Source organism: Microbacterium sp. (assembly GCF_052102115.1).
GTDB lineage: Bacteria > Actinomycetota > Actinomycetes > Actinomycetales > Microbacteriaceae > Microbacterium.
Genome location: NZ_JBQDVP010000001.1, coordinates 1 through 56,696 on the forward strand (window position 1 = coordinate 1; position 56,696 = coordinate 56,696).

Genomic DNA, 56,696 nt, shown 5'->3' on the forward strand with positions numbered 1-56,696 from the left:
CTCCGGGGCGAGGGCGACGATCCCGGCGCGCCGCTCGCGCTCGCGCGGAGAGAGCACCGGGATGCCGTGCCGGTCGGCGATCTCGAGAATCGCGTCGACCCGAGTGTTGATGGCGTCCTCGATGTTGGCGACGCCCGCATCGCGCACGTCGCGCAGGCCGATCGCCAGCCGCGCGACGGCGAGCTGGTCGGCACCGTTCACGATGAAGGCACGAGCGGATGCCGCGGGCGGCGGCAGTTCATCAACAGGGAGCCCGCCCTCGACCCCGGCGAGCCCGGACAGCACCGGCACGATCCGCTCGCGTGCGTTGGCGGAGAACGATGCGAAACCGGTCCCGCGGGCGGCTCGCAGCCATTTGTACCCGTGTCCGACCACGACGTCCGCTGCCGCGTAGTCGTCGACGACGACCCCGAACGATTGCACGGCGTCGACGATCAGCAGCCGATCCGGCCCCAGCACTTCGCGCAGCCCGGCGAGGTCGGCACGGTATCCGGTGCGGAAGTCGACATGACTGACCACCAGCGCCGTCACATCATCGTCCAGCGCCTCGGCGACGGCATCCACGGTCACGAACCGGTCCTCGGGCGTGATCCAGCGCGGCGTCAGCTCGCCCCGCGAGACCTGGGAGGCGCGCTCGAGCGTCAATGTGATGCTCGGAAAATCCGCCGTCGACGCGATCACCGTTCCGGAGAGCCCGAACAGCGCGTGCATGAGACCGTGCGACGACGTGGGCTGCAGGGTCACCGTGTCTGCGGCGACGCCGAGCAGTTCGGCGGCGAGAGCCCTCGCCTCGTCGAGCCGCTCGTCGACGAGTGCGCGGGACGATGCCCGGCCGCTGCCGAGCAGGTCGGCGTCGGCGAACACCTCGGCGCGCACCGTCGGCGAGATCGGGCCGAACGCAGCCCAGTCGAGATATCCGGGGTCGCCGACGAACGTGGCGAGGTAGTCGTCGAAAGCACTCACGCTATGAGTCTCCCATGCCGGCGATGGTGCGACGGGGTCGGGCGACCGTCAGCGCCCGAAGCGGCGATCCCGGTCGACGTAGTCGCGGATGGCACGCAGGAAGTCCACCTGCCGCAGGTCCGGGCCGAGCGCCTCGACGAAGTAGAACTCGCTGTGCGCGCTCTGCCAGAGCAGGAAATCGCTCAACCGCTGCTCGCCGCTGGTGCGGATGACGAGGTCGGGGTCGGGCTGGCCGCCGGTGTAGAGATGCTCGCCGATCATCTCCGGGGTGAGGTGCGCGGCGAGGGCCTCCAGGGTTCCGCCGGATGCTTCGTGCTCCGCGATGATCGAGCGCACAGCATCCACGATCTCGTTGCGCCCGCCGTAGCCGACGGCGAGATTCACGTGCAGCCCCTTGTTGTTCTTGGTGCGCTCTTCCGCGTCATGCAGCACGCGGGCGAGCTCATCCGGAAGGATGTCGGAGCGTCCGACGTGCTTCACGCGCCAACCGGCCTGCTGCGACAGCGACTCGGCGAGCTCGGCGATGATCTCGATGAGATCCTCGATCTCCTTCGAGTCGCGCTTGAGCAGGTTGTCGCTGGAGAGCAGGTACAGCGAGACGACGCGAACGCCGATCTCGTCGCACCAGCCGAGGAACTCGCGCATCTTCGCCGCGCCTGCTCGGTGCCCGTCCGCCGCGGAGTCGAAGCCGAGCTGGCGCGCCCAGCGCCGATTCCCGTCGATCATCATCGCGACGTGGTGCGGGACGGATGCCGGATCGAGCTGTCGCCGCAGACGGCTGCTGTAGAGGCGGTACAGCGGACCCCGGCCTTCGCTCGTGCGTGGATTCACGTGCCTACGCTATCGCGCGACCGGTCGGCACCCGTGTGATGCCGCTGTGTATTGCGGATATGTGCGGACGGCGGCATGCCAGGCGATTTAGAGTGAGCACGTGAGCACTCCCGAGACTGACGACATCCCCGTCCCCGAACTCCCGCTGCTGGAAGCGGCGAGCGAGGATGCCACGGCCGAGATCAAACCGACCTGGCGCGGCTGGCTCCATGCCGGCACTTTCCCCGTCGCGATTGTGGCCGGCATCGTGCTGATCGTCCTCGCCGAGGGTGCACCGGCGAAGTGGGCGGCGGCCGTGTTCATGGTGAGCTCGCTGCTGCTGTTCGGCAACTCTGCGCTGTATCACCGCATCGACTGGAAACCGAAGACCAAGCTGATCCTCAAGCGGATCGATCACGCGAACATCCTGCTGCTGATCGCTGGCACGTACACGCCTCTTGCGGTCAATGCGCTCATCCCCGACAAGGGCATCCTGCTGCTGTGCGTGGTGTGGGGCGGTGCGGTCCTCGGCATCCTGTTCCGGGTGTTCTGGATCAATGCGCCGCGCTGGCTGTACGTCGCGCTCTATCTCGCTCTGGGCTGGGCAGCCGTGATGTACATGGTCGACCTCGCGCAGGCGAACGTCGCGATGATGGTGCTGGTGTGCGTGGGTGGCGTGCTCTACACGATGGGTGCAGTCGCCTATGCGCTGAAGAAGCCGAACCCGTGGCCGGGCCACTTCGGCTTCCATGAGATCTTCCACCTGTGCACCGTGCTGGCGTTCCTGTGCCACTGGACGGCGTGCCTGCTCATCTCGATCGCCCCGTCCTCCCCCTCGCTCGGTCTGCCCGGCTGAGCGTCCCCGATCCAAGGAGAAGAAATGGCCGAAGTCGAGAGCTTCACGCTCGATCACACCGCCGTCCACGCCCCGTACGTGCGCCTGATCGGCGTCGAACACGGGCCGAAGGGCGACGCGATCTCCAATTTCGACGTGCGCTTCGTGCAACCCAACGAGGGCGAGATCCCCACGGCGGGCCTGCACACGATCGAGCACCTGCTCGCAAGCCTGATGCGCGACCGCATGGACGGACTCATCGACATCTCACCGTTCGGATGCCGTACCGGCTTCCACCTGATCGCCTGGGGTGAGCCCGAGGTCGCCCGGATTGTGGATGCCGTGCGGTCCAGCCTCGCAGCCATCGCCGAGGAGATCACCTGGGACGAGGTACCAGCCGTGGATGCCGTCAGCTGCGGCAACTACCGCGACCACAGCCTGCACAGCGCGCGCGAGTGGTCGAAGCTCATCCTCGAGCAGGGCATCAGCCTCGACCCGTTCGAGCGCGTCGGCGTCTGAGGGTCCGGCGGGTCAGGCCGGCGGGTTCTTCTCGTCCGGTGCAGCGGATGCCTCGCCGTCGGATGCCGCCTCTCCCTCGGCGGGGCCGTCACCCTCCGCGGCGCTCGCAGCCTGTTCGGCATCGAGCTCCTCACGCACCTCGGCACGGTAACGGACGCGGCGCACGCGACGGTTCATATCCCAGATCAGCAGCACGACGGCGATCACGACGATCACGATCACCGCGAAACCCGCGGGCCCAGGCGTGACCGAGTTCGGGTCGACGGTCATCGTCGGCGTCGGCATCGGGGTCTCGGTGCCCGCGAGCGCCATTCCGAAGAGCACCAGCATCTGTCCGCCTCTCGATCGCAGGTCACGTAACCTGGAACAACAAGCCTAACGACCGAAAGGCGACCGCCGTGACGACCGCACTCGAGCTCGACGAGCGGTACGGTCGTACCCGCCGCCGGCGGCTCCCCTGGATCATCGGCATCATCGTCGTCATCGGCCTCGTCGGAGCGTTCGGCTGGATGATCGTCGCGCAGGCGATGAACTCCGTCGACGCCGACGATCTCGGTTTCGAAGTGGTCGATGAGCACAGCGTGACCCTGCGTTTCCAGGTAACCGGTGGGCAGGACAAAGACGTCGCATGCGCGCTCGAGGCCCTCGATGAGGAGTTCGGGATCGTGGGCTGGAAGATCGTCGAGATCCCCGCATCCGAAGGCCACCAGCAGGAGCTCAGCGCCACCATTCCCACCGTCGGAGAGGCCACCACAGGTTTGGTGAACACCTGCTGGGTCGCATAGAATTCTCTGAGACGACGCCCTGGCCAATTCGCCGGGGCGTCTTGGCATACCACCAGCGCCCCGACGGGCGTTCGGAATCCCCGCCCTGAAGGGCATTCGAAAAAGGAGCACGCTGTGTCCACAGACGCTCAGGTCCCGTTCCTCACGCAGGAAGCCTACGATCGGCTCGTCGCCGAGCTCGAGCATCTCTCGACCGTCGGCCGCGATGAGATCGCCAAACGCATCGAAGCTGCCCGCGAGGAAGGCGATCTCAAAGAGAACGGCGGCTATCACGCCGCGAAGGACGAGCAGGGCAAGCAGGAAGCGCGAATCCGCACCCTCGAGCAGCTGCTGAAGACCGCGAAGGTCGGCGAGGCACCCGCGAGCCGCGGCGTCGTCGAGCCCGGCACCGTCGTCACGGCCCTGGTGGCCGGCGGCGAAGAAGTCTTCCTCCTCGGCAGCCGCGAGATCGCCGGCGACACCGACCTCGACGTGTACAGCGAGGCGAGCCCGCTGGGCCAGGCCATCCTCGGTCTGAAGATCGGCGAGAAGACGTCCTACGAGGCCCCCAACGGCAAATCGATCACCGTCGAGGTCACCGGCGTGGAGACGTTCGTCGGCTGACGACGCCCGTCGTCGGGGACGACGCCCCTAGTCGGGGACGACGGCGGGTTCGTACCCCGCGCGGCGGAGGGTGTCGAGCGTCAGCTCGGTGTGCTCGGCCCCGCGGGTCTCGATGCTCAGCTGCAGGCTGACCTCGCTGATCTGCATGCCCTGGCCGTGCCGGGTGTGCATGACCTCCATGACATTCGCTCCGGCCTCGGCGACGAGCTCGGAGACGCGGGCGAGTTGGCCCGGCCGGTCGGGCAGCGGGATGCGGATCGTCAGATAGCGACCGGATGCCGCGAGACCGTGCGAGACGACGCGCTGCAGCAGCAGGGGGTCGATGTTTCCCCCGGTGAGCACGGACAGCGTCTTGCCAGTATTGCTGACCTTGCCGGCGAGGATCGCGGCGACGCCGACGGCGCCCGCCGGCTCCACGACGACCTTCGCCTGCTCGAGCAGGATGAGGATCGCTCGGGCGATGTCGTCGTCCGTGACGGTGACGACATCGTCGACGAGGTCCTGGATGATCTCGAACGGCACGGCGCCCGGCTGCGCCACGAGGATGCCGTCGGCGATGGTCGGGCGCGTCTCGATCGCGACCGGATGCCCCGCGGTGAGCGACGGCGGAACCGCCGCGGCGTTCTCAGCCTGCACGCCGATCACGCGAACACTCCGTCCGGCGGCGACTGCGGCTGCCTTCGCGGCGGCGGCGACACCGGCGATGACGCCACCCCCGCCGATGCCGACGAGGATCGTGTCGACGTCCGGAGCATCCTCGATCAGCTCGAGGCCGAGCGTGCCCTGCCCGATCACGATGTCGCGGTGGTCGAACGGGTGGATCATGATCGCGCCGGTGCGCTCGGCGAACTCGGCGGCCAGTCGCAGCGACGTGGTGACCGTCTCCCCCTCGAGCACGACCTCGGCACCGTAGCCGCGGGTGGCGAGCAGCTTGGGAACCGGCACGCCCAGCGGCATGAAGATCGTCGCCGGGATCCCGAGCGCCTGAGCTGCCAGCGCGACGCCCTGCGCGTGGTTGCCCGCCGATGCCGCGACCACACCGTGCGAACGCTCCTCGGCGGTCAACTGGGCGAGGCGGTGTCCGGCACCGCGGATCTTGAACGACCCGGTGCGCTGCAGGTTCTCCATCTTCAGCAGAACCGGTGCGCCGAGAATGTCCGAAAGCGCGCGGGACGGCAGCGTCGGCGTGTGGGAGATCACGCTCTCCAGCCCCCGCGCGGCTTCTTCGAACTCTGCCAGGGTGGGGACTGCGCTCATGTATTCCTCCGTCGCCGCTCGCGCGGCACTGTACTCCAGATGAGATCACCTGCGGGTTGTCGTCCAGTGCTCCACGAACCGGTGCTGAGCGTCACGGCGACGACGTTGACGAACGCGGCCAGCGGGACGGCGAACAGGGCGCCGGGGATGCCAGCGATCATCGATCCGCCGGCGACCACGAGGACGACGGCGAGCGGATGCACCTTCACCGCGGTCCCCATCAGGATCGGCTGCAGGACATGGCCCTCGAACTGCTGCACGCCGATCACGACGACCAGCATCCAGAATGCGTTCCAGGGGTCGTTGTAGACGAGGGCGAGGAAGACCGCGACCGCGCCGGTGGCCACGGCACCGACGATCGGGATGAACGCACCGAGGAAGACGAGGACGGCGACGGGGATCGCCAGCGGCACACCGAGGAAGAATGCGCCGAGGCCGATGCCGATCGAGTCGATCGTCGCGACCAGCAGCTGCGTCTTGGCGTAGTTGACGACGGTGCGCCAGCCGCTGCGGGCCGAGGCGTCGACGGCGGGGCGCGCAGACCGCGGGAAGAGCTTGGTCGTCCACCGCCAGATGCCGGCGCCGTCGGCGAGCAGGCAGATGAGGATGAAGACCGTCAGCAGCGTACCGACCACGACGTGACCGGCGGTGCTGCCGATGGCGAGAGCGCCGGACCACAGCAGTTCGGCCTGCTGTTGGATGAGGTTCCAGGCCTGACTGAGATACCCCTCGATCTGGGTCTCCGTGAGATGGAGCGGACCATCGATGAGGTAGTCGCGGAGCTCGCCGATCGCCGCGGTCGTCCGCTCCTGCACCTTCGGCCACTCTCGGCCGATCTGCCATCCGACCAGCCACAGCAGCCCGGAGACGATAGCGGCCGTGCCGAGCAGGGCGATCACGATCGCCACCCAGCGCGGGAACCTGTGCCGCAGCATCCATTCGAACGCGGGCCACAGCAGAGCCGTGACCAGAATGCCGACCAGGAGCGGAATGACGAGGAGTTTGAGCTGGATGACGATCCAGATGATGACGCCGGCCGCGGCGGCGATGAGCAGCAGACGCCACGCGTACGCCGCGCTGATCCGCAGCGCGAGCGGGACGGTGTTGTCGGCCTCAGTGGAGACCGTACGATCCGTCGGCATACGACCCCACAGAAGGCCGCGCTTGCGGGGGCTCTGCTCGTCCGTCATGCGCCAAGTCTAGTTGTGTGTCTGAGGCGGACGATACGCTGACCGGGTGTCAGAGACTCTCAGCGCCACCCAGGCCCGACGGGTAGCCCTGGCTGCCCAGGGCTTCAGTCGCCGACGCCCTGCCGCCACGGTCTCGGCCCGACACCTGCACCGGGTGATGGAGAAGCTCGGGGTTCTGCAGATCGACTCGGTGAACGTTTTCGCACGCAGCCACTATCTGCCGCTGTTCTCGCGACTCGGCGCCTACGACCCGGCGCTGCTCGACCGCGTGTTCCTCTCGCGCACCACCCACTACGTCGAGTACCTCGCGCACGAGGCGACGTTCATGCCGATCGAGGACTGGGCGCTGTGGCGGTTCCGGATGGACGACTTCCGTCGGCGGTGGGAGGGCTCAGACTCCTGGGCGAGCCAGAACGCCCGCACGTTGGCGTGGGTGAAGGACGAGCTGCGTGACCGCGGCCCACTGCGGCCGGCGCAGCTGCGCGCCGATGCTCCGCGGCAGCGCGGCACCTGGTGGGACTGGGACGACGTGAAACTCGCACTCGAGCATCTCTGGCGCGTCGGCGACGTGGCCGTCAGCGGCCGCCGGGGGTTCGAACGGCACTACGCACTCGAAGAGCAGGTGATCCCGGTCGAGGTGCGCGCCCGCGAAGTTCCCCGTGCCGATGCGATCCGCGAGCTCGTCCGGCGCGCCGCGCAGTCGTACGGCGTCGCCACCGAGGCCGATCTTGCCGACTACTACCGCCTGCGCGATCGCGAGGCGGTGCGGCGATCGATCAACGATCTCGTCGATGCCGGAGAGCTGCGGCCGGTGCAGGTGCGCGGGTGGGAGCGCGCCGGCCAGCCGCTGGCTGCGTGGATGCACCGGGATGCCGTGCTCCCCCGCCGTGTGGATGCCGCCGCGATCCTCACCCCGTTCGATCCGGTGGTGTGGTTCCGCGACCGTGCGCTGCGTGTGTTCGACCTGGATTACCGGATCGAGATCTATGTGCCGGCGGCGAAGCGGCGCTTCGGCTATTACTCGTTGCCGGTGCTCGCGGGCGACCGGGTCGTCGCGCGGGTCGATCTCAAAGCCAATCGCGCCTCGTCGACCCTGCAGGTGCAGTCGGCGTGGTGGGAGCCGCAGTCGCGCCCCGACGACATCGATGCGATCGCGGCCGAGCTGGCGCTTGCGGCATCATGGCAGGGTCTGGAGAACATTTCGATATCCGGCTGGGGCGATGCCTCGGATGCCGTAGCCGGAGCGCTGCACCTCAACCCCGGCGGGGTGCTGCGACACGTGCACGACCGGGAGCAGACGGGGTGAGAGGAACGACCAATTGAAGCGGAGCACCGTGTGGATCGTGGTCGCGGCGGTCGCCGCCGTCGCGGTCGTCGGGGGTGCCGTCCTCCTGCTGTGGCCTCGCGATGCCGCCCCCGCCGACGGCGGCCAGAGCACCCCTGCACCTGAGTCCGAAGCCCCAGAAGTCGCGGACGCCGATGAGCTGGCGCAGCAGCAGCTCGATGAGCTTCTCGAACAGTGCACGCAGCCCGCGGCGGAGCCGCCGCCCTCCTGCGGTATCCGGATCCCCTGGGCGGCGGACTTCGCCGCCGTCGACAGCATCCAGTACCGCATCGAGCAGGCTCCTGTGCTCACGTTCGCACCGCCGACGTTCCGGGCGGATGACGGTATCCTCGTCGCGACGGTCGCCGGCACCGCGGTCGACGGCGCCGAGAAGACCATGACCTACCGCACCGAGAATTGGATGCTGCGCGGGGATGCCGACGTCACGGACGACAGCGTCGTGCTGGAGCCGTGGTGATCCTCAGGGGTTTCGACTCGCTGCGCTCGCTCAACCTTGACACGACGACGGCTCAACGCGCCTTCGGCGCATTGAGCCGTCACATGTCAAAATTGAACGCGCGGGGGCTCTGAGATCGCGGCGCTGTCGGCGACCTCGAAGAACTCTCGCTCGGTGAACCCGAGTCCGCGGGCGAACAGGTTGTTCGGGAAGACCTTGATCTTCGTGTTCAGCTCGCGCACGCCGCCGTTGTAGAAGCGCCGGGCCGCCTGGACCTTGTCTTCGGTGTCGACCAACGAGTGCTGCACCTGCAAGAAGTTCTGACTGGCCTGCAGCTGCGGATAGGCTTCGGCGACGGCGAACAGGCTCTTCAGCGCCTGCTGCAGGTGGCCCTCGGCGATGCCTGCTTCACCGGGGCTCGTGGCCGCGAGAGTCTCAGCCCGTGCCCGGGTGACGTTCTCGAAGACGGCCTTCTCATGTGAGGCGTATCCCTTGACCGTCTCGATGAGATTCGGAATGAGATCGGCTCGCCGCTTCAGCTGCACCGTGATGCCGCTCCACGCCTCGTCGACGCGGATATTCAGCTGCACGAGAGAGTTGTACGTCGCCCACAGATAGATGCCGACCAGCACCAGTACCGCGACGACGATCAGAACCGGAATGAGCCATTCCATGTCAGGCAACCCCCTTGGACCAAATTTTCTTCATCTTATCCGCGCACCCTGCATGTGCACTGGGGATCGAACCTCAACATCTGCACGGTGCCGATCATTTTCACGGTGCCGATCATTTGCACGGTGCCGATCATTTTCCGAGCACGCGTTCCAGGTGGCGATTGGTGAAGCGGCGCTCGGGGTCGAGCCGGTCGCGGACGGCGGTGAAGTCGTCGAACCGCCGGTAGCGCTCGCGCAGCTTCTCGGCATCCAGCGTGTGCAGCTTGCCCCAGTGCGGACGTCCGCCGTACTCGAGGCAGATCCGCTCGACCGCCTCGAAATACGCGGTCGGGTCGGCGCGCCAGTACCGGTGCACGGCGAGGTACCCCGTGGCCCGGCCCTGCGCGGTGGAGAGCCAGACGTCGTCGGATGCCGCGAAGCGCACTTCGATCGGGAACTCGATCTTCCACCCGCGCCGGCGGATGAGGTCTTGGATCTCGCGGAACGCCGGGACGACGTTCTCCGCGGGCAGCGCATACTCCATCTCGCGGAACCGCACCGTGCGGCTCTGGGTGAGCACGGTGTGCGATCGGTCGGTGTACTCGCGATTACCGGTCAGCTTCACAGCCAGCCTGCTGAACGGCGGCGTCACCGCGGGGACGATCTGCCCCGCGGCGCACACCGCGCGGTACACGCCGTTGGAGAGCAGCGTCTCGTCGACCCAGCGGCCGAACGTCGGCAGTGGATGCCGCGGGGCGGACTCGGGAAGCCTCGTCTGACGCTTCGTGAGTGCGACGGTGGTGTGCGGGAACCAGTAGAACTCGAAATGGTCGGACTCCGCGACCCGCGCCCCGAGCGTCGTGATCACATCGTCGAGTGCGACGGGCTCGTCGATCGCCTGCAGGATGAACGCGGGAACGCACTGCAGGGTGACCTCGACGAGGATGCCGAGCGCGCCGAGTCCGAGAGCGACGGCGGGGAGCAGCTCGGCATTCTCCTCGGTGCTGATGCGGAGGAACTCGCCGTCGCCGGTGACCAGGGTGGCACCGACGACCTGGGTCGAGAGTCCTCCGAACCCGGCACCGGTGCCGTGCGTTCCGGTAGAGATGGCGCCCGAGATGGATTGCCGGTCGATGTCGCCGAGGTTCTCCATCGCGAGCCCGTACGGCGCCAGCAGTCGCGGGATGCGGTGCAGTCTCGTTCCGGCGAGCAGCGTCACCCGTGCACGGTCGACATCGACCGACACGAGTCCCTGCAGATCATCGAGTTCGAGCAGCACTCCCGGTGCCACCGCGATGCCGGTGAAGCTGTGGCCGGCGCCGACCGCCTTGATGGGCAGGTTATGGGCGACCGCCGCCTGCACGGCGCGCTGCACGCCCTCGGGGCTGCGCGGTCGCTCCACCCTGGCGGGCTTGACCTTGGTCGAGCGCGCCCAGTTCTGCCAGGTTCCGCCGGGCCTGGTCACAGGAACGCTTTCCCTTCGCCGCGGTAGGTCGGCAATTCGTCGATCACTGCGGCACCGGAGACGAGGTGATACCGCTCGATGTGCTCCGCGGGTTCGCCGCTCTTCGCGTGCCGGAACCAGACGCGGTCGCCGATCGCGAGGTCTGCCGCCTGGCGCCCCTGCAACGGGGTTTGCACCTCTCCGGCCGCTTCGCGCGACATGGTGCGCAGCCCTTCCGGCCAGACCGGCCGCGGCTGGCGGGAGGCGACGGCGGGGCCGGAGGCGATCCATCCACCTCCGAGCACGGTGGCGATATCGGCGGCCGGGCGGCGCACGACATCGAAGGCGAACGCGCTGGCCGGTGCCGGGCGGAACGATCGGTATCCGTCGAACAGGTGCCCACCGAGCAGGCCGCTGCCGGCCGACGCCTCGGTGACGGATTCGTCGCTTCCGGTGAACTCCAGCGATCCGGTGCCGCCGCCGTTGAGGAACTCGAGCGGTGCGAGGTCGATCAGCGCAGCGGCGATCTCGGCGCGCCGGGTGCGCAGTTCGGCGCGCGAGCGCGCCTGAACCATGCGAATAACCGGTGCATCCGGCCCCTTGTCGCCCTGGCCCGCGATCTGCGCCTCGTACATCTGCAGGCCGACCAGGCGGAACCCGGGCCGGTCCATGATCGTGCGTGCGAAACGGGCGACGTCGGCTGCTGTGAACAGCGGTGAGCGGCGCACCCCGATGTGTCCGAGTGCGGCAGAGCGCCACGACGCATCGGCATCGATCGCGACGCGGATCTCGGCGCGCGTGCTCGGTGCGGCGACGCTGTCGATGACGTCGAGGTGAGCGACATCGTCCACCATGAGGGTGATGCGGGATGCCGCACCGTCATCGTGCACGAGGCGTTCGAGGTTCGCGCGATCGACCGTCGGATAGCCGAGCACGATGTCGTCGTGGCTCTCGGCCAGCCAGAGCGCCTCGGCGAGTGCGTAGGAGAGGATGCCGTGGTAGCCGGGGATCTGAAGCACGGCGTCGAGCACGGCGCGCACGCGCACCGATTTCGAGGCGACCCGGATCGGGATGCCTCCCGCGCGCACGAGCAGATCCATCGCGTTGTGCCGCAGCGCGTCGAGGTCGATGACGCCGACGGGGGCAGGCAGGTGGGAGGTGGCTTCGGTCAGCCGCGGCCACCATCGCGCCGGATCCTGCCAGGTGCGTTCTGCCGGAGAGGTCGGTGGCGCGGTGAGGTCGAGCACTCCCCCACCCTACGACCTCGGCGCCCGCGACCGCACGGCTAGGCTGGGGTGTCGGGCCCCCATAGCCCAATGGCAGAGGCAGGCGACTTAAAATCGCTTCAGTCTGGGTTCGAGTCCCAGTGGGGGCACCTCTTCACGCGAGGCGTGCACGCGATGCTGGATGCTTTTGGTCGGTTGTCGATGTTCAGAACCGACCAAAAACATCTAACCTGAGTGCACGACCTACTGAGACGCCGCGGTCTTCTCGGCCGCCGGCTTCGCGGGGGCCTTCTTCACCGGAGTCTTCTTCGCATCGGCCGGCTTATCGGCCGGCTTCGCCGCAGGGGTAGCATCGGCTGCCGGACGCGGGCGCGCGGCGAACTCCTCGAAAATATAGCGCGGGTTCTGCACCGTCTCGAGATTCACCAGGTCGCGGCCGAGCCACAGGTTGTTCCACCAGCCCCACAGCACACGCCACTTGCGCTCCCACGTGGGCATCGCGAGTCCGTGGTAGCCGCGGTGCGCGACCCAGGCGACGAAACCCTTCAGCGCCAGGTTGCCCGACTGGAAGACGCCGTTGTACAGACCGAGGCCCGCCACGGCACCGAGATTCTTGTGGAAGTAGTCCTTGGTCTCTTCGCCGCGCAGCACGGCGGTGAGATTCTTGGCGAGGCGCTTGGCCTGGCGGACGGCGTGCTGTGCGTTCGGCACGCAGAAGCCGCCGACGCCGCCGCCCGTGAGGTCGGGGACAGCGGAGACGTCACCAGCAGCCCAGGCACCCTCGACGAACTCGTCGGCGGTGCCGACGCGCAGGTCGGCGCGGGTCTGGATGCGGCCGCGCTCTTCTGCGGGCAGGTCGCCACCGCGCACAACGGTCGGGTTGGCCATCACGCCAGCAGTCCAGATGATGACGTCGGTGGGGATGACCTCACCGGTGGACAGTGCGACGTTGCCGCCCTCGGCGCCCTGCACCTGGGTGTCCAGGTGCACATTGGCGCCGCGCTTGGCGAGGTCCTTGAGTACCCATTCGCTGGTCTTCTGCGAAACCTCGGGCATGATGCGGCCCATCGCCTCGATGAGGTGGAAGTGCGTGTCTTCGAAGCGCAACTGCGGGTACTTGCCGACCAGCGACGACGAGAGCGAGCGGAGCTCGGCGAACGCCTCGATGCCGGCGAAGCCGCCGCCGACGACGACGACGGTGAGGAGGCGATCGCGCTCGGGACCGGCGGGCAGCGATGCCGCCTTGTCGAAGTTCGACATCACCCGGTCGCGGACGGCGACGGCCTCTTCGATGGTCTTCAGGCCGATGGCGTTGTCGGCGATGCCCGGAATCGGGAACGTGCGAGAGACCGAACCGGCGGTCACGACGATCTGGTCGTACGCGAGCTCGTAGGGGTCACCGACAGGCGGGGTGATCGTGGCGACCTTCTGCGCGTGGTCGATCCCGGTGACCTTCGCCGTGACGACGTGGGTGCGCTTCAGGTGACGACGGTGCGAGACGACCGCGTGACGTGCCTCGATCGAACCGGCGGCGACCTCAGGCAGGAACGGCTGATAGGTCATGTACGGAAGCGGGTCGACCATCGTGACCTCGGCCTCGCCCTTGCGAAGGTGCTTCTCGAGCTTCCACGCCGTGTAGAAACCCGCGTAGCCGCCACCGACGATCAGAATTTTGGGCACAGTGCTGTTCTCAGGCACAGAAGGAACATCTCCTAGTCAGGCTGCTGGCGTGCTTGGCTTGCGCGCCGATCGGATGCGCCGGGCCGCTGCGGTGACGCCTAGCCCGATAAGAATACCAGGGACTGTGAGCACAATGAGCGGCAGGGTGCCATATCGCAGCGAGTCGGCGCTCGGAACGAGCGGGGATCCGGGCTTGCTGGGCGTGTCGGCGGCCGGCAGCGGCGCGACCTCGACCGGTGTCGCCTCGGGCTCGGGGTCGGGATCGGCGTCGGCCCGACGGTACAGCCGGACCCACTCCGCAAGGTCTCCCATCGGGTTCTCGTCGACCAGCGGGACGGATGCTGAGACCGCCGCTGCGGCATCGAGCAGCCCGTACCCGTACAGCGGGTCGGGCAGGTTCGTCACGCCGTCGACCGGCATCGCCGTCTGGATGATGCGGTTGATGACGTTGACGGCATCCATCTCCGGGTGCGCGGATCTGATGAGAGCCGCGGCACCCGCGACGATCGGCGCCGCCCCGCTCGTCCCCCGCCACGAGGTCACCTCACCGTCGGCCGAGATGCCGAGCAGCCCCTCGCTCGGAGCCGAGATGCCGATCGTGATGCCCTGGGTGGATGCCTCGACGCTCGCGGTTCCGGTCTGATCGACGCCGCCGACGGTGAGGACCCCGGGAATGGTCGCCGGCGCGCCGATCACCGACGTACCGCTCCCGCGGTTGCCCGCGGCGACGATCACCACGACATCGTGCTCGTACGCGTACAGGAACGCGTCGTCCCAGCTCTCGTCCCAGTCGAGCGTGTTCGTCGTGAACGACATATTGATGATGTCGGCACCGTTGTCGACCGCCCAGCGCACGCCCTCGGCGACCTGGTCGACGAACGGTACGGTGGCGGAAGAGCCGGGAAACCCCACCGAGATCGACAGGAGGTTCGCCTCGGGGGCGACGCCGATCATGCCTGTGCCGTCGGCCTTGCCCCGGCCGGCGGCGATCGAGGCGACCAGACTGCCGTGATCGCGGTCGACGACGCCCAGCGGCGTGCGACCGTTCGGAGATCCGCTGCCCGAGACATCGGTGCCGCCGACGACGGCGTCGCCCAAACCCGTCGGAACCTCCGCGATACCGGTGTCGATGACCGCGATCGTGGCGCCCTCTCCGCGCGTCGTCTGCCATGCCTCCCGAACACCGGCGCCGTCGAGCCAGTACTCCAGCGCACGCACCGGATCTGCCGGATCGTCCGGGATCGGCGGCGTCGGTGTCGGGCTCGGAGTGGCCGTGGCACCGGTGAGCAGAACGGATGCCACGACGACTGCGGCGGCGACGGTGCCGCGAAGCATCGCCTTGACCGTCATCTCGTCGCGGCCCCGGGGTCCGCGCACTGGCAGCGCTCGGGCGACCAGCTGGAGCGCTCGAGCGCGGCATCTCCGATCGGGTTCACGCCCGGACCTGCCGCGAGTGCATGACCGGCGAGAGCGTGCAGGCACTTCACCCGGATGGGCATGCCGCCGGCGGAGATGCCATCGACTTCGGGCACCTCGCCGAACTGTGCGCGATCGGCGAGGTAGGCCTCATGCGCGCTGCGGTACGCCGCGGCGACATCCTCGTCATCGAGCTGCGCTGCCAGTTCGGGCATCACCTGACCGGCTTCGAGAGTGGACATCGCCGCCGTGGCAGCCGGGTGGGTCAGATAGTAGAACGTCGGGAACGGCGACCCGTCGTCCAGGCGCGGACTCGTCGCGACCACGGTCGGGTTTCCGCACACGCAGCGAGCGGCGATCCCGACGACGCCGCGCGCCTGACGGCCGAGCTGAACGGACACCACGTCGATCTCGGCGGGCGTCGGCTGGGCGAAGGGCGGCGTCGTCACCCTCCCAGCCTACGGTGACCTCCTGGGGAATCTCCTGGAGCTACCGGCCCGGAGTGGCGTTCTGGGCGAGGCCGGCTCCCGCGACCGTGCGCAGCAGCTGCGGCATCCAATCGGCCGGTCTCTCCTCGAGCTCCTCGCTGACGAGAGCCTGTTCCTGCGGCAGGGCGGCCGGATCGAGGTCGTTGTCGACGAGGTAGACGACCTCACCGGGCTTGACGTAGTAGAGCCGCTCCCGCGCCTGCGTCGTGATGTACGCCGGATCCTCCCAGCGCTCGCGCTCCTGCTCGAGCGTCTCGATCTGATCCTGGCTCACCTGAACGGATTCCTGGAGCGCCGCGATCTTCTGCCGCTGATCGATGTACGTCCCGAGCGTCGGGACGAGAACCCATGCTCCGAGGATGACCAGCGACAGCATGATGACCATGAACCCGGACAGGCGGATGCCGGAGGCCCACTCCCGCACGTCGACCTGGGCGGACTGCACACGGGAACGAGAAGGGGGAACCGGACGGTTGGTCATGGTTCCCCCTTCTGTCGTGCCTGAACTGCGCGCGGTCAGCCCTGGAAGCGGGGGAACGCCGAACGACCGGCGAACACGGCGGCGTCCGCAAGGTCTTCTTCGATGCGCAGAAGCTGATTGTACTTCGCGACACGCTCGCTGCGAGCAGGCGCACCAGCCTTGATCTGACCGGAATTGGTCGCAACCACCAGATCGGCGATCGTGGTGTCTTCGGTCTCACCGGAGCGGTGCGAGATCATCGCGGTGTAGCCGGAACGCTGGGCGAGGCTGACCGCGTCGAACGTCTCGGTGAGCGTGCCGATCTGGTTGACCTTCACCAGGAGCGAGTTCCCGACGCCGCGCTTGATGCCATCGGCCAGGCGCGCCGGGTTGGTGACGAACAGGTCGTCGCCGACGAGCTGCACCTTCGAGCCGAGCGCATCGGTGAGCGCCTTCCAGCCATCCCAGTCGTCCTCGGCGAGCCCGTCCTCGATCGTGATGATCGGGAAGTCGTTGACCAGCCCCACGTAGTACTCGGTGAGGCCTGCGGAGTCCCAGTCCTTGTTGTCGAGGCGGTAGACGCCATCGTTGAAGAACTCGGTGGCGGCAGCATCCAGGCCGAGTGCGATGTCGGTGCCCGGCGTGAAGCCGGCCTTCTCGATGGCCTTGACGAGGAAGTCGAGGCCCTCGCGGTTGCTGGGCAGGTCGGGGGCGAAGCCGCCCTCGTCACCGAGGCCCGTCGCGTAGCCGGCGGCCTTCAGCTCGCCCTTGAGCACGTGGTAGGTCTCCACGCCCCAGCGCAGAGCCTCGCTGTAGGTCTCGGCGCCGATCGGTGCGAGGAAGAACTCCTGCATGTCGATGCCGTTGTCGGCGTGCGAGCCGCCGTTGATGACGTTGAACAGCGGAACCGGCAGGACGTGTGCGTTCGCGCCGCCGAGGTAGCGGAACAACGGCAGGTCGGCGCTGTCGGCGGCCGCCTTGGCCACGGCGAGGCTGACACCGAGAATGGCGTTCGCGCCGGTGCGCTTCTTGTTCTCGGTGCCGTCGGTCTCGTTGAGGATCTCGTCGACGATGCGCTGCTCGCTCGCCTCGACGCCCTCGATGGCGGGGCCGAGCTCGTCGATGATCGCCTCGACAGCCTTCAGCACGCCCTTGCCGCCGTAGCGGCTCTTGTCGCCGTCGCGGAGTTCGTACGCCTCGAATGCGCCGGTGGATGCGCCGGAGGGGACGGCGGCGCGCTGGACGATCCCATCGTCGAGGAGCACCTCCACCTCGACGGTCGGGTTGCCGCGTGAATCCAGAATCTCGCGTGCGCCTACAGCCTCGATGAGTGCCACGTATGTGCTCCTTGATCAGAGAGAAGGGTGGTGTGCGGAGCGTCGTCGATCCGAGGCCAGTCTAGTGCGCGGCATCCCTCATTCACAGGACGAGAGCGAGCGCGACGCCGTCCCATCCCTTGATGCCGATCGTCTGCAGCGCGGTCGCGTCGAAGCGCGGGTCCTCACCGAGCATCTGCAGACCCTCCCTCGTTCCGACGACGCGCGGATCGTCGGTGTCGGCGTTGACGATCTCACCCTCGCGACCGATGTTGTCGAGCACGATCACGGTGCCAGAACGCCCGAGGCGGGCCGCCCAGTCGAGGTAGACGGTGTTCGACTCCTTGTCGGCGTCGATGAAGACCAGGTCGAACGGCGGCGAACCGTCGAGCGTCGGCAGCACGTCGGCTGCGCGTCCGATGCGGATCGCAACCCGATCCCCGACACCGGCGGCGTCGATGCTCGCCCGCGCGACGGCGGCGTTGTCCGGCTCTGCTTCGATTGAGACGACCTGGCCGTCCTCGCCGACAGCGCGGGCGAGCCAGATCGTGGAGTATCCGCCCAGGGTTCCGATCTCGAGCACTCGGCGCGCCCCGCTCATCCGGGCGATGAGGTTGAGAAGCTTTCCGCCGACCGGGGCCACCTCGATGTCGGGGAGGCCCGCTGCGCGCTGAGCCGTCAGCGCGGCGGCCAGTGCGGGGTCTTCTCCGACGAGGGTGTCGGCGAGGTACTGATCAGCCGCGGCCCAGTTGCGCGGAGTGGATTCGGCCATGCCCTCAGCCAACCTGTGCGGACATCGGGTGTCAAGAGCCGCCATCGGCAGAAAGTGCACGTCTTGCAAATTTGCAGTCTGTGCAATAATTTTATCGTGACCGATGGCCTGAGAGCGCGCAAACAGCAGCAGACGCGCGACGCGATCCACCGTGCCGCCGTGACGCTGGCACGCGAGGTCGGCATCGAGGGTGCGACCGTGGCCGAGATCAGCGCACGCGCGAACATCTCGTCGCGCACCTTCTTCAACTACTACCCGCGCAAGGAAGACGCGATCGTCGGCTTCCACGAAGGGCTGCCCAGCGACGACGAGCTCGCCGATCTCCGCGAAGGGGGCGCCGACACGCTGATCGACGACATCGTGCGGGTCATGCTGACTCTGCTCACGACCACAGATGACGAGCTGCGCAGCGAACGACGAGCGGTGATCGCCGAGCATCCGAATCTGATCCAACGGCAGTGGGTGCGGCTGCACGGTGTCGAGCAGCGCACGGCGCAGGCGGTGTCAGATCGCATGCGGGCATCCGGCGCGTTCGCGCACCTCGATGACATCGACCTCGCCGCCCTCGTGCTCGTCGTGACCTGCAGCAGCATGCTGCGACTGAGCGTCCGCACATCCCTGGAAACCGACGACCACGACGGAGTGGAGTCTCTTATCGACAAGTCGCTGGATGCGCTCCGCGACGTGCTGAGGAGTCTTCGATGACACGAACCACCTCCCGTTCCCGGTCGGACGAGTCCCGTCGCGGCATCCTGCTGCTGTTCATCGGTCTCATCCTGGCGATGTTCCTCGCCTCGCTCAGTCAGACCGTGCTCAGCGCGGCGATGCCGACGATGGTCGGCGAGCTCGGCGGTGTCGACCACATGCTGTGGGTGATGACGGCCTACATCCTCGCGTCGACGATCATGATGCCGATCTACGGCAAGATGAGCGACCTGCTCGGTCGGAAGGGTCCGCTCATCGTGGCGATCACCCTGTTCATGTCGGGCTCGGTGATCGGCGGTCTCGCCTCCGGCATGGAGATGCTCATCGTCGCGCGGGTCATCCAGGGCCTGGGCGGCGGCGGATTGATCATCCTGTCGCAGGCGATCATCGCCGACGTCGTACCGGCGCGCGAGCGCGGCAAGTACATGGGCGTCATGGGTGCGGTCTTCGCCGTCTCGTCCGTGGTGGGCCCGCTGCTCGGCGGATGGCTGACCGAAGCCGTCCATTGGCGCTGGACGTTCTGGATGAACATTCCGCTCGGCCTGATCGCCCTGCTCGCCGCCGTCATCCTCGTGCGCCTGCCTCGGGGCACGAACTCGCGCCCGCGCATCGACTTCGCCGGGATGGCGACACTCGCCGGGGCGACGGCGAGCCTGATCCTGCTGGCCTCATGGGGCGGCAACGACTACGCGTGGAACTCTCCGGTCATCATCGGACTCGGAATCGCGACCATCGTGCTGGGCGCGCTGTTCGTGTTCGCCGAGAGCCGCGCCGCCGAGCCGATCATCCCGCTCGCACTGTTCCGGCACCGCAACTTCATCCTCACCACGACCGCCGGGCTGCTCGTCGGCGTGACGATGTTCGGCGCCATCGGATACCTGCCGACCCATCTGCAGATGACGCTCGGGCGCGACGCCACATCCGCGGGACTGCTCATGGTGCCGATGATGGGGATGATGCTGGTGTCATCGCTCGGCACCGGCTGGCTGGTCAGCGCCTACGGTCGCTACAAGTGGATGCCGATCGCCGGATCCGCCCTGATCGCGTGCGCACTGGCGAGTCTGAGCACCCTGACACCCGAGACGCCGCTGTGGATGTTCTGCATCTTCGTGGGAATGATGGGCCTCGGCCTCGGCGCGAACATGCAGATTCTCGTGCTGATCGTGCAGAACACCTTCCCGCACCGCGTCGTCGGCACGGCGACGGCCGCGAACAACTTCTTCCGGCAGATCGGCGCCTCCCTGGGCAGCGCGATCATCGGGAGCCTCTTCGCGGTCCGGCTCGTGCAGATCATCGGCGAGCGTGCACCCGCATCGGAAGCCGCTCAGATCGGAGACGTCAGCTCCCTCACCCCGAACGCGGTCCGTGAGATGCCGGCGGCCCTGCACGACATCGTGGTGCACGGCTACAACGACGCCCTCACTCCGCTCTTCCTCGGGATGGTGCCGCTGGCTCTCACCGCCGTCGTCCTGCTGTGCTTCATCCGAGAGGATCCGCTGCGGACGACGGTCGAAGAGGATGCTGTGCCGCCGGTCGCGAGCTGAGCTCGGGTTGGCGGCGGAACTGCCCGGTTACCCCCAGCACGACTACGACGACCGCGCACACGATCCAACCGGCGACCCCGAGCGGACCGGCGAGCGCCATGTCGTACGTCGTCCCCGCGGCGTAGAGCAGGCCCACGAGGGCGGCGGTCGCATTCATCATGCCGTGTGCGAACACCGCCGGCCACACCGACGCCGAGCGCAGCCGCAGCCAGCCGAGCAGGATGCCCCAGGCGATGCATCCGCCGGTCATCAGCAGCACCCCGGTGATGTCGGTGCGTCCGAAGTTGTAGCCGAGCAGGATGATCGGCGCGTGCCACACTCCCCAGATCGCGCCGCTGATGAGCAGCGCGGGCCACGTGCCCAGGGGGCGCAGCGCCGGCACGAGGAACCCGCGCCAGCCGAGCTCCTCTCCGAACGCCACGAACGCGTTGACCGTCGCAGCCGCGACCGGAATCAGGAGCAGCTGGGCTGCGATCGCGATGCCGGCGGGCGGCAACGGGGTGCCCGCCGGAACGGATGCCGCCAGCACCTCGGCGTAGCCCGAGAAGTGCACGAGATCGAGCTGCACCCACCCGCACAGGGCGGCGACGAAGACGGATGCCACGACGAGCACGAACGGCGCGAACAGACCGATGACGGTCATCCAGACGACGCGTCTGGCCGGGCGCAATGGCCACATCCCGAGGAATCGCAGGCGCTGTCCGCGCGGCACCGGGCGGAGGATGAGCATGACGGCGACCGCAGCGATGGTCGGGGTGAACATCATGACGGGGACGAGGACGCCGAACAGCGGACTCGCCAGGCCCCCGCTCCCCCACAGCGGCAGCGCGACCAGCCAGGCGAGCCCCAGCGTCAGGACGATGAATGAGATGGTGGCGATCGGCCGGATACGGGTCATGAGTCTTCCCTGTCGTCGGATGCGGTTGCTGAGGTCGATGCGGATGCCGATGTCCCCGCGGCGGTCAGGACGGCAGCAGCGGTTCGGGCGTCGTCGATCGTGACGACGAGGGTGCGACCGGAGCGACGTGTCACCTGCAGCGCTTCTCCGGTTCGCAGAACCACGCCCATCCGTCCGTCGACCGCGAAGCGCAGCCCCCAGCCGCCGAACTCGCCCATCGGGTTGACCTGGACGGCGCGCGCACCGGTGATGTCCGCGGCGGGGATGTTCCAGCGCGGCCAGCCCGTGACCGAGCGCACCCGCAGACCGTCGGCACTGGCCCGGACGCGGAAGACGAGCGTCGTCGCGATCAGCACGATGAGCAAGATCGTGACTGCGGCCATGATCCACCAAGCGTCGCTGCCGGCGAGCGCCACGCCCACCGTGACGACGATCAGCGCCAGCACCGCCACGGTGAGGAGGATGACGCCGGGACGTCCCATCGCCGTGGTGCCGAACCAGGCCGCCCGCTCGCCCGACGCCAGCGTCATTCGCGCGGCGCGGCCGTGCCGGGGCACCGAGGTCACGCGGGGCTGAGCGAACCAGCCGACCGCTCCGAAGGCGAGCATCGCGGCGAAGCCGATCGCTAAGACCGCACCGAGCCCGGATCCGTCTGCGCTGCCGCGCTGGATCAGCACCGAGCCGGCCATACCCACAGCGATCAGTGCCGCCGTGCCGAGCGATATCGCCCCGACCAGGCGCGCAGTCGGCCCCCACGAGTTCTGCGTCATCGCGAGGACGGGAAGCGTCAGCAGCGGTATACCGAAACCAACGACCACCTGCATCCAGACATAGGTGTCGCGGCTCCCGAATCCGTCCGGCCCGTCCGATCCCCAGTGCGTGACGACCTGTTCGGGCAGCTCGGGCAGCCAGACGAGGATGAGGATCAGCGCAATCGCGGCGATCACGATCGGCGCGACGAACCCGACGAGAAGGAAAGCGCGGCGTGCGCGGCGGACGTCAGCCGAGCGGGGTGCTGGAGTGTTCATGATTCGATCTCCGTGACGATGGCGGCGAGCGTGGTGGGTGAGATGCCGAGCGCCGCGGCGCGGCGTACGAGGTCGGCGACGTCGCCGGCAAGGTCGGCGAGGGGCGCGGCGGATGCCGAGACCACAGCGCCCCGCCCGCGGCGCAGGTCGATCAGGCCCTCGTCGCGCAACTGCTGATAGGCACGCAGCACGGTGTGCAGATTGATGTCGAGCGCCTCGGCCACCTCGCGCGCGGTCGGCAGCCGATCGCCGGGCGTGAGGCGACCGGCGACAAGGTCACCACGTACGGAGGAGGCGACCTGCTCGAACAGCGGCCGCGTACTGTCCGCGTCGATCCTGATCAGCATCCTGCTCCTTGGCTCATTTCTAATTATTCTAGGTGAACTAGAACAACTGTGGCAACCCTCACTCCTGTTTCGCCCCGTGGACCCGCCCGGACACACTGGAGACATGAAGATCACTCCTCGTCGTCTGGCCCTCGGCATGAGCCTGTGGATTCCGAACCTCTTCAGCGGCATCCGCATCCGTCGTTTCAGCGACGACTGGACGCACGCGACCGTCGAGCTGCACATCAACGTCTTCACCCGCAACTACGTGAAGACCGCGTTCGGCGGGTCGATGTCGGCGATGACCGACCCGTACTTCTTCATGCTCGTGATGCACCAGCTCGGACGCGATTACGTCGTGTGGGACACCCGTGGCGAGATCGAGTTCCTCAAGCCCGGTCGCGGTGTGCTCACCGCGCACTTCCACGTCGCGAAGGAGCAGGCAGCGGCCCTGCGCGAGCGCGCACAGGGCGGTGCGAAGGTGCTCGAGTGGTTCGAGACCGAGATCACCGACCGCGCCGGCGACGTGGTGGCGAAGGTGCGCCGCGAGGTGTACATCCGCGAGAAGAAGCGGGTCACCGAAGCGCGCCGCGCCTGAGTACCGTTCGTTCACCCGCAGGTGACACGATGATCGGGTGAATCTCGCGCGTCGACTCTCTCTGACGGATGCCGTCGCCATCGGCCTCGGGTCGATGATCGGTGCCGGTGTGTTCTCGGTCTGGGGTCCGGCGACCGCCGCCGCGGGTTCCGGACTGTTCATCGCGCTGGCCATCGCCGCCGTAGTCGCCTTCTGCAATGCCACCTCCTCCGCGCAGCTCGCGGCCGTTCACCCCGTCGCCGGTGGCACCTATGCCTATGCCCGCGCCGAGATCGGTCCGTGGTGGGGCTTCGTCGCGGGATGGTGCTTCGTGATCGGAAAGCTCGCCAGCTGTGCGGCGATGGCGATGACCTTCGCCGCCTACGCCGCCCCCGCCGGGTGGGAGCCAGTGGTCGCCGTGATCGCCGTCGCCGCGCTCGCGACCGTGAACTGCTTCGGCGTCACGCGCACCGCGCTGCTCACCCGCATCCTCGTCATCGTCTCGCTCCTGGGACTCGCCGTCGTCGTGGCCGTCGGGTTCTCGTCGGCATCGTCCGCTGAGCCCGCACCGCTTCCCGACCTCACCGCCTACGGCGTGCTGCAGGGCGCCGGGCTGCTGTTCTTCGCGTTCGCCGGTTATGCGCGGGTCGCCACCATGGGCGAGGAGGTGCGCGATCCCGCCCGCAGCATCCCGCGCGCGATCGTGCTCGCGCTCACCGGCGCGCTCGTCGTCTACGCACTCGTGGCCGTCGTCGTGATGCTGACGCTCGGCGCGGATGCCGCGACGCACCCCGCTCCGCTGGCGGCCGTCGTCGAGGCCGCGGGCCTGCCGGCGCTCGAGCCCGTCGTGCGGATCGCTGCGGCCACGGCATCCCTGGGCGCCCTGCTGGCACTGCTCACCGGCATCGGACGCACAACGCTGGCAATGGCTCGCGAATCTGACCTTCCGCGGTTCCTCAGCGCCGTGCACCCGCGGTGGCAGGTGCCCTATCGCGCCGAGATCATCATCGCGCTGATCGTGATCGCGATCGTGCTGGTCGCCGACCTGCGCGGTGCCATCGGCTTCTCGTCGTTCGGGGTGCTGCTGTACTACCTGATCGCGAATGCGGCGGCGTTCCGGCAGACCGGCTCTGCCCGCCGCTATCCGCGTGCGCTGCAGGTGCTCGGGGTGCTCGGCTGCCTCGTGCTCGTGAACACGCTGCCCGTGATCGCATCGCTGATCGGGACCGGCGTCGTGATCATCGGCGTCGTGTACCGGATGCTGCGACTGCGCCTCACTCGCGCGCGGACCGGTACGAACGCGGCGTGATGCCCAGGACGACGCGGAAGTCGTTCGTGAGGTGGGCGTGGTCGGCGTAGCCGAGTTCGGCGGCGATCGCGGCGAGATCAGCACCCGGGTGTTCGCGAATGCGCTGCGCCGCCTCCTGGAGCCGCCGCCGTCGGATCATCGCGGACGGCGCCAGTCCGACGTGTCGATGCGCGAGACGCTGCAGGGTCCGCAACGACATCGACAGGCGTGCGGCGACATCTTCGGCGCGCGTGACACTGTCATCGCCCATGAGGATCGTCGACATCTCGTTCGCCTGACGAGCGACCGGGCCGATCTCGCCGACCCGCCCGACCAACCACGCCGTGAGCGCCCGCACTGCGTCCGCATGACGGTGGTCGCCGCCTGCCCTCATCGCCCGTGTCACCGCACCGTGCAGCTCGGGAGCGTCGAACTTCGTCGAGGTGTCGAGGAGCGCTGCCGGGTCATCGGTGAGTGCCGCGACGGCTGCCGGGCGCAGCATCGCCCCGACCGCCCAGCCGCGGCCGGTCAGATCGCGATACGTGGCCGCGGTGGCCGCGCCGACGAGCTCGACTCCGCGCCGCTCGACCACCAGGTTGAGCGCGGGAAAGGCGACGATATGCTGCCGCGATGTTCGCCCCGGCTCGATGTCCCACTCGGGGATCCAGAACCATCCGACGAGCTCCGCCGCGGCATCCGGCGGAGGCAACCGGTGGAACTGCGGCATCCGCGCCGGATACAGCACGCCGCGGGTTCCGTCGATCACGCTGTCGACCATAGCCGCAGCATCCGACAGTGTGTCGCGAATCTTCAAGCCCCGCGCCGGATCGCTGTCATAGCTTGGCGACATGGAAACCACGACAGGCCTCACCGGCACGCACACCACGGACGGTCGCCCGAACAATGCGACTTCCCTCACCCCGTTCCTCGCCATCCCGGGCGCCGCAGACGCGATCGCGTTCTACCGCGACGTGTTCGGCGCGACTGTGATCGATGTCACCGAGATGGGCGGCATCGTCGTGCACGCCGATCTCGACTTCGGTGTCGGACTGCTGCAGCTCGGCGAGCCGAACGCGGAGTACAGCCTCGTCCCTCCGCCTGGCGGCGGGGACGACTGCTATTCGCTGGGCCTCTACGTCTCCGATGTCGACGCGGTGCTGGCCCGCGCGGAGGCTGCCGGAGCGACGGTGCGGGAACCGGCATCCTCGTTCGTCTCGGGCGACCGCTTCGCCAGCATCCGCGACCCGTTCGGGGTGCGCTGGTCGCTGATGACGCGGGTTGAGGACCTCTCGCCCGCCGAGAGCGCGAAGCGCGTCAAGGAGTGGGCGGCGTCGTTCAGCCGACCGGCACCAGAGCAGGGTTCGTGAGCGCCATCTCCACGGCGGGCACGAGCGCCTCGGCAGTGCGGCGGTACCCGGCGGCGCTCGGGTGGAAGCGGTCGAGACTGAACATCTCGTCCGGCTGCTCCCGGAAGGTCGGACCGACCGCCTGACGCAGATCGACGGGCACCGCGCCGGTGCGCCAGGCCACTTTCGTCTGCTCGAGCGCGAGGCGATGCGACATGCGCGACAGCAGCGTGCGCAGCGGCTGAGGTACGGGCTGCAGCGTTCCCAGATCGGGACAGGTGCCCACCACCACCGGCGTTCCGCGCTCCTGCATGCGGGTGATCGCCTTCTCGAGTTCGCCTGCGGCCGACCACGGCGGAACCATGTGCGTGACGTCGTTGCCGCCGACCACGATCACGGCGACGTCGGCATGGTAATCGTCCGGCAGGCCGTCGAGCTGGCTGGCGAGCGCCGTGGATTCCGACCCCACGACGGCTGCTGTGCGCAGGCGCACCGGGCGCAGCATCCGTTTGGCAACCGCCTTCGCGATGCGCCCGCCGAGTGTCTCTTTGCGGCGTTCGGCACCGAGGCCGGCCGCGAGCGAGTCTCCGAGCAGCAGGAGCTCGATCGGGGTGCCCTCGAGCGATTTCTTCCACACCCGATCGGCGTTGAGTGAGACCTCGCCGAGCGGTTTGCCGATGCGGCGTCGCGCGATCGCGGCCTGGCGGGACAGCAACGAGCGCCCGCCCAGCACGACCGCGGATGCCACAGCCGCCGCCACGGCAATCGAAACGCGCACTCGACCCATGGCCTCCATTGCACCGCGCCGGCGTGAACGGTGCGTGAACGCCGACACACTTGTCGGTGCAGATCACGGACGCCAGTGAGGATCCGGGGTTTCGGCTGACAGGTGTGATCCGGGCTGACGGGTGTGAACCGGATGCGCGCGGCCGGGCTCAGCTGAGGGGCTTGAGCTCCAGCGTCCCGGGCTCGGCGCCGGCCGACACCGTTGCGAAGGCGTTGTAGCCGTCCGTGGCGGACCGCTCGAGAAGGGCCTTGAAGTTCTTCGCCCGACGCTCCAGCCGGACGCGTCCGTGCGCCATGAGCGCAGACTTGTGGGCGATGAGCTCGGCCAGGGGCACATCGGCGTCGTGGACAAGGACGATGGCCCGGCTGCCGGCATCTGCCACGGGCTCGAGCAGATCGGCGAGACGTTCGAATCCGAGCGAGAACCCCACGGCCGGAATCTGCTGGCCGAGGAAGCGGCCGATCATGCCGTCGTAGCGTCCGCCGCCGCCGAGCGAATACGACACCGAAGGATGCGCGAGCTCGAAGATCGTGCCGGTGTAATAGCCCATGCCGCGCACGAGGAACGGGTCGAAGACGAGCGGGATATCCGCGGCTTCTGTGCCCGCCGCGACCGCCTCGCCGATGCCGACGAGGTGCGCGACGATCTCGTCGGGGGCGTTCTCGGGCAGCGCCTTGCGGATCTGCCCTTCGCCGTACGGGCGGTGCTCCATGGTCTGCGGGCGGCGGAGGTACGCATCGAACGCGTCCACTGCGGATGCCGTGGCACCGCGCTCACGCAGCTCGGCGACGATCCCGTCGGGGCCGATCTTGTCGAGCTTGTCGATCGTGATCAGCACGCCGGGGCGCTCGTCGGCGGTGAAGCCGAAGGTGTCCAGCATCCAGTCCAGCACGCGACGGTCGTTCACGCGCACGGTCGCGCCGTCGAGCCCGAGCGCGGCGAGCGCGTCGAGAGAGGCGACCATGAGCTCGGCCTCGGCCCGAGCCGAGTCATCACCCATGATGTCGATATCGCACTGCATGAACTGGCGGTAGCGACCTTTCTGCGGGCGTTCGGCGCGCCACACCGGGCCGATCTGGATCGCACGGAACACGGTGGGGAGCTGACCACGGTTGCTGGCGTAGAACCGGGCCAGGGGAACGGTCAGGTCGTAGCGCAGTCCCAGGTCGGACAGCTGGGCCATGTTGTCCGCCGCCTGCCCGATCGCCCGGCCGATGCTTTCGATGGCCTCGGCATCCAGACCGCGGCGAAGGATGTTGTACGACAGCTTCTCGTTGTCGCCGCCGATGCCAGCATGCAGACGGGCGTAATCCTCGACGGCGGGCGTCTCGATCTCATCGAAGCCGTGCGCCCGGTAGCGCTCGCGGATGATGGCGAGGAGGCTCTCGCGGCGGGCCTTGTCGGCGGGGAGGATGTCGCGCATGCCGCGCGGCGGGTTCACAGTTGCCACGTTCCCATCTTTCCAGGTGTCGCGAGCGCCCGTGCGCGAATTGGAAGGAGTCAGGCGGATTCGGCTTGGCGAACGTCGTCCGTCAGGGCGCGGAGACGCTCGCGGAGGGCGCGCTCAGCATCCCAGCCGTTCGCGCGTGCAGTGGCCGTGAGCATGAGCAGCAGGTCGCCGAGCTCTTCCTCCGACTCCGGGGCAGCACCGACCTCGGCGGCATCGTGCGCAGCGAGGGCGACCTCGTCTCCTGCCCCGACACGGGCAGCCCGGCCGAGCACCTTCTGCGCGAGCGCGAGCGCCGGCATGCCCTGCGGGACGCCGTCGAGCACGCTGCGCCGCTCGTGCTTCTCCGCCGCCTTCGCGGCGTTCCAGTGCACGAGCACCTCCTCCGGCGTGTTCGCGACCTCATCGCCGAAGACGTGCGGATGCCGGCGCACCATCTTCTCGGTCAGCGTCTCGGCCACATCGTCGATGTCGAACGGGTCGTCCGGGTCTTCGGCAGCGATCGCCGCATGGAACAGCACCTGCCAGAGCAGGTCGCCGAGCTCCTCGCGCAGCTCCGCCCGCTCCCCCGTCTCGACAGCGTCGATCACCTCGTGCGACTCCTCGATGAGGTAGGGCACGAGGTCGCGGTGCGTGATCTGCTGCGACCACACGCAGCGCTCGCGCACCGCGCGCATCGTCTCGGCGGCGGCTCGCAGCGCGTCGGCATGCGGGTCGGCGTCGGTCACAGCATCCCCAGACTCTCGCAGGCCATCAGGAACTCGCCGCCGCTACCCGTCGGTGCCACGCTGCCCGCGACGAGACGATGATCCCCGAGAACACGAGTGCGATCAGCGAGCCCACCAGCACACCGAGGATCGCCTGAGCGCGGATCTCGGCATCGTCTGCGAAGGCGAGGTTCGAGAGCAGCAGCGACACGGTGAAGCCGATGCCTCCCAGCGCACCGGCCGCCACAAGATCCATGATCGTGAGAGCCGGAGCCTTCTCCTTCGCCCCGATCCGCATCGCCACCCAGCCGAACGCGGTGATACCGATGATCTTGCCGACCGGCAGCGCTATCGCGATGCCGAAGAACGCCGGCGACAGCTCGCTGGGCGAGACCGCGGGGATCACGACGAACGCAGCGGCGAACGCGAAGATCGGCAGGATCCCGCCGTTCACCCACGGGTCGAGCGCATGGCGGGCGCGCATCGATGGGGACTGCGCGATCGCGAGCCCCAGCATGACACCGGCGATCGTGGCGTGGATGCCCGAGAGCAGCACGAGCGCCCATACGAGCACCCCGATGACGATCATCGCGGCGATGATGATTCCGGAGCGCTTGACCGGCAGCATCCGCGAGAGGAAGCCGAAGACGACGACGCCGATCACGGCGAGCACGAGGTAGATCCAGTTCAGGTCGTGTGCGAACAGCACGGCGATGAAGATGATGCCGATGATGTCGTCGAGGATGGCGAGCGCCAGCAGGAACACGCGCACGGCCGTGGGCAGCCCCTTGCCGAACACCGCCAGCACGCCGAGCGCGAAGGCGATGTCGGTCGCCGTCGGGATCGGCCAACCGGATGCCGTGTCTCCACCGCCGGCGATCAGAAGGTAGATGATGATCGGCACCACCACGCCGCCGGCGGCGGCGATCGCCGGCTGCAGCGCCTTGCGGAACGAACTGAGGTCTCCGCGGGTGAGCTCGTACTGCAGCTCCATCGCGACGACGAAGAAGAAGACCGCGAGCAGACCGTCCGAGATCCAGTGGGCGATCGAGAGGTCGATGCCCGTGCCGGGGATGGCGATGTGGAAGTCCAGCACGGTCGCGATCGGGTCGTGCGTCGGCAGATTCGCGAACAGGATGCCGAGGCCGGCCGCCAAGAGCAGCAGCACGGCAGGGAACTGCTGCGTGCGCAGCAGGTTTCGCGAGTCAGACATCCGCTCCATGCTATGCCCGCCACGGGCGGAATCGTCACGAGTTCGGAGCACCGGCGGCGCGCCGCTAACCTCGAATGATGACCACGGAGCCCACGGACCCAGCACGCATCTACACCGAGCCCACCCGCACCGAGGCCATCCGCGTCATCGGCCGGTTCGAGGCCGGGCGCGGCATTCCTGACGAGATGCGCGCCGATGTGCGCATGCTCGGCGCGCTGCTGGGGCAGGTGCTGCAGGAATGCGGCAGCCCCGGACTCTTCGAGGACGTCGAGCGGCTGCGGCTGGCGACGATCCAGGCGTACGAGGACGAGAGCACCGAAGCGTTCGAGCGCGCCGCCGAGATCGCCGAGTCGTTCAGCATCGCCAGGGCCGACGAGGTCGCGCGCGCCTTCACCTGCTACTTCCACCTCGTCAACCTCGCGGAGGAGCACCAGCGAGTGCGCGTTCTGCGCGAGCGGGACGGCAAGCCGGGACGCGAGGATGCCGCCGACACCGTCGCCGCGGCCTACGCACAGTTGCGCCGCGAGGTGGGCGACGAGGAAGCGCGGCGCCGCCTAGGCGCCCTGCGGTTCCACCCCGTCTTCACCGCGCACCCCACCGAGGCGCGGCGCCGGGCGGTGTCGGGCAGCGTCCGCCGCCTGTCCGAACTGCTGACGCAGCACGATGCGTCCAGCGACGGCGGCGCCGAGCAGCACCGCGCGCATCGTCGGATGCTGGAAGAGGTCGACACGCTCTGGCGCACCGCTCCCCTCCGCGCCCAGAAGCCCTCGCCCACCGACGAGGTGCGCACAGTCATGTCGGTGTTCGATGAGACGCTGTTCACCACGGTGCCGCACGTGTATCGCCGCATCGACGACGCTCTGCGCGGCGAGGAGTCAGGCGCGAGCACCCCCGTCGTCCCCGCCTTCGTGCGGGTGGGCTCGTGGGTCGGCGGAGACCGCGACGGCAACCCGTTCGTGACGGCATCCGTCACTCGCGAGGCGGCGCAGATCGCCGCCGACCACGTGTTGCGTGGCCTTGAACGCGCCCTCGACCGGATCGGCCGCACCCTCACGCTCGACGCCGAGGGCACACCGCCGAGCGAGGCGGTCGTCGCGCTGTGGGCGGCGTTCTCCGCCGCTGAGGCGGATGCCGCGGCCGAGATCGCCGCGCGTTCCCCCGAGGAGCCGCACCGATGCGTGGTGCTCGCGTTCGCGCAGCGCGTCGCCGCGACCCGAACGGGCGCTTCGAACGGCTACACGAAACCGGAGGAGCTGCTCGCTGACCTGCGCGCCGTGCAGGATTCGCTGGCGGCATCCGGCGCGAAGCGGCATGCGTTCGGCGGCATCCAGCACCTCATCTGGCAGGTCGAGACCTACGGTTTCCACCTCACCGAGCTCGAGGTGCGCCAGCACTCGCAGGTGCACCGCGAGGCGCTGGCAGAACTCGAGGCCGGCGGCGAGCGCAGCGAACGCACCGAAGAGGTGCTCGAGGTCTTCCGCGCGATCGCTGAGATCCAGAGCACCTACGGCCTGCGCGCTGCCGGTCGCTACGTCGTCTCGTTCACGCAGTCCGCCGAAGACCTCGCGAACGTGCATCGCCTGGCCCGCCACGCTTTCGGCGACCACGCGCCGGTGCTCGATGTCGTGCCGCTGTTCGAGACATTCGCCGACCTGCAGGCGGCACCGGAGATTCTCGCCGAGGTCGTCGAGTTCCCGGAGTTCCGCGCACGCATGGCCGAGACCGGGAACCGTCTGGAGGTCATGCTCGGGTACTCGGACTCGTCCAAGGATGTCGGCCCGGTCGCCGCGAACCTCGCGCTGTACGAGGCGCAGGAGAAGATCGCCCTCTGGGCGCAGGATGCCGGCATCGCCCTGACCCTGTTCCACGGACGCGGCGGAGCGCTCGGTCGCGGCGGAGGGCCGGCCAACTCGGCGATCCTCGCGCAGCCGCCGCACTCCGTCGACGGCCGGTTCAAGCTCACCGAGCAGGGCGAGGTCATCTTCGCCCGCTACGGCGAACCGGCGATCGCCATGCGCCACATCGATCAGGTCGCCGCGGCGACGTTGCTCGCCTCATCACCCAGCGTCGAGGAGCGCACCAGCGGCGCCGCCGCCCGCTTCGCCGACATAGCGCAGACGATGGATGCCGCGTCGCGCGAGCGGTTCTTCCAGCTCGTGAAGGCCGACGGCTTCGCTCCCTGGTTCGCCACCGTGACGCCGATGGAGGAGATCGGACTGCTCGCCCTCGGGTCGCGTCCCGCGCGCCGTGGCCTGTCCGTCGAGTCGCTGGAGGACCTGCGGGCGATCCCCTGGGTGTTCGCCTGGACCCAGGCGCGCATCAACCTGGCCGGCTGGTTCGGCCTCGGCACCGCTCTCGAGACCGTCGGCGACGAGAAGCTGCTCGCCGAGGCCTATCGCGAGTGGCCGCTGCTGCGCACGATGATCGACAACGTCGCGATGAGTCTCGCGAAGACCGATGAGCGCATCGCCCGCCGCTACCTCGCCCTCGGCGACCGCGAAGACCTCGCCCAGCTCGTGCTCGATGAGCTCGTCCTCACCAAGGAGTGGGTCATGCGCCTCACCGGCGGCACCGGTCTGCTCGAGAACAAGCCGATCCTGCAGCGGGCCGTCGCCCTGCGCAGCCCGTACGTCGACGCGCTCTCGCTGCTGCAGCTGCGTGCTCTGCGCGAACTGCGCTCGTCAGCATCCGGATCCGGTGCCGATGACGAACAGCGCCGCCTCCTACTGCTGTCCGTCAGCGGTGTCGCCGCTGGCCTGCAGAACACCGGGTGATCGAGCTCTGGCGACATCACCGGAACCTCCGGGGTAAAGTGAGATCTCGTGCCCGAACCCGCACAAGACTTCACGCGACACGATCGCCCCTCAGCCACACCACTCAGAAAGCCGTCCCGCGTGACCGCAACTCTCACCGAATTTCACCCGCTCACCGAGTCCGTCCAGCCCGTTTTCGACACGGTACTGGCGCGCAGCCCGCACGAACCCGAGTTCCAGCAGGCCGTGCACGAGGTGCTCGGAACGATCTCGCCGGTGCTCGAGCAGCACCCGGAGTACATCCAAGCGGGCATCCTGGACCGGGTCGTCGAGCCGGAACGCCAGATCATGTTCCGCGTGCCCTGGGTCGATGACGCCGGAAAGATGCAGGTCAATCGCGGCTACCGCATCCAGTTCTCCTCGGTTCTCGGGCCGTACAAGGGCGGGCTGCGATTCCACCCGTCGGTGAACCTGTCGATCATCAAGTTCCTCGGCTTCGAGCAGATCTTCAAGAACGCGCTCACCGGTCAGGGCATCGGCGGCGCCAAGGGCGGGTCGGACTTCGACCCGCACGGCAAGAGCGACGCCGAGGTCATGCGCTTCTGCCAGTCGTTCATGGGCGAGCTGTACCGCCACCTCGGCGAGCACACCGACGTTCCTGCCGGTGACATCGGCGTCGGCGGCCGCGAGATCGGCTACTTGTTCGGCTCGTACCGCAAGATCACCAACCGCCACGAGTCCGGGATGTTCACCGGCAAGGGAACCGGATGGGGCGGCGCCGAGGTGCGCACCGAGGCCACCGGCTACGGTGCCGTGTTCTTCGCCCAGGAGATGCTCGCGATCCACAACGAGTCGTTCGAGGGCAAGCGCGTCGGCATCTCAGGATCCGGAAACGTCGCGATCTATGCCATCCAGAAGGCCACCCAGCTCGGAGCGACCGCGGTGACGGCATCCGACTCCTCCGGTTACATCGTCGACGACGCCGGGATCGACCTCGAACTGCTCCGCCAGATCAAGGAGGTCGAGCGCGGCCGCATCGTCGAGTACGCGAACCGTCGCGCCAGCGCCCGCTTCGTCGAAGGGGGCAGCGTCTGGGACGTGCCGGTCGACATCGCCGTGCCCTCGGCCACGCAGAACGAGGTCAGCCTTCAGGATGCCGAGGCGCTCATCGCCAACGGCGTACGCGCGGTTTCCGAGGGGGCGAACATGCCATGCGTTCCGGATGCCGTCGAGGCGTTCCAGCGCGCTGGAGTGCTGTTCGCGCCGGGCAAGGCCGCGAACGCTGGCGGTGTCGCGACCTCGGCGCTGGAGATGAGCCAGAACGCGTCGCGTCAGCGCTGGACGTTCGAAGACAGCGAGAACAAGCTGCGCGAGATCATGGGCGACATCCACCGGGCAGCGTTCGACGCGGCCGAGAAGTACGGCGTTCCCGGTGACTACGTCGCCGGGGCCAACATCGCCGCCTTCCAGCGGGTGGCCGCGGCCATGCTCGCGCAGGGTGCCATCTGAGCTGCTTCGATTCGGCGGAAGACTTCGACTTCGGCGCTGCGCGCCTGCGCTCAACGCCCCGCGAAGACGGCTGCGGGTCGTTGAGCGAGCGCAGCGAGACGAAACGGGCTGAGCGAGCCGGAGGCGAGTCGAAGCCTCCGGCTCAGACCGCGTGATCGTCCGCGTGCCGAGCGAGCGATGAGCCGTAGCGCTCGGTGAGCTGCACCATGAGGTCGGGTGTGTCGCGGTCGACGCCGAACACGTGCCCGGGGAAGTCGAGCTCGGGCTGGGCGGCGGCGATCTCGTCCGCCCGGTCGGGTGAGAACAGCTGAAGCGGGTCCCCGGCGGCCACCCACCCGATGGGTACGACGGTGCCCTCGGGCAGTACGGCACGGCGGGTCACGATCGCGTTAACCCTGATCTCGCATCGCGACCCGACGATCGATCCGTTGAACACCCGCGCGCCGGAGGCGAAGAACACCTCGTCGCCGATGGTCGCGCCGGCGATGCTCGCCAGCGTGCCGACCAGCGTGTGGGATCCGATGTGCACGGCGTTCGCGGCCGTGGCGCGGATGAGCGCGTTCTCCATCACGATCACGTGCTCGCCGAGGGTGATCGGCCCGCCTTCGGCGGTGATCACGGCGCCGTGCAGCACCTGGCAGCCCGGCCCGATCTCCACGTCGCCCGAAATGACAGCGGTCGGCGCGACGACAGCAGTGTCATCGATGCGGGGCCGAGCCCCGAGGTGCTCGTACAACATGCCGCCAGCGTAGCGCCGCCCCGCCCGCACCGTGCACAACTTCGGAGGGAAGGTGGGGTCAGGATGCTGGGAACAGTGCCGTCAGCAGCTGCGAGACCCAGTCGAGGAGTTCGGCATCCTCAGGGAGCGGCACGAGCAGCGCCTCTCCCCCGGCGACGAGCTTCGCCTTCGGGTACAGCCGCTGCAGGCGAACCTTCATCGACTCCTCGAGTCGGGCGGGGGCCACGCGCAGGTTCGACCCCATCACGACGACATCCGTGAGCCCGGCCACACCCGCCCGCCGGCGCAGTCTGGCGACCGACACCAGCCCCTCGACCTCTTCGGGAGGGGCGCCGTACCGATCGGTGAGCTCTTCGATGACGAGGTCGATCGCGTCGTCCTTCGCGCTCGGCGCGGCGGCGGCCGACAGCTTCTGGTAGGCCTCGAGCCGCAGTCGCTCACTGTCGATGTACGTCTCGGGGATGCGGGCATCCACCGGGATCTCCATCCGCAGCTCGACGTCGCTCGAGGTGTCCTCGCCGCGGAAGTCGGCGACGGCCTCGCCGATCATGCGCAGATAGAGGTCGAAGCCGACGCCGGCGATGTGGCCGGCCTGCTCGGCGCCGAGCATGTTGCCCGCGCCGCGCAGCTCGAGATCCTTCAGGGCGACCTGCGTTCCCGACCCGAGGTCGTTGTTGATCGCGATCGTCTGCAGCCGATCGGCAGCCGTCTCGCTGAGCGGCTTGGCGTCGTCGTACAGGAAGTACGCGTAGGCGCGCTCGCGTCCGCGGCCGACGCGCCCGCGCAACTGGTGCAGCTGGCTGAGTCCGTATTTGTCGGCCTTGTCGATGATGATCGTGTTGGCGTTGGAGATGTCGAGCCCGGTCTCGACGATCGTCGTCGAGACGAGCACGTCGTATTTGCGCTCCCAGAAGTCGTCGACGACCTGTTCGAGCTGGTGCTCGCCCATCCGGCCGTGTGCGACGGCGATGCGCGCCTCGGGCACCAGCTCGGCGAGCTCGGAAGCGACGCGCTGAATCGACTGCACCCGGTTGTGCACGAAGAAGATCTGCCCCTCGCGCAGAATCTCGCGCCGGATCGCCGCGGCGATCTGCTTGTCGCTGCGGGCGCCGACGAAGGAGAGGATCGGATGCCGGTCCTCCGGCGGTGTCGCGAGCGTCGACATTTCGCGGATGCCGGTGACCGCCATCTCGAGCGTCCGCGGGATCGGTGTCGCGCTCATTGCAAGGATGTCGACGTTGGTCTTCAGCTTCTTGAGCTTGTCCTTATGCTCGACGCCGAAGCGCTGCTCCTCATCGATGATGAGCAGTCCCAGATCCTTGAAGATCACCAGATCGGTCAGGATCCGGTGGGTGCCGATGACCATGTCGACAGAGCCGTCCAGGAGCCCGTCCAGGGTGATCCGGGCGTCTTTGTCGGTCTGAAAGCGCGAGAGCGCCCTGACCTTCACCGGGAAGCCGGCGAAGCGTTCGGTGAAGGTCTCGAAGTGCTGTTTCACCAGCAGCGTGGTCGGCACGAGCATGGCGACCTGCTTGCCGTCCTGAATGGCTTTGAACGCCGCGCGCACAGCCACCTCGGTCTTGCCGAAGCCGACATCACCCGACAGCAGGCGATCCATCGGTATCGGTCGCTCCATGTCGGCCTTGATCTCATCGATCGTCTGCAGCTGATCGGGAGTCTCCGCAAACGGGAAGGCCTCTTCGAGCTCGCGCTGCCACGGGGTGTCCGGAGCGAACGCGTATCCCTTGGCAGACATCCGCGCCGAGTACAGCTTGACGAGTTCGACGGCGATGTCGCGCACGGCCCTGCGCGCTTTGCCCTTGGCGGCGGACCAGTCGCTGCCGCCCATCTTCGACAGGGTCGGGGCCTCGCCTCCGACGTATTTCGAGAGCAGATCGAGCTGATCGGTGGGGACGTAGAGCTTGTCGCCCGGGTATCCGCGCTTCGAGGGCGCGTACTCGAGCACGAGGTAGTCGCGCGTGGTCTTGGTGGCGTTGCGACCGCCCGTGGAGACCTCGCGCTGGGTCATCTCGACGAACTTCGCGATGCCGTGGGTGGCATGCACGACGTGGTCGCCGTTCTTGAGCTGCAGCGGGTCGACGACGTTCCGGCGCCGCGATGCGAGCTTCTTGACAACGCGCTGGTCGCCGCCGATAGTGCGGCCGTAGAACTCGTTGTCGGTGAGGACGGCGAGTTTCGCTTCCGGTATCTGGAACCCCGACTCGAGGGACCCGAGCACGAGCGTGGCGATACCGGCATCCGGTTCGTCCGTCAGGGTCTCGACGACACGGGCCGCGAGCCCGCGGTCGGAGAGCACATCGTTCGCGCGGTCCACGAGCCCGGTACCGGTCGCCACGACCACGACGCGCCATTCATCGGCGAGGCGTGCGGCGACGAACTCGATCGCGCCGTCGACGTTGCCGTGGAAAGAGGGGATGATCGACGCGTCGATGTTCGCAGCATCCGCGTCGTCGCTTGCGAACGGGCTCAACCGCCACCACACGCCATCGCGCTCGCGCACGATCTCGCGCAGCCGCGCGACGCTGAGGAAGTCGCCCGCGCCGAGATCGATAGGGGCGGATGCTCCGGACGTCGCCGCGCTCCACGCGGCATCCAGGAACTCACGGTTCGTCTCACCGAGGCTCTGGGCGCGGGCGCTGGCGCGCTCGGGATCGACGAGTGCGACAGCCGTCCCCGGCGCGAAGTACTCGGCGAGCGATTTGAGAGGGCCGGCGACGGCGGGCAGCAGCGACTCCATGCCCTCGACCGGTATGCCCTCGGCCATCTTCTCGAGCATCCCTGAGATCGCCGGGAACCCCGCAACAAGAGAACGAGCTTTGTCGCGCACGTCGGAGGTCAGCAGCAGTTCACGCGTGGCAGGGAGCTCGACCAGGTCGACGTCGCCCGGCAGCGAGCGCTGGTCGGCGACCGAGAACGCGCGGATCTGATCGATCTCGTCCCCGAAGAACTCGACCCGGTACGGATGCTCGGATATCGGCGGGAAGACGTCGAGGATGCCGCCGCGCACGGCGAACTCGCCTCGGCGGGAGACCATGTCGACACGGCTGTACGCGCGCTCGACGAGCTGCTCGATGGCGTCGTCGAGTTCGAGGCCGCGGGCGCCGAGTGCGAGGGCAAGCGGCGCGGTGTCGCCGAGGTTCGACGCGATCGGCTGCAGCGCAGCGCGCACCGAAGCCACGACGATCAGCGGGCGCTCACCCGACCATGTGGTGATGCGGCGCAGGGTGTCCAGGCGTCGCCCGACCGTGTCGGGGCTCGGGCTGAGGCGCTCGTGCGGCAGGGTCTCCCAGGCGGGGAAGCTGAGGATCTCAGCATCCGGAACGAACGAGCCGAGCGCTCCGGCGAGCGACTCCGCACGCCGACCGGTCGGTGCGATGACGAGGAGGGTCGCCGGGTGCCCCGCGCTCGCGCGCTTGTCGAGAAGTCCCGCGATCGTCGGGGCGTCGAGCCCGTCGACGAGCCCGAGATCGGCATCGGTCTGCGCCCAGGTGAGGGCGTCGTGGTACACACTGGCCTCTTCCAAGGCGCGCAGGATCCCGGGAACATTCACCAGGCAAGCTTAGACGCGGCGTCCGACACTCCGGCGTCGCAATGTGCTTCCCCGGACCAGCGCAGCGCCGCAGGTGTCACTTCGCGTCGCCTCCCGCTCTCCGACGCGGCACGAACGACCACCTCCCGGCGCGGGCCAACCCCGCAGGTGTCGCTTCGCGTCGCCTCCCGCTCCCGGAGGCGGCACGAACAACCACCTTCCGGTCAGTAGCCTGTCGGGATGGAACCTGTCACGCTGCGCACGGATCGTCTCGTCCTCCGAGCGCCGACCGCGGACGACGTCGATGCGATCACGTCGGCGTGCCAGGATCCGGAGATCCCGCGATGGACGACGGTGCCGAGCCCGTACACGCGCGAGCACGGCGAGGGGTTCGTCGATCTCACCGCGCAGTGGTGGGCGGACGGCAGCCAGGCGATCTGGGGTGTTTTCCATGACGGCGTGCTGACGGGCGTCGTCGGCCTGCATCACATCACTGCGCACGATGCCGGCGGGTCCACCGAACTCGGCTATTGGGCCACAGCCGAGTCACGCGGCCGGGGCTTCATGGTCGAGGCATCCCGTGCCGTGATCGAGTGGGGATTCACCGAACTCGCGCTCGCGCGCATCAGTTGGCGCGCCGTCGCGGGCAATGTCCCGTCGGCACGCACTGCTCGCGCGCTCGGATTCCGATACGAAGGGCTCATGCGCCAGGCGCTCACCAGCCCGCGCGGACGCGACGACGGCTGGAGCGCCGGCCTTTTGGCATCGGATGACCGGATGCCGGTGGACTGGCCGGTCGCGCTCGGCTGAGGCCAGCACAGGCGCAGGAGGGCACAGGCACCGGAGGGCACAGGCACCGGAGGGCACGGGCGCCGGAGGGCACAGGCACCGGAGGGCACGGGCGCCGGAGGGCACGGGCGCCGAAGGGCACAGGCCCCGGCGGGCACAGGCACCGGAGGGAGGTGTCGGTTCGTGTCGCCTCCCGCCGACGCACGCGGCACCTACCGTCACCTCCTGACTCGGGCCCTGCGAGGAGGTGTCGCGTTGTGCCGCCTCGGGCAAAGCGAAGCGACACGAACGACCACCTCCCGGCGTCGGCACACGCCCCCTGCCGAACGTCCCACCCAGGTGGCAGGATGGGCGCATGCCGGAGATGCCGGAGGTTCAGGGGCTCGTCGACTTCCTCGGCGAGCGCGCGGTCGGCCACGCGATCACGCGCACGAGCGTCGGCGAGATCGCGGCGCTGAAGACATACGACCCACCGAACACCGCACTGCACGGCGCCACGATCACCGCAGCGGACAGGCGAGGCAAATTCGTCGTGGTCTCGTGCGGTGAGGACCTGCACCTCGTGTTCCACCTCGCGAAGGCGGGCTGGCTGCGCTGGTACGAGCTGTTGGCGACGACGCTGATCAAGCCGGGCAAGTCACCGATTGCGTTGCGCGTCGCGCTCGACGACGACGGCGGATTCGATCTCACCGAGGCCGGCACGAAGAAGTCACTCGCGGTGTACGTCGTTCGCGATCCTAACGATGTCCCCGGCATCGCGCGCCTCGGGCCCGAGCCACTGAGCGAGGAGTTCACCCGCGACGCATTCGCCGCGCTCCTGGATGGGCGCCGGATGCAGATCAAGGGCCTGCTGCGCGATCAATCGGTGATCGCGGGGATCGGCAACGCCTACAGCGATGAGATCCTGCATGCGGCGAAGATGTCGCCCTACGCCATCAGTGGCAACCTCGATGACACCGACATCGATCGCCTTTTCACAGCGATGCAGTCGACGCTGAGGGATGCCGTCGCCGCAGCATCCGGCAAGCCACCGGCCGACCTGAAGGACGCCAAGCGCGCAGGGTTCCAGGTGCACGCGCGGCGCGGCGAAACCTGCCCGGTCTGCGGCGACACCGTCCGCAGCGTCTTCTTCGCCGACCGGTCGCTGGAGTACTGCCCGACGTGTCAGACCGATGGCAAGGTTCTCGCCGACCGACGCCTCTCGCGCCTGCTGAAGTGAGTGGGCCTACCGATCATTTTGCGTGGACGGAGGCATCACCGATGAGCGCTCGACCAAGCGTGTGTTCAGGGTATGCAGCTCGGGCGCACGGGGTTCGCCCTCGATCGCCGTGAAAAGCACCTCTGCTGCCCGCGTGCCCAGTGCCAGAGTCGGCTGCTCGATCATCGTCAACGGCGGCTCCATGACCGCTGCCCACGAGTTGTCGTCGAACCCGATCAGCGAGATATCCGACGGCACTCGGACGCCCGCTGCGCGCAATGCCAGCAGGGTGCCCGTGACCGCGTCGTTCTCAGTGCAGAACAGAGCGGTCGGTGGATCGTCCGACGCGAGCATCCGGGCGACCTCGACCGCGGCGTTCTCCTCCGTCTTGCGCCCCACCATGATCAGGTCGGTGTCGAGCACCATCCCCGCGTCATCGAGCGCGTCGAGGTATCCCTGAAGACGCTCGCCGTCGGTCCACAGATTGCGCGTCGCAACATCGATCAGCTCACGGCGTCGACGCGGGCGTTCGTCGACCGGGGGGCCCCACACGAACCCGATACGACGATGCCCCACTGCGATGAGCTTCGCGACGGCGTCACGCGCCGCGGACCGGTTGTCGATCACCACGGCGTCGAGATCGAGCCCGGCCACAGCGCGATCCACGAGCACCACAGGGATGCCGTGCTCGCCTGCCTGACGGATGTGACCTGCGGAGGCTGCATCGAGGGCGGCCGAGGCGACGATGATCCCGTCCACACGTTTATCGATCAGGACGTCCGTTGCGGCGATCTCCTCAGCGAGATCTTCGTGGGTGCTGAGAACGAGCGTCTCAAAACCGTGCGCTCTCGACGCATCCGATATCCCGCGCACGACGCCCCCGAAGAAGGGGTTCGCGATGTCGGCGATGATCACGCCGATGGTCTGGCTCACCCCTGTCGACATGCTGCGCGCCAAGGCATTCGTCCGATATCCCAACTGCGCTGCCGCCGCTGCGACCCGGCCACGCAACTCAGGGCTGACGTAACCGTATCCGCCGAGTGTCCGTGCCGCGGTGGATCTCCCGACACCGGCAGCGGCGGCGACTTCCGAGATGGTCGGCGGGACCGAGCGTTCTGAGACCATCGCCCTCGTCCCCTTCCTCATCGCAGACTCACAACATGCTAACCGGGGTGTCCTCATCGATCGGGCGCCCGTGGCCGAATGCGCCTTCGATGAAGCACTGGTCGCGCGCAGCGATGGCGCCCGCACGTAGTGCGGAGTGCAGGTCGGACGCTGTGGCCTGCGTCCCGCGCCGCCAACCAGAGCCGTACAGGTCCACGATGAAGCCTGCGACGAACGCGTCACCGCAGCCCATGGTGTCGACGATCTCCCGGTCGTCGACAGGCTCGGCCGGGACGGTGATCCGTGCGACGCCGTCGACCGCGACAGCGCCGTCCGTGCCACGCGTTCCAAGCGCGATTCCGGCGCCGCGTGCGACGGCGTCTTCGAGAATCGCGAATGATTCGGCTTCCGCCATTCCCGAGCACGAGAGCAGGACCAGATCGGCATAAGGCGCCACGCGGTCGAGGTAGCTCGGCTCTCGGAACTCCGGTTCGCTCGAGAGGTCGAAGGTGACGAGGACGTCGCGAGATCGCAGTTTCGGCAGTTCTTCCTCGGTTCGCGAGTACACACTCGAATGAACGAGATCGAAAGCAGACACGTACGCGGCGCGGTCATCAGAGAGGTCGATCGGCTGCTGGACCGTGACACCGCCCCCGTTCCAGCCCAAGAACACCCGATCGCCGTCGATGACACGAAGGCATGTCACACCCGATTCACCGGCGCGCACCACACTCCGAGGAGTGGGCACGCCGGCATCCTCGATCGACGCTCGCACGAAGCGGCCCAGTTCGTCGTCGCCGAAGACCCCGAGATACTCCGCGTGCGCGCCAAGGCGCCGCGTGTAGACGGCGACGTTGACCGCGTTCCCGCCGGGATAATCGATCGCCCGGTCGAGAAACCGATCGACGATGTTGTCGCCGAAGCCCAGCACGCGCATCGGCGAGCGCGCCTTCACCTCAGTAGTCCATGACGCGGTAGTACCGGCGCAGGTCGAGGGAGTGATCCCGCACACGCTCGAGATGCTTGCTCACCCGTCCCATGACGGTGTCGAGCACGATCGGCGCGATCAGCGCGCGATTGTCCTGGCTGAATCCCTCGAGCGCATAGTCGCGGGTGTCGAAGACGTTGACATCATTCGAGATGCGCTCGGCGAAGGCCTGCGCACGGTCGGTCAGCGGTCGCGTCCGGTCCTCCCCCTGGAAGATGATCACCGAGGTGTCGTCCTCGAGCAACTCGAGAGAGCCATGGAAGAACTCAGCGCTGTGCACGCGCGTCGTGCGCAGCCACTGCATCTCTTCGAGGATGCACATCGAGTACAGATACGCGAACGACCAGAGCGGGCCGCCCCCGATGAGGAAGTAGTAGTCGGTATCCGCGTGAGCCTCGGCGAAGGCCGCTGCGAGCGGCTCCGCCTGCTCGGCTGCGGCGACGAGGGCATCCGGAAGATGCACGAGTTCATCGGCAAGCGAGGCATATCCGTCGAACTCCCCGCGCTTGTCCAGCAGCCGACCGATCAGCAGAAGCAGTTGCATGTCGAACGGCCAGGTCTTCGGCTCAGAGACGAGCGCGTGATGTGCAGCAGTCGCGATGGGTGAATCCGCGGCTCCGGTGAACGAGATCGTCGTCGCACCGGCAGCGGTGACGTACTCCATGGCGCGGATGACGTCTTCAGTCGTCCCGGTGACAGAGGTGAACACCGCAGCGGTGCGTTCTCCGAGGAGCGCATCGCCGGTCACGACGAGCTCTGCCGCTATGGCAGAGCGAACGGGGAGTGTGGACCGCTCTCGCGCCATCAGCTCGTACGGCCACATCTGGCTGTAGGTACCGCCTGCTCCCACGAGCAGCACATTGTCGATCCCCTTCGCGAGGAGCATCTCGACCAGATCCTCGATCTGCGGACGCAGCGCGACCGCGCTGGCGATCTGGTTGCGAAAAGCGTTCTCGTCGAACTTGAGCATCATCGATCCTTTCGTGTGGGCGTCGAATCTCGCCCGTGGCAATGTGGTACCGGTATCAGGTGTGACCAAATGCTGACACATGGAATGCGCACCAGTCAACTATTGCTCTAGGGCCAGATCTGACTCGGATCGACTATTCGAAAAATTGACACTGGTACCGGTACCAGGTTTTCGCTACACTCACTCGACAAGCACGCACCGACATTTCCATGGCGGATCAGTACCCGCGACCCACGCGGAACACGTCCGCACTGCAGAGAGGCAGACCATGCGCTTGACTCGCCCCCTCCCGATCGCCGCGGCCGTCGCGGCATCCGCCCTCCTTCTCGCCGGCTGTGCCGGCAGTACCCCCGCTCCGACTGCGGATATCAACGCCGAGCCGGTGTATGAGGGCAAGCTGTCGATCCTGACGAAATTCGGAGGCGATCCACTCCAGACCTATTTCGAAGATCTCGCTGCCGCCTACAACGCCGAGCATCCCGATGTCGAGATCGAACTCATCCAAGAGACCGATCAGTCGGTGAAGGACAAGACCAAGACCCTCACGGCCTCGCAGGCGCTACCCGACATCTACTTCACCTGGACGGGTGATTGGGCCCAGAACTTCATCGACGGAGGTCTCGCCGCCGACCTGACGGACCAGATCGCGCCCGGCACCGAGTGGGGTGATCGCTTCGGCGAAGCGTCGTTGTCCGCCTTCGAGAGCGACGGCAAGTATTACGGGATTCCGCTCTACAACAACGGCAAGTTCATGGGATACAACAAGACCGCCTTCACAGCGGCAGGCGTGGATGTACCGACGACATTCGACGAACTCATCAACACGTGCGCACCGCTGCGTGACGCGGGGTACGAGCCCATCGCCTTCGGCAACAAGGACGGCTGGCCTGCACTGCACTACCTGCAGCAGCTGTTCGCCTACAACGTTCCCAGTGATGTGCTCCGGGATGATTTCGATCCCGAGAAGGCGGAATGGAATGATCCGGGCTACGTCGAGTCCCTCGAACAGCTTCATACCCTCGTGAATGAGTGCACCGACTCCGGAAACGGCACGAACGGTGTTCTGTACACGACCGCGCAAGAGGCGCTCGCAGGCGGGCGAGCGGCCATGTACTACCAAGAGGTCCTTGAATTCGACACGGTCACCGCGGACGGCTCCACGCTCACCACCGATGACTTCGGTCTCTTCCCTCTGCCCGCACCCGAGGGCGCCGCGGGCGACCTCGGGGCGATCGAGGGTGCCCCCGAGGGCTACCTGGTGAACGCACGTTCCCCGCAAGCTGCGCTCGCGGTGGACTTCATGAAGTTCGTCACCCAACCCGAGAACGCCGGTGCACTCTCTGCGGCCCCGTACGGGCAGCCGAGCGCCGTCGTGGGCGCCGTCACGGAAGAGACCTCGAGTCGGGCAGTCTTCGAAGGCATCACTCTGGTCAACGAGGCGTCCCAGTTGATCGGCTGGCTCGACACCGTGACCGTTCCCGAAGTCGCCGATGCCTGGCTTGCCGGCGGCGAAGCCATCATCAGCGGCAGCACCAGCGCGGAGGAAGTGCTCGACAGTGTCCGAGCGGCCAACGACTCGGCCCGTTGAGGTGCCGTCGGGGGCCGGCCTGCGTCAGCCCCCGACGCTCACTGAAGCCATCGTCACGTCCGGCAGAGGCGGGCGCGCGGGCGGGCGCGCGGCACGTGGCACGGCCAGACGTCTGGTGTCGCTGGCGTGGGTGCTGCCGGCGCTCGTCGTGCTCGGCGTCTTCGTCTACCTGCCACTCGTGCAGAACCTCGTGTTCTCGACGCAGGAGTGGGACATCTACTCCGGGGCATCGGAGTTCGTCGGGCTGAAGAACTACGAGAAGCTCGCCCACGACCCGGTGTTCTGGACGTCGCTGGGAAACAACATCCTTTACGCGGTGCTCTCGATCGTCTTCCAAGTGGGAGGTGCGCTCGTTCTGGCCGCGATGATCGAGAGCCTGAGGAGCACGCGCTGGCGGCAGGCTCTTCGAGCGATCTACTTCGTTCCCTCCGCGGTCTCGCTCACGGTCGCGGGCCTGCTCTTCTACTTCATCTACGAACCCAATCTCGGGCTCCTCAATCACGCTCTCGATGCGGTGGGCCTGGATGCGCTCACACAGCCCTGGCTAGGCCAAGAATCGACCGCGATGGTCTCGATCATCGCGATGAGCCAATGGCAGGGCTTCGGCTACTGCACTCTGTTGTTCGCCGTCGCCATTCAGCGCGTGCCGACGGAGCTGTACGAAGCGGCAGCTCTCGATGGCATCGGCGCCGTACGACGGTTCTTCCACGTCACAGTTCCTCTCGTACGCGAAATGACCGGACTCATGGTCATCGTCACCGTATCCGGCGCGTTCCAGGTCTTCAACGAAGTGATGGTGATGACGACCGGCGGGCCCAACAACTCGACGCAGGTGCTGGCGACGTGGCTGTACCGAAGCGGATTCGTTCGCAACGACTTCGGATACGCCGCGGCGATCGCCACCGTCATCTTCTTCGTGACACTCGTGATCGCGCTCGGACAACTCTGGTACACCCGACGCAAGAAAGTGGATTTCTGATGTCCCGCACCGGATTCGTCGCCGCAATCGGTCGTGTCTTCCTCTGGTCGTTCCTGCTCGCCCTCGCCGTCGTCGTGATCTATCCGCTGCTGTGGATGGTCCTCAACGGTTTCAAGACGAACACCGAGCTGTTCGGCAATCCCTTCGCGCTCCCGCTGCAGCTCGACTGGGAGAACTACGCCGACGCATGGAATCGCGGAGTCAGCGACTACCTCATGGCCAGCGTGCTCGTGACGGTCACCTCCACGATCGCGACCGTGTTCATCAGTGCGTGGGCGGCGTACGGTCTCACCCGCGTCAGAATGCCCTTCGGTCGATCAGCGTCTTTCGTCATCCTGGGTGGTCTCATGCTGGCACCCGCGGTCGCACTCGTCCCGCTTGTGCGTATGTTCCAGGCGATGGGGCTGTACAACACGTTCTGGGCGCTGCTGATCCTCTACACCGCGTTCCGCATCCCGTTCACCACATTCCTCATTCGCGCCTACATGATCGACCTGCCGCGTGAGGTGGATGAAGCCGCAGAGATGGATGGCGCGAGCCGGTGGATGACGTTCTGGCGCATCACGCTGCCGATGAGCAAGCCGATCATCATATCCACGGTGATCCTGCACGTTCTGTTCGCGTGGAACGAATACCTGTTCGCGATGGTGTTCACCAGCGGTACGACCGTTCAGACCCTGCCGGTCGGCCTCACCAGCCTGATGAGCAAACACGGCACGGACTACCCGGTCGTGTTCGCGGGAATGGTCGTGGCCGCCCTCCCGATCATCGTCATGTTCTTCGCGAGCCAGCGGTACTTCATCAAGGGCCTATCCGAGGGAATCGGGAAGTGACGTCCGTGCTCGTCGATCGCGTGTGCGGATCCAATTTCGCCTATCAGCACCATTCGCTGGAACAGTGCTTCGACGACCTCGCCGCGCTCGATCGAACGCAGGTCGAGCTGTGGGGTGTCGCGCCGCACGCGCACGTGGACCTGCTCAGTGACGGCGATGCGCGCAGCATTCGTTCGCTGGCGGCCGATCGTGGTCTGGAGATCGTGTGCTTCACACCGGAGCAGGTGATGTATCCCGTGAATATCGCTGCGGCCGATGACACCTGGCGGGCGGCGAGCATCTCGACCTTCCACCGCGCCGCACAGCTCGCCATCGAACTGGGCGCCCAAAGGCTGCTCCTGACCTCCGGCAGAGGCCAGGAAGACGAGCCCCGGCGCTCGGCGTGGATTCGCGCCACCGACAGCCTGGGCGAGATCACCGCGTATGCGGCCGCGCTCGGCCTCGACTGCGTTCTCGAACCGCTGCAGCGCGTGGAATCGAATCTGGTCGTCACGGCGGATGACGCCGCGTTGATGCTCTCGCAGGTGGCCTCTCCTGCGCTCGGCGTCGTGCTCGACACCGTGGCTGCGAATGCCGCAGGGGATTCGATCGATGACTATTTCGCCGCGCTCGGTGACCGAGTGCGGCACGTTCATCTGATCGATGGGTCACCCACCGGCCACCTCGCTTGGGGCGACGGGTGCCTGCCGCTCGGTGACATCGTGACAGCGCTTGATCGTCAGGGTTACCTGGGTGCCGCCACGATCGAGCTCTTCGGCGATGGCCGCTACGCGCTTAATCCGCGCCCCGTTCTGGCGCGCTCGTTGGATGCCGTCGCCGGCGTGTGTGCAGTCTCCAACGACGCGGAATGAATCACGCGCTCACGCGTTGACTACACTGAGCATCAACGTGCTCCGGGGTCGGTGTGAATCCGAACCGGCGGTGACAGTCCGCGAGCGCGTCGGTTTTCCGACGTGCTGATCCGGTGAAATTCCGGGACCGACGGTGATGTGGGAGAGATCCCACTAGTCCGGAAGGGAGGCAGCACGATGCGCGGCGACGCGCATACTGTCATCCCCGGGGTCAGGACGAAGGACGACGGATGGCAGTGACCCAGGCGGAACGCCGCGCGATGACGCGTGCGCTCGCACTTGCGGTCCGCGGTCCGCGCGGAATCAATCCGCAGGTGGGCGCCGTCATCCTCTCCCCCGCCGGCGACGTCCTCGCTGAGGGCTGGCATCGGGGTGCGGGCACGCCGCATGCCGAGATCGATGCCCTGTCTCATCTCGCAGACGGTGCGGGCCGCGGCGCGACCGCGGTCGTCACCCTCGAGCCCTGCAACCACACCGGTCGCACCGGCCCCTGCGCTCTCGCCCTCATCGACGCCGGAGTCTCCCGCGTCGTCTACGCTCTCGACGACCCCGGCGCCGTCTCCGGCGGCGGTACAGAACGCCTGTACGCCGCCGGTGTCGAGGTCGAAGCCGGCGAGCAGGCGGATGCCGCAACCGCTCTCATTGCAGACTGGCTGAGCGCGCAGCGGCGGGGCCGCCCGCACATCACCGTGAAATGGGCGCAGAGCCTCGACGGCCGCGCCGCAGCTTCCGACGGCACCAGCCAGTGGATCACCGGGCCCGAAGCGCGAGCCGACGTGCACCGCCGCCGGGCTATCGCCGACGCGATCGTCGTGGGCACCGGCACCGTGCTCGCCGACGACCCGGCCCTCACCGCCCGCGACGGCGACGCGCTCCATGCGCGCCAGCCGGTCCCGGTCGTCATCGGGTCGCGAGAGACACCGGCGGATGCCGCGGTGCGCCGCCACCCGCACGAACCGCTCTTCTTCGACACCCACGACCTGCAGGCCATCACCCGGGATCTCCATGCCCGCGGCATCCAGAGCGTGTTCGTCGAAGGCGGGCCGACGCTCGCGAGCGCGTTCATCGCCGCCGGCCTCGCCGACAGCATCCTGGCGTACATCGCACCGGTGCTGCTCGGCGGCGAGCGCCTGGCACTCACCGACATCGGCGTCCCCACGATCGACGCCGCCCACCGATTGACGATCGACGAATGGGTGCCGCTCGGCCCCGATCTGCTCGCGATCGCCCGATCAGAAGACAGCAAGGGAGTCCGCTGATGTTCACCGGAATCATCGAGGAGATCGGCGAGATCACCGCCATCGCGCCGTCCGGCGACGGTTGGCGTCTGACCGTCCGCGCTCCGAAAGCCGCGCAGGATGCCGTGCACGGCGAGTCGATCGCCGTCTCGGGGGTCTGTCTCACCGTGGTGGGATCCGGGCCCGACACCTTCGACGCGGATGTGATGAAGCAGACGCTCGACGTGTCGGCACTGGCCACGGCTTCCGTCGGCACCCAGGTCAACATCGAGAAGGCGATGCCGGTCGGCGCGCGCCTGGGCGGGCACATCGTCCAGGGCCATGTCGACGGCGCCGGCACGATCGTCGAGGTGCGCCCCGGCGATCAGTGGAGCGTGCTGCGCGTCGCGATCCCCGCCGACCTCGCTCCCGTCGTCGTCGACAAGGGCTCGATCTCGATCGACGGCATCTCGCTCACGGTCAGCGCCGTGAGCGACCCGACCGATGCCGACGCCTGGCTCGAGGTCTCGCTCATCCCTGAGACGCTCACCGCCACGACCCTCGGGGGCCGTGTCGTCGGAGACCGCGTCAATCTGGAAACCGACATTCTCGCCCGTCATGTCGAGCGCCTCCTGGCGTTCCGGGCCGTCTCGGAAGGAGGCTCGAGATGAGCCTTTCCACCATCGAAGAAGCTCTCGAGTCGCTGCGTGCAGGCCGCCCCGTCATCGTCGCCGACGACGAGAACCGCGAGAACGAGGGCGACGTCATCCTCTCGGCCGAGCTCGCCACCCCGGAGTGGGTCGCGTGGACGGTGCGCTGGTCGTCGGGGTTCATCTGCGCCCCGATGCCGTCCGACCTCGCCGATCACCTGAACCTGCCGCCGATGGTCGAGGCCAACGAGGACGCCCGCTCCACCGCCTACACGGTGAGCGTCGACGCCGCCGAGGGCGTCACGACCGGCATCAGCGCCTCCGACCGCGCGCACACACTGAATGTGCTCGCGAACCCGGCCTCGACGTCGACGAGCGTCATCCGGCCCGGCCACGTCCTGCCGTTGCGCGCTGTGGACGGCGGCGTGCGCGAGCGCGGCGGCCACACCGAAGCCGCTGTCGATCTCATGAAGCTCGCGGGCCTGCAGCCGGTGGGTGCGATCGCCGAGGTCGTCGCCGAGGACGGCAGCATGATGCGTCTGCCCGGGCTCAAGGAGCTCGGCGCCCGCGACGGCGTGCCGGTCATCACGATCGAACAGCTCATCGCGCACCTCAACAAGACAGATCCGCTCGACGGTCCCGTGACGTCGTCGCGCGCCGGCAAGCGCCGGGTCAGCCTGCGAGCGGATGCCACCGTGCCGACCGACCACGGCGTCTTCCGCTTTCTCGCCTACAAGGACCGCGTGACCGGCACCGATCACATCGCGGTCGTCTCCGGCGAGCCCGGTGAGACGGCGCTGGTGCGCGTGCACTCCGAGTGCCTGACCGGTGAGGCGTTCGGCTCGCTGAAGTGCGAGTGCGGGCCGCAACTGGATGCGGCCCTGGACGCCATCGAGCAGGACGGCGGTGTAGTCATCTACATGCGCGGGCACGAGGGACGCGGCATCGGACTCATCAACAAACTGCGCGCCTACAGTCTGCAGGAGGAGGGGCTCGACACCGTCGACGCGAACCTCGCACTCGGCCTGCCTGCTGATGCGCGCGAGTATGCGGCTGCGGCCGGCATCCTCAGCGATCTCGGCATCTCGAGAGTCCGCCTGCTCACGAACAACACCGACAAGGCCACGAAGCTGCGCGAACTCGGTCTCGACGTCATCGAGCAGGTGCCGCTGATCGTCGGCGTTGGACCCAACAATCATCAGTACCTCGAAACCAAGCGCGACCGTATGGGCCACATCATCGGCGAGGCCGAGCTTGCGGCCGCCCTCGCGCAGGGGAAGGAGAACGCATGAGCGGCGCAGGAGCACCGTCCGCCCACGAGAAGATCGATGGCACCAGCCTGAAGGTGGTCGTCATCGCCGGAACCTGGCACGATGTGATCACAGACGGACTGATCGCCGGGGCCGAGCGCGTGCTCGCAGCATCCGGCGCGGCATACGAGACCGTGCGTGTTCCGGGATCGTTCGAGCTCGCGGTCGCTGCGCAGGCGGCTTTCGCCGGTGGCGCGGATGCCGTGGTCGCCCTGGGCGTGATCATCCGCGGCGGCACACCGCACTTCGAGTACGTGTCGGCCGCGACCACCGACGGGCTCACGCGCGTCTCGTTGGATGCCGGCAAGCCGGTCGGCTTCGGCGTGCTCACCCTCGACGATGAGCAGCAGGGCCTCGACCGGGCAGGACTCGAAGGATCGAAGGAGGACAAGGGCGCGGAGGCGGCGGATGCCGCGCTGCGGACCGCCCTGGTCATCACGGCGCTGCGCGGGTGAGGCTCGCCTTTCTAGCGCCCGGACGGCGGCGAGACTAGCCTGACCGCATGGAGATTCTTCGGCATGTCGTCGTGTTCATCCACCTCATCGGCTTCGCCACCCTCTTCGGCTCCTGGGCCGTGCAGGCCTTCGGCGGGAAGCGTGAGTTCACGCGCCTGATGAACACCGGAATGGCGATCGCCGCGGTCGCCGGGCTGATCCTTGCCGCACCGTGGGGCATCGATGGGTCCATGAACTACGCCAAGATCGGCACGAAGCTCGTGATCCTGCTGATCATCGGGGCCCTCCTCGGGATCGGGCTGTCCAAGCAGCGCAAGTCCGGCGGCGTCCCCCCGGCGATGTTCTGGTTGGTCGGCATCCTGACGCTCGTCAACGCCGGAATCGCGGTTCTCTGGCAGTAACACGCGGCAACCGTCGCGAAGCGCACCCGCCAGAGGCGTAAACTCCCCCGGGTGCTCGTCTACGAGCGCCCGAACGTCAAGGAGTATGGTGAGCACCGCCGTCAAACCCGCCAACCCGCGCTCGCGCGTCATCACCGCCAGCCTCGTCGGCACCACGATCGAGTTCTACGACTTCTACGCCTACGCGACGGCCGCAGTCCTCGTCTTCCCGATCCTGTTCTTCCCGAGCGATAACGAGACCGCCTCGCTGCTGGCATCCTTCGCTGTGTTCGGCGCGGCAATGGTCGCCCGTCCCATCGGCGCGATGGTGTTCGGCCACTTCGGTGACAAGTACGGCCGCAAGGCCACGCTCGTGGCATCCCTCCTCACGATGGGCATCGCGACGGTCCTCATCGGAGTGCTGCCGACGTTCCAGCAGATCAACTGGGTGGCCCCGCTTCTGCTCCTCGTCCTGCGCCTCGCGCAGGGCTTCGCTCTCGGCGGCGAGTGGTCGGGGGCTGCTCTCGTGGCGACCGAGAACGCCCCGAAGGGAAAACGTGCCTGGTACGGATCGTTCCCGCAGCTGGGCGCCCCGATCGGCTTCATCATCGCGAACTTCATCTTCCTGGCGATCAACTGGCTGCTGCCGCACGCCGAGGACCCGGCGCTGAAGTCCGAGGCGTTCCTCTCATGGGGCTGGCGGATCCCGTTCCTGTTCTCGGCCGTCATGGTGATCATCGGCCTGTGGGTGCGGCTCAAGCTCGTCGAGTCCGACACGTTCAAGAAGGCCGGCGAAAGCGGAACCATCCGCAAGATGCCGCTCGTCACGGTCTTCCGCCACTACTGGAAGCAGCTCATCCTCGGCACGTTCATCATGCTGGCAACCTACGTGCTGTTCTACCTGATGACGAACTTCACGCTCACCTACGGCACCGCTCAGACCGATGCCGACGTGCCCGGCTCCGGATTCGGATACACCGATTTCGTGCTCATGCAGATCGTCGGCGTCGTGTTCTTCGGCATCTTCACGTTGCTCTCCGGGCCGATCGCCGATGCCATCGGGCGCCGCAAGCTGCTGCTGTGGATCACGGGGGCGATCATCGTCTTCGGCCTGACGTTCAATCTATTCCTGCTTCCGCAGGCCGACCCGAAGTTCACCGGCGCGCTGACGCAGGCGTTCCTCATCCTGGGGTTCATGCTGATGGGCACCACATTCGGCCCGATGGGCGCGATGCTCCCCGAGCTGTTCCCGACCAACGTGCGGTACTCGGGGTCTGCGATCTCGTACAACGTGTCGTCGATCCTCGGCGCCGCCGTCGCGCCGTTCATCGCGGTTGCGCTGTGGTCCGCGACCGGTGGTGCTCCCTGGCTCGTCGGCGTCTATCTGTCGGCCATGGGCGTACTGACCTTCATCGCGCTGATCTTCACACCGGAGACCAAGGACCACGATTACGAGGCCGACCTCGGGTTGGCGCAGAGCGCCGAGCTGTAGACCGGGCTCAGTAGCCGGCGAATACCCGTCGTACGGCGCCGTCGAGCACGATTCGGCCGCCGTAGGGCACAATCCACTGCGGCCGGGTGTGGCCGAACGGCACGCCGACACAGGTGACGGCATCCGGGTTGTACTTGGCCACCGTCTCCAAGACGACGTCTCGCTGCGCTGCGCGGAGCGCGTCGGCTTCGGCAGCTGACGGATGGAAATCGAAGTCACTCACCGGCGGACGCGCGACGACGACCCCCGCGACGGCCGAGAGGATTCCGCGCTCCCCGAGCCCCCGCATCCAGCGGCCGACCCAGGATGCCGCGGGGCGCTCCTCGCTCGTCTCGATGAGCAGGATCGTGCCCTCCAGATCGGAGGCCGCGGGGAGTCGCCCGGCGAGGGCGAGCTGGTCGATCACTTCGAGGCAACCGCCCCACGTGCGCCCCTCGACGCGCGCGGCAGGGCCCGCCCACACCCAGGGCTCGGTCGGGATGCGGTCGCCGTATGCGCTCAGCGCACGCGGATCCGTCCAGCGCTTGCCGACGTCCTCGGACTCCCCGGGTTCGGTGAGCTCGAGCTCACCACCGTCGAGGAGCGCGGCTCGCAGCGACCGGAGGTGCACGTCATCGACGGCGGGGCCGGGCCCGAGGTGCACGGCGGTCGAGCCACCGTAGAAGCCGGGGATCCCGAGCCGCCACAGCCAGTTCAGGATGTTCGTGTTGTCGCTGTACCCGAGGAACGGCTTCGGGTCGGCCTGCGCGAGCGCGGCGTCGAGGTGCGGGACGACGAGGATCTGGTCGTCTCCCCCGATCGTCGCGAGGATCGCACGGATGCTCGGATCGGCGAACGCGGCATTGACGTCAGCCGCGCGGGCCTCGGGCGAGGCATCGAGGTCGCGCGTGGTCGGATACTCGACCGGAATGAGGCCGGTCAGCTCGGTCAGCCGCCGCAGCGCCTGCTCGTGCAGCGCGGGTGCGACGGCAGGAGCGGCGAACGCGGGCGAGAGTACCGCGACCCGGTCACCGAGGAGGAGCTTTCGTGACATCACCCCATTGTGTCGGACGTCACGGGACGATCACGTCGCAGTAGCGCTCGGCGGTCCTGGCGAGCTTCCGATCGAGCGTCAGCAAAGGAAGGTCCAACGCCTCGGCGAGCGCGACGTACCCCGCGTCGTATGCAGAGATCTCGCTTCGCATCTGCCAGATCCGCGACAGCAGGCCATGCAGAGGATGACGCTCGACCTCCAAGAGAGCGAGGGTGTCGAGAGCCTCCCTGGCATCACTCGCGGGGATTTCTCCGCGAAGCGTCTTTCGCCGAAGAGATGAGAGCACTTCGATGTCGAGCCCCGCGGCACGCGCGGCGTCGCGCGCCTCGAGAATCTGCTCCGGCGTCAGCGTGCGCCCACGCCGCGCCGTCCGCTCCCGCGCGGCAGCGACGATCTCGGCATTGGTTCGGAAACGGACGAGTTCGGTCAACTGACGGGCAACATAGTCGGACAGGCTCATCCGTTCCGCGGCGGCACACTCCTTGAGCCGCTCGTGGACGTCATCTGTGGATAACTCACGCGTTCACAACAGGTCAAGCGGGCCCCGCACAGGAAGTACGGTCGTAGGTAACCCCTTTTCTTCAGATCGAGGTCTCGCATGTCTCGTACGGCGCCCACTCGCCGGCGCGGACGCGGTGCGCCGCAGGACGGCCCGCGCGCCACTTTCCGCCAGCTCCTCCCCTTTCTCTTCGAGCACAAGCGCACGCTGATCGTCGTCGCCGTGCTCAGCGTCATCGGCGCCGCGACCTCGCTCGTACAGCCGCTGCTGGTCGGTCAAGTGATCTCGTTCGTCCAAGAAGGCAAGACCCTCGGGATGCTGGTGTGGGCACTGGTCGCGTTCGTGATCATCTCGTCGGTCATCTCGGGCTATCAGCACTATCTGCTGCAGCGCACCGGCACCGCCGTCGTGCACTCCAGCCGCCGGCAGCTCATCGCCCGCATCTTGCACCTGCCGATCCGTGAGTTCGACGCGCGCCGAACCGGCGATCTCGTCTCGCGCGTCGGCACCGACACGACACTGCTGTACGCGGTGCTCACCCAGGGCCTGGCCGATGCCGTCGGCAGTGCCCTGATGTTCATCGGAGCGCTCATCGCGATGCTGCTCATCGACCCGATTCTGCTGCTGATCATCGTCGTGGTCGTGGGGGCCTCGCTGACGGTCGTCGTGCTGCTGGGCGGCCGGATCCGCACGGCGTCGACGGCTCAGCAGGTCAAGGTCGGCGAACTCGCCTCGGCCGTCGAGCGCGCGGCCTCATCGATCCGCACCGTGCGCGCGTCGGGTGCGACCGAGCGCGAGACGGATGCTGTATCCGGGATCGCACGCGACGCGTACGGCATCGGCGTGCGCATCGCGAAGGTCTCGGCGCTCGTCGTGCCGATCTCTGGCGTCGCCCTGCAGCTTTCGCTGCTCGCGGTGCTCGGCGTCGGCGGTTTCCGTGTGGCCGCCGGTGCCATTACGGTGGCATCGCTGGTCACCTTCGTGATGTTCCTGTTCATGATGCTCATGCCGCTGGCGACGACGTTCGGTGCGATCACCTCGGTGAACCAGGCGCTGGGTGCGCTCGGTCGCATCCAAGAGGTGCTTGATCTGCCGACCGAGGATCAGGAGGATGCCGCGATCGCCGCATCGGTCGCACCGGCGGGCGAGCCGGGGCCGTCCCTTCCCGCCCTGTCGTTCCACGACGTGCGCTTCCGCTACCCCGACGCCGTCGTCGCGGCACGCGAATCGGCCGCGAAAGAGGCGCGCACGGTCCTCGTCGATGCCCACCTCGAACGCGCCGAGGAAGCGGTGGATGCTGCGACGCAGACCGACCGCGACGTCCTCCGTGGCGTCTCCTTCGACGTCCCGCGCGGGGCGCGGGTGGCTCTTGTCGGGCCGAGCGGCGCGGGCAAGAGCACGATCCTCTCGCTCATCGAGCGCTTCTACGACCCCACGGGCGGATCGATCCGCCTGGACGGCCATGACATCCGCACCTACCCGCGCGCCGAGCTGCGGGCGAACTTCGGCTACGTCGAGCAAGACGCCCCGACCCTCGCCGGTACCCTTGCGGACAACCTGCGCCTTGCCTCGCCTGAGGCCACAGACGCCGACTGCGCGCGAGTCCTGCAGGCTGTCAACCTCGGCGACGTGCTGGAACGCGATCCGCTCGGGCTCGAAACCCCCGTCGGCGAAGACGGCGTGATGCTCTCGGGCGGCGAGCGCCAGCGTCTCGCGATCGCGCGAGCGCTGCTGACAGAGGCGCC

55 protein-coding genes, 1 tRNA gene and 1 riboswitch (1 of these 57 running past the window's edge) are annotated in these 56,696 nt (G+C 67.8%); of the genes, 27 read left to right on the forward strand and 29 right to left on the reverse strand.

What is annotated here, in order from left to right:
- Positions 1-963, reverse strand: a 963-nt coding sequence (locus ACTICP_RS00005) for an aminotransferase class V-fold PLP-dependent enzyme (protein ID WP_441888246.1), incomplete at its 3' end; no start/stop codon positions are given.
- A gap of 48 nt (positions 964-1,011) precedes the next feature.
- Positions 1,012-1,794, reverse strand: coding sequence for an isoprenyl transferase (locus tag ACTICP_RS00010; RefSeq protein ID WP_441888248.1), 783 nt, complete (start codon positions 1,792-1,794; stop codon positions 1,012-1,014).
- 100 nt (positions 1,795-1,894) lie between these two features.
- Between ACTICP_RS00010 and trhA the strand changes: the two genes are divergently transcribed.
- Positions 1,895-2,629 carry a PAQR family membrane homeostasis protein TrhA gene (gene trhA / locus ACTICP_RS00015; RefSeq protein WP_441888250.1) on the forward strand — a complete coding sequence of 245 codons (735 nt, stop codon included), beginning with the start codon at positions 1,895-1,897 and terminating at the stop codon, positions 2,627-2,629.
- A 24-nt stretch (positions 2,630-2,653) separates the two neighbouring features.
- Positions 2,654-3,127 carry an S-ribosylhomocysteine lyase gene (locus ACTICP_RS00020; RefSeq protein WP_441888252.1) on the forward strand — a complete coding sequence of 158 codons (474 nt, stop codon included), beginning with the start codon at positions 2,654-2,656 and terminating at the stop codon, positions 3,125-3,127.
- A gap of 12 nt (positions 3,128-3,139) precedes the next feature.
- Here the strand turns inward: ACTICP_RS00020 and ACTICP_RS00025 are convergent, their stop codons facing one another.
- Entirely contained in the window at positions 3,140-3,457 is a 318-nt protein-coding gene (locus ACTICP_RS00025) for a hypothetical protein (RefSeq protein WP_441888254.1), read from the reverse strand.
- 68 nt (positions 3,458-3,525) lie between these two features.
- On the opposite strand from ACTICP_RS00025, the gene ACTICP_RS00030 reads away from it, so the two are divergent.
- Both ACTICP_RS00030 and greA read left to right on the forward strand, forming a co-directional pair.
- Positions 3,526-3,912 (forward strand): DUF4307 domain-containing protein, encoded by a 387-nt coding sequence (locus ACTICP_RS00030; protein ID WP_441888256.1) that lies wholly within the window; start codon positions 3,526-3,528, stop codon positions 3,910-3,912.
- Between the two features lie 114 nt (positions 3,913-4,026).
- Complete coding sequence (greA, locus tag ACTICP_RS00035; RefSeq protein WP_441888258.1) at positions 4,027-4,515, forward strand: transcription elongation factor GreA; 489 nt, start codon at positions 4,027-4,029, stop codon at positions 4,513-4,515.
- A 27-nt stretch (positions 4,516-4,542) separates the two neighbouring features.
- Here greA and ilvA read toward each other — a convergent pair whose 3' ends face one another.
- Together ilvA and ACTICP_RS00045 are read right to left on the reverse strand one after the other, a co-directional pair.
- Complete coding sequence (ilvA, locus tag ACTICP_RS00040) at positions 4,543-5,772, reverse strand: threonine ammonia-lyase (RefSeq protein WP_441888260.1); 1,230 nt, start codon at positions 5,770-5,772, stop codon at positions 4,543-4,545.
- A complete protein-coding gene (locus tag ACTICP_RS00045; RefSeq protein ID WP_441888262.1) occupies positions 5,769-6,962 on the reverse strand; it encodes an AI-2E family transporter in 1,194 nt (397 codons plus the stop codon). The genes ilvA and ACTICP_RS00045 overlap by 4 nt, the downstream gene beginning before the upstream one ends.
- A gap of 46 nt (positions 6,963-7,008) precedes the next feature.
- On the opposite strand from ACTICP_RS00045, the gene ACTICP_RS00050 reads away from it, so the two are divergent.
- Together ACTICP_RS00050 and ACTICP_RS00055 are read left to right on the forward strand one after the other, a co-directional pair.
- A complete protein-coding gene (locus ACTICP_RS00050; RefSeq protein ID WP_441888264.1) occupies positions 7,009-8,268 on the forward strand; it encodes a winged helix-turn-helix domain-containing protein in 1,260 nt (419 codons plus the stop codon).
- 13 nt (positions 8,269-8,281) lie between these two features.
- The gene (locus tag ACTICP_RS00055) at positions 8,282-8,764 is read left to right on the forward strand and encodes a hypothetical protein (protein WP_441888266.1); all 483 of its coding nucleotides are present in this window, start codon (positions 8,282-8,284) and stop codon (positions 8,762-8,764) included.
- Positions 8,765-8,850: 86 nt separating this feature from the next.
- On the opposite strand, the gene ACTICP_RS00060 is transcribed toward ACTICP_RS00055, so the two are convergent.
- The 3 genes from ACTICP_RS00060 to ACTICP_RS00070 form a co-directional block, all read right to left on the reverse strand.
- On the reverse strand, positions 8,851-9,417 hold the full coding sequence (locus ACTICP_RS00060) for a LemA family protein (RefSeq protein ID WP_441888268.1): 567 nt from the start codon (positions 9,415-9,417) through the stop codon (positions 8,851-8,853).
- A 130-nt stretch (positions 9,418-9,547) separates the two neighbouring features.
- On the reverse strand, positions 9,548-10,861 hold the full coding sequence (locus ACTICP_RS00065; protein WP_441888270.1) for a D-arabinono-1,4-lactone oxidase: 1,314 nt from the start codon (positions 10,859-10,861) through the stop codon (positions 9,548-9,550).
- Positions 10,858-12,087, reverse strand: coding sequence for an alanine racemase (locus tag ACTICP_RS00070; protein WP_441888272.1), 1,230 nt, complete (start codon positions 12,085-12,087; stop codon positions 10,858-10,860). The genes ACTICP_RS00065 and ACTICP_RS00070 overlap by 4 nt, the downstream gene beginning before the upstream one ends.
- Positions 12,088-12,142: 55 nt before the next feature.
- Between ACTICP_RS00070 and ACTICP_RS00075 the strand changes: the two genes are divergently transcribed.
- Positions 12,143-12,215: transfer RNA gene (locus ACTICP_RS00075), tRNA-Leu, on the forward strand.
- Between the two features lie 94 nt (positions 12,216-12,309).
- Here ACTICP_RS00075 and ACTICP_RS00080 read toward each other — a convergent pair.
- The 6 genes from ACTICP_RS00080 to ACTICP_RS00105 form a co-directional block, all read right to left on the reverse strand.
- Positions 12,310-13,746: an FAD-dependent oxidoreductase gene (locus tag ACTICP_RS00080; protein ID WP_441888530.1), complete on the reverse strand. Its 1,437-nt coding sequence runs from the start codon at positions 13,744-13,746 to the stop codon at positions 12,310-12,312.
- A 36-nt stretch (positions 13,747-13,782) separates the two neighbouring features.
- On the reverse strand, positions 13,783-15,081 hold the full coding sequence (locus ACTICP_RS00085) for a S8 family serine peptidase (RefSeq protein WP_441888274.1): 1,299 nt from the start codon (positions 15,079-15,081) through the stop codon (positions 13,783-13,785).
- Between the two features lie 11 nt (positions 15,082-15,092).
- Positions 15,093-15,611, reverse strand: a complete 519-nt coding sequence (locus ACTICP_RS00090; RefSeq protein WP_441888276.1) for a DUF501 domain-containing protein — start codon at positions 15,609-15,611, stop codon at positions 15,093-15,095.
- Positions 15,612-15,651: 40 nt separating this feature from the next.
- Entirely contained in the window at positions 15,652-16,131 is a 480-nt protein-coding gene (locus tag ACTICP_RS00095; protein WP_441888278.1) for an FtsB family cell division protein, read from the reverse strand.
- 35 nt (positions 16,132-16,166) lie between these two features.
- Entirely contained in the window at positions 16,167-17,447 is a 1,281-nt protein-coding gene (gene eno / locus ACTICP_RS00100) for a phosphopyruvate hydratase (RefSeq protein WP_441888280.1), read from the reverse strand.
- Between the two features lie 82 nt (positions 17,448-17,529).
- Positions 17,530-18,198, reverse strand: coding sequence for an O-methyltransferase (locus ACTICP_RS00105; protein ID WP_441888282.1), 669 nt, complete (start codon positions 18,196-18,198; stop codon positions 17,530-17,532).
- A gap of 96 nt (positions 18,199-18,294) precedes the next feature.
- Between ACTICP_RS00105 and ACTICP_RS00110 the strand changes: the two genes are divergently transcribed.
- Both ACTICP_RS00110 and ACTICP_RS00115 read left to right on the forward strand, forming a co-directional pair.
- Positions 18,295-18,903 carry a TetR/AcrR family transcriptional regulator gene (locus tag ACTICP_RS00110; protein ID WP_441888284.1) on the forward strand — a complete coding sequence of 203 codons (609 nt, stop codon included), beginning with the start codon at positions 18,295-18,297 and terminating at the stop codon, positions 18,901-18,903.
- Positions 18,900-20,447, forward strand: a complete 1,548-nt coding sequence (locus ACTICP_RS00115; protein ID WP_441888286.1) for an MDR family MFS transporter — start codon at positions 18,900-18,902, stop codon at positions 20,445-20,447. Before ACTICP_RS00110 ends, ACTICP_RS00115 begins: the two co-directional genes overlap by 4 nt.
- Here ACTICP_RS00115 and ACTICP_RS00120 read toward each other — a convergent pair.
- From ACTICP_RS00120 to ACTICP_RS00130, 3 genes are read right to left on the reverse strand one after another with little or no spacing between them, the layout of a single operon-like run.
- Positions 20,383-21,345 (reverse strand): CPBP family intramembrane glutamic endopeptidase, encoded by a 963-nt coding sequence (locus ACTICP_RS00120; RefSeq protein WP_441888288.1) that lies wholly within the window; start codon positions 21,343-21,345, stop codon positions 20,383-20,385. The genes ACTICP_RS00115 and ACTICP_RS00120 overlap by 65 nt on opposite strands.
- A complete protein-coding gene (locus ACTICP_RS00125) occupies positions 21,342-22,373 on the reverse strand; it encodes a DUF1648 domain-containing protein (protein WP_441888290.1) in 1,032 nt (343 codons plus the stop codon). Before ACTICP_RS00125 ends, ACTICP_RS00120 begins: the two co-directional genes overlap by 4 nt.
- Positions 22,370-22,720: a GntR family transcriptional regulator gene (locus tag ACTICP_RS00130; RefSeq protein WP_441888292.1), complete on the reverse strand. Its 351-nt coding sequence runs from the start codon at positions 22,718-22,720 to the stop codon at positions 22,370-22,372. Before ACTICP_RS00130 ends, ACTICP_RS00125 begins: the two co-directional genes overlap by 4 nt.
- A 103-nt stretch (positions 22,721-22,823) precedes the next feature.
- On the opposite strand from ACTICP_RS00130, the gene ACTICP_RS00135 reads away from it, so the two are divergent.
- The gene (locus ACTICP_RS00135) at positions 22,824-23,297 is read left to right on the forward strand and encodes a DUF4442 domain-containing protein (RefSeq protein WP_441888294.1); all 474 of its coding nucleotides are present in this window, start codon (positions 22,824-22,826) and stop codon (positions 23,295-23,297) included.
- Between the two features lie 37 nt (positions 23,298-23,334).
- Positions 23,335-24,585 (forward strand): APC family permease, encoded by a 1,251-nt coding sequence (locus ACTICP_RS00140; RefSeq protein ID WP_441888296.1) that lies wholly within the window; start codon positions 23,335-23,337, stop codon positions 24,583-24,585.
- Here ACTICP_RS00140 and ACTICP_RS00145 read toward each other — a convergent pair.
- Positions 24,551-25,378: a helix-turn-helix domain-containing protein gene (locus tag ACTICP_RS00145; RefSeq protein WP_441888298.1), complete on the reverse strand. Its 828-nt coding sequence runs from the start codon at positions 25,376-25,378 to the stop codon at positions 24,551-24,553. The genes ACTICP_RS00140 and ACTICP_RS00145 overlap by 35 nt on opposite strands.
- 34 nt (positions 25,379-25,412) lie before the next feature.
- Between ACTICP_RS00145 and ACTICP_RS00150 the strand changes: the two genes are divergently transcribed.
- On the forward strand, positions 25,413-25,931 hold the full coding sequence (locus tag ACTICP_RS00150) for a VOC family protein (protein WP_441888300.1): 519 nt from the start codon (positions 25,413-25,415) through the stop codon (positions 25,929-25,931).
- Here the strand turns inward: ACTICP_RS00150 and ACTICP_RS00155 are convergent.
- The 4 genes from ACTICP_RS00155 to nhaA form a co-directional block, all read right to left on the reverse strand.
- Positions 25,900-26,697, reverse strand: coding sequence for an SGNH/GDSL hydrolase family protein (locus ACTICP_RS00155; RefSeq protein ID WP_441888302.1), 798 nt, complete (start codon positions 26,695-26,697; stop codon positions 25,900-25,902). The genes ACTICP_RS00150 and ACTICP_RS00155 overlap by 32 nt on opposite strands.
- Before the next feature lie 148 nt (positions 26,698-26,845).
- Positions 26,846-28,120: a histidine--tRNA ligase gene (locus tag ACTICP_RS00160; protein WP_441888532.1), complete on the reverse strand. Its 1,275-nt coding sequence runs from the start codon at positions 28,118-28,120 to the stop codon at positions 26,846-26,848.
- 77 nt (positions 28,121-28,197) lie between these two features.
- Positions 28,198-28,872 carry a MazG family protein gene (locus tag ACTICP_RS00165; protein ID WP_441888304.1) on the reverse strand — a complete coding sequence of 225 codons (675 nt, stop codon included), beginning with the start codon at positions 28,870-28,872 and terminating at the stop codon, positions 28,198-28,200.
- A 25-nt stretch (positions 28,873-28,897) separates the two neighbouring features.
- Entirely contained in the window at positions 28,898-30,064 is a 1,167-nt protein-coding gene (nhaA, locus tag ACTICP_RS00170) for a Na+/H+ antiporter NhaA (protein ID WP_441888306.1), read from the reverse strand.
- A 77-nt stretch (positions 30,065-30,141) separates the two neighbouring features.
- On the opposite strand from nhaA, the gene ACTICP_RS00175 reads away from it, so the two are divergent.
- Together ACTICP_RS00175 and gdhA are read left to right on the forward strand one after the other, a co-directional pair.
- Positions 30,142-32,838: a phosphoenolpyruvate carboxylase gene (locus tag ACTICP_RS00175; protein WP_441888308.1), complete on the forward strand. Its 2,697-nt coding sequence runs from the start codon at positions 30,142-30,144 to the stop codon at positions 32,836-32,838.
- A gap of 120 nt (positions 32,839-32,958) precedes the next feature.
- Positions 32,959-34,326 carry an NADP-specific glutamate dehydrogenase gene (gdhA, locus tag ACTICP_RS00180; protein ID WP_441888310.1) on the forward strand — a complete coding sequence of 456 codons (1,368 nt, stop codon included), beginning with the start codon at positions 32,959-32,961 and terminating at the stop codon, positions 34,324-34,326.
- Between the two features lie 142 nt (positions 34,327-34,468).
- On the opposite strand, the gene ACTICP_RS00185 is transcribed toward gdhA, so the two are convergent.
- Together ACTICP_RS00185 and mfd are read right to left on the reverse strand one after the other, a co-directional pair.
- Positions 34,469-35,065, reverse strand: coding sequence for a gamma carbonic anhydrase family protein (locus tag ACTICP_RS00185; RefSeq protein WP_441838182.1), 597 nt, complete (start codon positions 35,063-35,065; stop codon positions 34,469-34,471).
- 58 nt (positions 35,066-35,123) lie between these two features.
- A complete protein-coding gene (mfd, locus tag ACTICP_RS00190) occupies positions 35,124-38,636 on the reverse strand; it encodes a transcription-repair coupling factor (protein WP_441888312.1) in 3,513 nt (1,170 codons plus the stop codon).
- A gap of 219 nt (positions 38,637-38,855) precedes the next feature.
- Here mfd and ACTICP_RS00195 point away from each other — a divergent pair, with 219 nt between their 5' ends.
- Both ACTICP_RS00195 and ACTICP_RS00200 read left to right on the forward strand, forming a co-directional pair.
- Positions 38,856-39,425 (forward strand): GNAT family N-acetyltransferase, encoded by a 570-nt coding sequence (locus tag ACTICP_RS00195; protein ID WP_441888314.1) that lies wholly within the window; start codon positions 38,856-38,858, stop codon positions 39,423-39,425.
- 334 nt (positions 39,426-39,759) lie between these two features.
- On the forward strand, positions 39,760-40,623 hold the full coding sequence (locus ACTICP_RS00200; protein ID WP_206476793.1) for an Fpg/Nei family DNA glycosylase: 864 nt from the start codon (positions 39,760-39,762) through the stop codon (positions 40,621-40,623).
- 6 nt (positions 40,624-40,629) lie between these two features.
- Here the strand turns inward: ACTICP_RS00200 and ACTICP_RS00205 are convergent, their stop codons facing one another.
- The 3 genes from ACTICP_RS00205 to ACTICP_RS00215 are packed head-to-tail and all read right to left on the reverse strand — an operon-like array spanning position 40,630 to position 43,664.
- Positions 40,630-41,784 carry a LacI family DNA-binding transcriptional regulator gene (locus ACTICP_RS00205; RefSeq protein WP_441888317.1) on the reverse strand — a complete coding sequence of 385 codons (1,155 nt, stop codon included), beginning with the start codon at positions 41,782-41,784 and terminating at the stop codon, positions 40,630-40,632.
- Positions 41,756-42,661: a PfkB family carbohydrate kinase gene (locus ACTICP_RS00210; protein WP_441888319.1), complete on the reverse strand. Its 906-nt coding sequence runs from the start codon at positions 42,659-42,661 to the stop codon at positions 41,756-41,758. The genes ACTICP_RS00205 and ACTICP_RS00210 overlap by 29 nt, the downstream gene beginning before the upstream one ends.
- 1 nt (position 42,662) lies before the next feature.
- Positions 42,663-43,664, reverse strand: a complete 1,002-nt coding sequence (locus ACTICP_RS00215) for an SIS domain-containing protein (RefSeq protein WP_441888321.1) — start codon at positions 43,662-43,664, stop codon at positions 42,663-42,665.
- A 268-nt stretch (positions 43,665-43,932) separates the two neighbouring features.
- Here ACTICP_RS00215 and ACTICP_RS00220 point away from each other — a divergent pair, with 268 nt between their 5' ends.
- The 10 genes from ACTICP_RS00220 to ACTICP_RS00265 all read left to right on the forward strand — a co-directional run bounded on the left by ACTICP_RS00220 (position 43,933) and on the right by ACTICP_RS00265 (position 53,419).
- Entirely contained in the window at positions 43,933-45,252 is a 1,320-nt protein-coding gene (locus ACTICP_RS00220; RefSeq protein ID WP_206476796.1) for an ABC transporter substrate-binding protein, read from the forward strand.
- Entirely contained in the window at positions 45,221-46,231 is a 1,011-nt protein-coding gene (locus ACTICP_RS00225) for a carbohydrate ABC transporter permease (protein ID WP_307823422.1), read from the forward strand. Before ACTICP_RS00220 ends, ACTICP_RS00225 begins: the two co-directional genes overlap by 32 nt.
- The gene (locus ACTICP_RS00230; RefSeq protein ID WP_241245225.1) at positions 46,231-47,064 is read left to right on the forward strand and encodes a carbohydrate ABC transporter permease; all 834 of its coding nucleotides are present in this window, start codon (positions 46,231-46,233) and stop codon (positions 47,062-47,064) included. The genes ACTICP_RS00225 and ACTICP_RS00230 overlap by 1 nt, the downstream gene beginning before the upstream one ends.
- Positions 47,061-47,915, forward strand: coding sequence for a sugar phosphate isomerase/epimerase family protein (locus tag ACTICP_RS00235; RefSeq protein ID WP_441888324.1), 855 nt, complete (start codon positions 47,061-47,063; stop codon positions 47,913-47,915). Before ACTICP_RS00230 ends, ACTICP_RS00235 begins: the two co-directional genes overlap by 4 nt.
- A 34-nt stretch (positions 47,916-47,949) precedes the next feature.
- Positions 47,950-48,094, forward strand: a riboswitch (FMN riboswitch).
- A 51-nt stretch (positions 48,095-48,145) separates the two neighbouring features.
- On the forward strand, positions 48,146-49,174 hold the full coding sequence (gene ribD, locus ACTICP_RS00240) for a bifunctional diaminohydroxyphosphoribosylaminopyrimidine deaminase/5-amino-6-(5-phosphoribosylamino)uracil reductase RibD (RefSeq protein ID WP_441888326.1): 1,029 nt from the start codon (positions 48,146-48,148) through the stop codon (positions 49,172-49,174).
- Entirely contained in the window at positions 49,174-49,803 is a 630-nt protein-coding gene (locus ACTICP_RS00245) for a riboflavin synthase (RefSeq protein ID WP_441888328.1), read from the forward strand. The genes ribD and ACTICP_RS00245 overlap by 1 nt, the downstream gene beginning before the upstream one ends.
- The gene (gene ribA, locus ACTICP_RS00250; RefSeq protein WP_441888330.1) at positions 49,800-51,074 is read left to right on the forward strand and encodes a GTP cyclohydrolase II; all 1,275 of its coding nucleotides are present in this window, start codon (positions 49,800-49,802) and stop codon (positions 51,072-51,074) included. Before ACTICP_RS00245 ends, ribA begins: the two co-directional genes overlap by 4 nt.
- On the forward strand, positions 51,071-51,547 hold the full coding sequence (ribH, locus tag ACTICP_RS00255; RefSeq protein ID WP_441888332.1) for a 6,7-dimethyl-8-ribityllumazine synthase: 477 nt from the start codon (positions 51,071-51,073) through the stop codon (positions 51,545-51,547). The genes ribA and ribH overlap by 4 nt, the downstream gene beginning before the upstream one ends.
- A gap of 47 nt (positions 51,548-51,594) precedes the next feature.
- Positions 51,595-51,948, forward strand: coding sequence for a Fe-S protein (locus ACTICP_RS00260; protein ID WP_441888334.1), 354 nt, complete (start codon positions 51,595-51,597; stop codon positions 51,946-51,948).
- A gap of 85 nt (positions 51,949-52,033) precedes the next feature.
- Positions 52,034-53,419 carry an MFS transporter gene (locus tag ACTICP_RS00265; RefSeq protein ID WP_441888336.1) on the forward strand — a complete coding sequence of 462 codons (1,386 nt, stop codon included), beginning with the start codon at positions 52,034-52,036 and terminating at the stop codon, positions 53,417-53,419.
- A gap of 7 nt (positions 53,420-53,426) precedes the next feature.
- Here ACTICP_RS00265 and ACTICP_RS00270 read toward each other — a convergent pair whose 3' ends face one another.
- On the reverse strand, positions 53,427-54,452 hold the full coding sequence (locus ACTICP_RS00270; RefSeq protein ID WP_441888338.1) for a S66 family peptidase: 1,026 nt from the start codon (positions 54,450-54,452) through the stop codon (positions 53,427-53,429).
- Between the two features lie 19 nt (positions 54,453-54,471).
- On the reverse strand, positions 54,472-54,912 hold the full coding sequence (locus ACTICP_RS00275; RefSeq protein ID WP_441888340.1) for a type II toxin-antitoxin system VapC family toxin: 441 nt from the start codon (positions 54,910-54,912) through the stop codon (positions 54,472-54,474).
- A 138-nt stretch (positions 54,913-55,050) separates the two neighbouring features.
- Between ACTICP_RS00275 and ACTICP_RS00280 the strand changes: the two genes are divergently transcribed.
- A protein-coding gene (locus tag ACTICP_RS00280; RefSeq protein ID WP_441888342.1) for an ABC transporter ATP-binding protein crosses the window boundary here: on the forward strand, positions 55,051-56,696 show its 5' portion. It continues 250 nt past the right edge of the window; the window shows 1,646 of its 1,896 coding nt (coding positions 1-1,646); it begins with the start codon at positions 55,051-55,053; the stop codon falls past the right edge of the window.

Excerpts from the sequence above, each read along its gene's own strand:
- ACTICP_RS00125 (WP_441888290.1), bottom strand. The coding sequence starts at position 22,373 with ATGAACACTCCAGCACCCCGCTCGGCTGACGTCCGCCGCGCACGCCGC.
- ACTICP_RS00105 (WP_441888282.1), bottom strand. The coding sequence starts at position 18,198 with ATGGCCGAATCCACTCCGCGCAACTGGGCCGCGGCTGATCAGTACCTC.
- ribA (WP_441888330.1), top strand. The coding sequence starts at position 49,800 with ATGAGCCTTTCCACCATCGAAGAAGCTCTCGAGTCGCTGCGTGCAGGC.
- ACTICP_RS00085 (WP_441888274.1), bottom strand. The coding sequence starts at position 15,081 with ATGCTTCGCGGCACCGTCGCCGCCGCAGTCGTCGTGGCATCCGTTCTG.
- ACTICP_RS00150 (WP_441888300.1), top strand. The coding sequence starts at position 25,413 with ATGGAAACCACGACAGGCCTCACCGGCACGCACACCACGGACGGTCGC.
- ACTICP_RS00245 (WP_441888328.1), top strand. The coding sequence starts at position 49,174 with ATGTTCACCGGAATCATCGAGGAGATCGGCGAGATCACCGCCATCGCG.
- ilvA (WP_441888260.1), bottom strand. The coding sequence starts at position 5,772 with ATGAGCGCAGTCCCCACCCTGGCAGAGTTCGAAGAAGCCGCGCGGGGG.
- ACTICP_RS00265 (WP_441888336.1), top strand. The coding sequence starts at position 52,034 with ATGGTGAGCACCGCCGTCAAACCCGCCAACCCGCGCTCGCGCGTCATC.
- nhaA (WP_441888306.1), bottom strand. The coding sequence starts at position 30,064 with ATGTCTGACTCGCGAAACCTGCTGCGCACGCAGCAGTTCCCTGCCGTG.
- ACTICP_RS00045 (WP_441888262.1), bottom strand. The coding sequence starts at position 6,962 with ATGACGGACGAGCAGAGCCCCCGCAAGCGCGGCCTTCTGTGGGGTCGT.
- ACTICP_RS00160 (WP_441888532.1), bottom strand. The coding sequence starts at position 28,120 with ATGCGCGACATCCTCCCCGCCGACAAGGCCCGCCGCGAGAGCCTCCTC.
- ACTICP_RS00270 (WP_441888338.1), bottom strand. The coding sequence starts at position 54,452 with ATGTCACGAAAGCTCCTCCTCGGTGACCGGGTCGCGGTACTCTCGCCC.
- ribD (WP_441888326.1), top strand. The coding sequence starts at position 48,146 with ATGGCAGTGACCCAGGCGGAACGCCGCGCGATGACGCGTGCGCTCGCA.
- ACTICP_RS00260 (WP_441888334.1), top strand. The coding sequence starts at position 51,595 with ATGGAGATTCTTCGGCATGTCGTCGTGTTCATCCACCTCATCGGCTTC.
- ACTICP_RS00115 (WP_441888286.1), top strand. The coding sequence starts at position 18,900 with ATGACACGAACCACCTCCCGTTCCCGGTCGGACGAGTCCCGTCGCGGC.
- ACTICP_RS00020 (WP_441888252.1), top strand. The coding sequence starts at position 2,654 with ATGGCCGAAGTCGAGAGCTTCACGCTCGATCACACCGCCGTCCACGCC.
- ribH (WP_441888332.1), top strand. The coding sequence starts at position 51,071 with ATGAGCGGCGCAGGAGCACCGTCCGCCCACGAGAAGATCGATGGCACC.
- ACTICP_RS00025 (WP_441888254.1), bottom strand. The coding sequence starts at position 3,457 with ATGCTGGTGCTCTTCGGAATGGCGCTCGCGGGCACCGAGACCCCGATG.
- ACTICP_RS00175 (WP_441888308.1), top strand. The coding sequence starts at position 30,142 with ATGACCACGGAGCCCACGGACCCAGCACGCATCTACACCGAGCCCACC.
- ACTICP_RS00230 (WP_241245225.1), top strand. The coding sequence starts at position 46,231 with ATGTCCCGCACCGGATTCGTCGCCGCAATCGGTCGTGTCTTCCTCTGG.
- ACTICP_RS00185 (WP_441838182.1), bottom strand. The coding sequence starts at position 35,065 with ATGTTGTACGAGCACCTCGGGGCTCGGCCCCGCATCGATGACACTGCT.
- ACTICP_RS00155 (WP_441888302.1), bottom strand. The coding sequence starts at position 26,697 with ATGGGTCGAGTGCGCGTTTCGATTGCCGTGGCGGCGGCTGTGGCATCC.
- ACTICP_RS00220 (WP_206476796.1), top strand. The coding sequence starts at position 43,933 with ATGCGCTTGACTCGCCCCCTCCCGATCGCCGCGGCCGTCGCGGCATCC.
- ACTICP_RS00120 (WP_441888288.1), bottom strand. The coding sequence starts at position 21,345 with ATGACCCGTATCCGGCCGATCGCCACCATCTCATTCATCGTCCTGACG.
- ACTICP_RS00215 (WP_441888321.1), bottom strand. The coding sequence starts at position 43,664 with ATGCTCAAGTTCGACGAGAACGCTTTTCGCAACCAGATCGCCAGCGCG.
- ACTICP_RS00275 (WP_441888340.1), bottom strand. The coding sequence starts at position 54,912 with ATGAGCCTGTCCGACTATGTTGCCCGTCAGTTGACCGAACTCGTCCGT.
- ACTICP_RS00195 (WP_441888314.1), top strand. The coding sequence starts at position 38,856 with ATGGAACCTGTCACGCTGCGCACGGATCGTCTCGTCCTCCGAGCGCCG.
- ACTICP_RS00205 (WP_441888317.1), bottom strand. The coding sequence starts at position 41,784 with ATGAGGACACCCCGGTTAGCATGTTGTGAGTCTGCGATGAGGAAGGGG.
- ACTICP_RS00060 (WP_441888268.1), bottom strand. The coding sequence starts at position 9,417 with ATGGAATGGCTCATTCCGGTTCTGATCGTCGTCGCGGTACTGGTGCTG.
- ACTICP_RS00130 (WP_441888292.1), bottom strand. The coding sequence starts at position 22,720 with ATGCTGATCAGGATCGACGCGGACAGTACGCGGCCGCTGTTCGAGCAG.
- ACTICP_RS00135 (WP_441888294.1), top strand. The coding sequence starts at position 22,824 with ATGAAGATCACTCCTCGTCGTCTGGCCCTCGGCATGAGCCTGTGGATT.
- ACTICP_RS00200 (WP_206476793.1), top strand. The coding sequence starts at position 39,760 with ATGCCGGAGATGCCGGAGGTTCAGGGGCTCGTCGACTTCCTCGGCGAG.
- ACTICP_RS00095 (WP_441888278.1), bottom strand. The coding sequence starts at position 16,131 with ATGACCAACCGTCCGGTTCCCCCTTCTCGTTCCCGTGTGCAGTCCGCC.